This window comes from Rhodoluna sp. (genome assembly GCF_036721215.1).
Classification (GTDB): Bacteria; Actinomycetota; Actinomycetes; order Actinomycetales; family Microbacteriaceae; genus Rhodoluna.
On record NZ_DAIMLM010000003.1, the window covers coordinates 1 to 48,839 of the forward strand.

Consider the following 48,839-nt stretch of genomic DNA (forward strand, 5'->3'; position numbering starts at 1 on the left):
TTGGGAATCTGGCGCTGCATCCGACTGATTTGCTTCCGCTTTTTCTTCTTCACGTTTTTTACGCCAAAAGAAGATGTTGGACATTAGGCGTCGGCCTTCTCACGCAGTCGCTGACCAACTACAGCTGAAATACCGTCTGACTTCATGGAAACACCATAAAGCGCATCGGCTATTTCCATGGTGCGCTTTTGGTGAGTGATGATGATCAGCTGCGAGTTGGTTCTAAGGTCCTCAAAGATCGAAAGAAGTCTTCCAAGGTTCGCATCGTCCAGAGAGGCCTCAACCTCATCCATGATGTAGAACGGCGAAGGGCGAGCCTTGAAAATCGAAACCATGAGAGCTACCGCCGCGAGCGATCTTTCTCCACCAGAGAGCAAGGAAAGTCTTTCAATCTTCTTACCGGCAGGCTTTACGTTAACTTCCAGGCCTGAGGTGAGCAGATTATCTGGATCGGTTAGGAAAATGGATCCTGTTCCACCTGGGAACAGCACTGGGAAGACTTTTTCGAAAGCCTTCTTGGTGTCCTGGAAAGCGTCACTAAAGATAGCCTGCATTTTCTCGTCTAGATCGTGGATGATCTTGATCAAGTCTTTGCGGGTTTCAGTTAGGTCTTGTAATTGGTCAGTCAGGAACTTGTGGCGCTGCTCAAGGGCGGAGAACTCCTCTAGAGCTAGAGGGTTTACCCTGCCTAGTTTTTCAAGCAGCTTCTCGGATTCCTTTAGCCGCTGGAACTGCTTCGCGCGATCGAATACTTCAGGTTCGCCATCTTCCTCGTTCGATGGAATCAAGTTCTCGGGGTTGTATTCGGCAAGCAGCGTCGCTTCGTCAAGGCCCAGTTCTTCTTGGGCTCGGGTAACCAAGTTTGCAAGGTTTAGACGCTTTTCGTGATTTTGGAGTTCAATGTCATGAACTGATTGAGTCAAATCGGAAAGCTTTTGCTGAATGTCAGCAATTTCGCCTCTGACTTTGGTCAGCTCCTGGAACTGATCGGTGCGCTCGCTTTCGAGCGTGGCGTATTCACGTTTTGCTTCATTCGAGCCAATAGACACCGCGTCAATCAATTTAGGTAGCACCTTTAGAACTGCCTTAGCCGAGCTGAGCTGCCCCGCTCGAGCTTTGGCCGCGCTGATAGCTCCTTCAACGGCTGAACGGGAGGTGTCTAGCTGCAGTTTTAGGCTTTCGGACTTCTCGGTTTCTACGCGAAGTCTTTCTTCTCCGGCGCCAAGCTCAACGCGGATCTCAAGCTCCCTAGATCTTTCAAGTTCAAGTGCTTCAACCAATCGGTTTCTGTCGGAAAGGGCCTGCTCTGGTCTACCCAGGCTCTCAAATTCACGCAGTCTAGATTTGGCAGCTTCTAGCTCACCTTCGGCTTCTCTAATTGCTGCCTCGTTCGACTCGGCAACAATTCCCAATCGATCGAGCTCGCTTTGCAGTGCCTCAACTTGAACGCGAACCCGACCAAGCTGCTCCGCCTGTGAGGCGAGCTTGGCGTCCTGTTCATTGAGTTCGGCGAGTGATGCTTTTGCTGAATTCTTGGCAGCAAGTTCGTTGGACTTAGCTTGGGCAAGTTCGGCAGATAAGGTCTCGATGCGAGAGCTCAGTCTAGAAAGATCCTTTTCCGCCGCATCTCGCTCGGCAACTAGTTCAAGTTTCGAAGGCTTGCTGGATGAACCGCCACGCAAAACTGCTCTGGTTAGAACGTCACCTTGTTTGGTAATAACTTGCGAGTCAGTAGTTTGTGCCTTGAAAAAGCTCTTTGCGGCCGCTAGGTCCTCGACAATAACTACCTGAGACAGTAACTTCAAAATTCCATCAGGAGCGCTGACAACTTCAGATGCAACCTTTGAACCTGGAACCAAGTTCTTGCTCGCAGCGTCAGAGCGCAGGTCAACATCAGCGATGATGATTTCAACTCGACCACCATCGGTTTTCTTTAGGTGTTCAAGTGCAGAAAGTCCGGAGTCTAGGTCTTCAGCAACTAGAGCGTCGGCTAAAGAACCCAACGCCGCGGCGATAGCCTGCTCGTAGCCTGGTTCAATGCGTAAGTGATTAGCCACCAAACCTCTAATTCCTCGAAGCTGAGCTTGGGTCAAAGACGAGGCGCCATCTTTTTGCTCGAGAGTTAAATTCAGCGCCGAGCGCTTTCCAGCAAGAGCGTCTTTTTCACGCTCTGCTTCGTGTAGCTGATCACGCAGTGATTCAATCTTGTTCGCAGCATCGGATACTGCCTTCTGGGCCGCGTCGTATTTGGACTCTAAGTTGTTTTCACGAGGATTGTTGCTGGAAAGCAATGACTCCAAATCGCGATACTGAGCAGATTGCTCCTGGTGTCTTAGTCTGGCCGCACCAAGAATTTCCTGGTGTCGAGCTTTCTCGTTAGTAAATGCTTCCAGCTTGCTTTCGGCAACTTTTACGCCGTTGGCAAACTGGGCAAGGTCAAGATCGTACTTTGAGATCAAGGAGTTTTGTTCTTGAATCTTCGAATCAAAAGCTTCGAGTGCATCGCGGGCAACGTTTCGCTTTTGCTCCGCAATTCCTAGTTGCTGCTGTAGACGCTGCACTTCCAGTCCAAGACGCTGCATTTCAACTTCGGCTTTTTCTATGTCAACAGTAATTGAGGAAAGGTCAAACTTACTTTGCTCTTGAGTGCTGGATTCCAAAAGCGCGACTCTGGCGCTGGCAATGTTTGAAATTGACCTGATGCGCTCTTGTAGAGAATCAAACTCAAAAGAGATCTTGCGAGAGCTATCTAGCTTCTGGTTGAGCTCAGGAGATTCAAGCTGGGTTAGACGCTGCTGATTAGTTGAAAGCATTTGCTGCAGGATGTTTCGCTCGCTGCGACGTTGTGACTCACTGGTCGAAGTGGTTTCAAGGGATTTTTGAATATCCAAAATGTCAAAAGCGAGAATTCTGGACTTGGCATCTCTAGCCTGAGACGCAATGTTTTGGGCCTCTCTGGCAATTTCAGCTTGGGCACCAAGAGGCTTTAGCTGACGACGAACTTCACCAGCAAGGTCACTCAGTCTTGAGAGGTTGGCCTGCATGGCTTCGATTTTGCGCTCGGTTTTTTCCTTGCGACGACGGTGCTTCAAGATTCCAGCCGCCTCTTCGATAAATCCACGGCGCTCTTCGGGCGTTGCTCGAAGCACGCTATCTAGTTGACCTTGACCCACAATGACGTGCATCTCACGACCAAGACCTGAGTCGCTTAGTAGTTCCTGAACATCGAGCAACCTGCAGGGGTCACCGTTGATTGCGTACTCAGATCCACCGCTTCTAAACAAGGTTCTTGAGATAGTGACTTCGCTGTAATCAATAGGTAGGGCACCATCGGCATTGTCGATCGTCAGCTGAACTTCAGCGCGACCAAGTGGACCTTTGGTAGCAGTTCCGGCGAAGATGACGTCTTCCATCTTTCCACCGCGCAAAGTCTTTGCTCCCTGCTCACCCATTACCCAGGCAAGAGCGTCCACAACGTTTGATTTACCCGAACCATTTGGTCCAACCACGCAAGTTACACCGCGCTCAAACTGGAATGTGGTGGGTTGAGCGAAGGATTTGAAGCCTTTTAGGGTGAGGCTTTTTAGATGCAAGCGGACACACCCCTCTGGAAAGGACTCAATTGCTCAAAGCTGAACAGTATCTAAAAATACCCCATTTTTAGGGTCCCAATTGACCGCTAGCTTGGGCGCTGGCACCTAGGGCAGAAGTGAGAACCACGGTTTGCCCAGGCTTGGCGCCTAATGGGTGTTTGGCATCTGGCGCAGGGTTTGTCGGTTTGGCCATAGGCATAAAGCTCCTGTGAAAAGTACCCAGCCTCACCGTTGACGTTCTTGTACTGCTGGTCAAAGCTGGTACCGCCCTGCTTAGTGGCCTTAGCCAAGACCTCTTTTACAATCCCCATTAGTTCATTTAGCTTGGGTTTAGAAATTGAGTCAGCCTGACGATCAAAGTGCAGCTTGGCTAGCCATAAAGACTCATCCGCGTAAATGTTGCCGATTCCACTGAGTAGATTCTGATCAAGCAGGGCTCGCTTGATTCCGGTTTTCTTACCTCGAAGTCTTTGGACTACCTGGTCAGTATCGAACAGCTCATCAAGTGGATCCCTAGCGATGTGAGACGCGGAACTAGAAATGAGGTTCTGCCACGGCTTGTTCTTATTCTTACCAGCGCTAAACCCTCCCTGTTTGCCATCGGGGGTTGCAACCAATGGGTCAATAGCTAAAGAGCCAAAGATCCGCTGATCGACAAAACGAAGTTCGAGTGGCTTCTTATTCTTGGATTGGAAAGAAACAGTTACCCGGTTTAGCTTGTCTTCTGGAAACTCTGGGCTTCTTATTAGCATCTGACCACTCATGCCGAGGTGGCCTACTAGTGCAGTTGAATCTCCCGATAGCGGCATCCAAAGAAACTTTCCACGTCTAACCACGTCGAGCACACCTCTGCCAACTAGTTTCTTAGTGAAGTCATTTGCGCCGCTGAGGTGGCGCTTTAGTGACCTAGCGTCATGAATCTTTACCGAGGTTATGGTTCCACCAGTTATGGATTTCGCAAGACCGGCACGGACGGTTTCGACCTCGGGCAGCTCGGGCACTTATTTTCCAGGTGAGCCAGGCTTCAGATTAGGAATTTCCTCAAGGCTCGTGAAGATAATCTTTCCCAATTCTTTTGCTTTGGCCATTTCTATATCTGCGCCGCGAGATGCTCCGGGAATGCGTAGGATTGCATCACATTTTTCTAACAGCCTGTGAGCGACTGGGTATTGAAATTTTGAGAACTGTTCTGAAGAGTGAGACTCTCCGCCTGCCTGAAGAATTACAGGCCACGCAAGCCACTCCCCTACAACCGCTAGGTGCCCTCGTTCGAAGATTGGCAACGCATAATCTTCCATCGCCTTTAGATTCTTAGCAATTTCGGATTCCTGGCCATTTGTTCCTGACATGTATGGGCCGGAGATAAGAATCAAGAGTGGCTTTGTCATTGTAAAAGCCTACTTTAGATAAATGGCGCGCCAGATATCGCTTTGATTGCAGCGTTAGTCTCAGCTTGCTTTCTGGATCTTCCTGAAGCTGAAGCCACGACTATGCCGTCAATTATCAGATTGGCAAAGAAGGTCCGGTCGTGATCGGGTCCCTCGTGAGTTGTTTGATAAACCGGAGCAGCTTTACCCTGCTGTTGCATGCTCTCCAAAAGTGTGGTTTTTGGATCTGCCGAAAGCAATAGATCTTCTGCGCTATCAAGGAGCGGAAGTATGTGTTGGTCAACAATTGTTTTGGCTGCATCGAGGCCCTTAGAAACATAAGCTGCTCCCAGAACTGCCTCAAAGGTGTCGGCTAGTAGGTTCATTTTCTCGCGACCGCCGGTTTGAATTTCCCCTTTACCAAGTAGTAAATACTCACCTAGATTAATCGAACTAGCCGCTTGGGCCAGAGCTGGCGCTGAGACAACTGCGTTTTTGAGTTTGGTTAGATTTCCTTCATCCATGTCGGAGAAGTGATCGTGAATGTGTGAAGTAACTAGAAATCCAAGAATTGCGTCGCCTAGAAACTCCAAGCGTTCATTATTTGGACCTCGACCGTTTTCATAGGAATAGGACCGGTGCGTGAGGGCGAGTTCGAGAAGTTGCGGTTCGATTTCCACGCCAAGGGATTTACCTAGCGCATCAAGGCTCATGGGTTAAGCGTCAGCGACCTTGCGGCCCTTGTACTCCATGAACAGTGCAGTTCCGTTTGAGTCCTCAACTAGCTTCGCGCGGTGAGGGAGGCTGTATACGGTCTTACCGTTTTCAACTGTCTTGACCAGAGTGATTGGAGCGGCCTTCCACTGTGAGCGACGAGCTCTTGTGTTTGAACGCGACATGCGTCTTTTTGGTACTGGCATTTCCTACTCTTTCCTAAAGCTTTCTAATCCACTCCAGCGAGAATCAATACTCGCTTCGTGAACGTGGTTTGGATCCTGAGAAAAGTTCAAGCCACATTCGGAGCACAGACCAAGACAGTCTTCACTACAAACAGGTTTGAACGGAAGTGATAAAACTACAGCATCCGTGATTGCCTGCTCAAGGTTGATTTTCTCGTCTTGGATCAGGAAATCATCTTCCTGCTCTAAAGAATAGGCGAAAAGCTCTTGGAAATCCACCTCGACCTCAAGCTCAAGGGGCTCAAGGCACCTAGAACAAAGGGAAGTTGCCTTGGTGAAGACTTCTCCGGTGGCCAAAACACCCTCGTGGATAGATTCCAGCCTCAAGTCAACTTCGATTTTCGCTCCCGCTGGAACCGAGGCAGCTCCTTGACCCATCGCGTCATCAAGATCAATGGCTAGTTGCAGCGAGCTGGTGTGGCCTGGCCTTCGAGTCAGTTCGTGAACCGGAATGTCAAACTTGCTCATTAGTTCTGCTCCAATAAAGCCTTAGCCACCGCCGCTGAAACATAGTTTTGAACTGGACCACCAAGGGAGGCAACCTCACGAACCAGTGAAGACGCCACCAGTCCATATTTGGGATCAGCCGAGATAAAGATTGTTTCAATGCCGCTTAGGTCCCGATTGACCTTAGCCATCGGTAATTCGTAATCAAGGTCAACATTGTTTCGAAATCCCTTGATTAGAAGCTTCGCGTCAACTTTTCGGATGTAGTCAACTAACAAGCCAGAAGAGAGCTCTGTAACTTTGATATTTGCGCTGGTTACACCAGCTTCTTTCAAAGACTCCTGAATTAGCTCAATTCTCTTGGCGCTAGAAAACCCTGGTGTCTTTTCAGGGTTGTGAACCACCAGAACATGTAATTCATCGACAATCTTGGAGCACCGCTCGATGATATCCACGTGCCCAAGAGTTATTGGGTCAAAAGATCCTGGGTAGACAGCGAGAGTTGGCATAGACCCAAGATTAGCAAACTAAACCGCTCAGCCTTTAGACAAGTTTTCTACGGCGTTCATTTCCTCAATAGCTAGGCGCAGATTCGGTAGTGACTCTAGGCCTGGATCTGCCTCGAAAAGCTCTTCCACCTCAACCCGGACCTTTTGAATCAGTGCTGCGTCCCGAATCACCTGCAGCAGACGCAAGCTAGAGCGACCTCCGGATTGACTTGCTCCCAATACGTCTCCCTCGCGGCGAAGCTCTAGGTCAATCTCACTGAGCTTGAAGCCATCGCTTTCAGCTGCGACAGCTTTGATTCTTTGAAGGGCTATCGAGCCATCCTCAGCACCGGTAAGCAAGAGACAAAGTCCTTTGGCCTGGCCTCTTCCCACTCGGCCACGCAGCTGATGTAGCTGAGAGATGCCAAAGTTATCGGCATCCAAGATCACCATCACAGAAGCGTTCGGAACATCCACACCGACCTCGATAACCGTAGTTGCTACCAAGACGTCAATTTCCTTGTTGACAAACTTTGCCATGACTTCAGATTTTTGCTCTTGGTCCATGCGACCGTGCAGAGCATCGATACGCAAGGAGCCAAGATTTGGGTTTTTACTTAGCTCAGTAGTGGTTTTATCAACCGAAGCCCCGGAGTTCTCTTTATCAGACTCGTCAATTTTTGGACAAACCACGAACACTTGATGTCCTTTGGCAACCTCCTCGGCAACTCTCTCCCACACCCTAGAAACCAGATTCTTATCCCCGGCCCGAACAACGTGCGAGTCAATCTCTTTTCGACCTGCAGGAAGTTCTGTAAGTGAAGAAACTGCCATGTCTCCAAAAACAGTCACCGCCAAGGTTCTAGGAATTGGGGTGGCGGTCATAGTCAACACGTGAGGAGATAGTTTTCCTTTGAGTCGCAGTTTCTCTCTCTGCTCCACGCCGAACCTGTGCTGCTCGTCGATTACGACAAGACCCAGGTCATAGAACTCCACTTTTTCGGAAAACAGAGCATGGGTTCCAATAACAATCTTTGATGCTCCTGATACAACTTGCAGCATCGCTTTTTTGCGATCCGCTGTTGAGAGTTGACCAGTCAATAAAGTTAGCCCAACTTTTTTGGCAAGATCTTCGCCGAGGCTTTTGGAGATTGATCTAAAGTGCTGAGAGGCTAGAACCTCGGTTGGAGCAAGTAGCGCGGATTGACCTTCGGTGTCGGCTACAGCGAGCATCGCCCTTAATGCCACCAGGGTTTTACCCGATCCAACCTCACCTTGCAGCAATCTGTTCATCGGGTAGCTTTTTGCAAGGTCCAAAGAGATCTCTTCACCGACGCTTTGCTGACCCTTTGTTAATTTGAAAGGAAGAGCACTATCAAAGGCAGCAAGGAATCCATTTGTCCCGGCCGATCTGATGGTAGCTGGAGATTTTTCGTTCGCTATTTTGCGAGCAATCAAATTAGCCTGCAGCAAGAATGCTTCGTGATAAGAAAGAGTCTTTGTAGCCGAAGACCAATCGCTTTTGGTTTCCGGGCGGTGAATTTTCTCTAAGGCTTGATTCAGGCTCATTAGTTTGTGTTTTTTTGCTATCTCCTCTGGAACTTCATCTTCTATGGTCCCTAGGGTGTCTAGAACTATGCCCAAAGCTTTTTGAATCATCCAGGTCGTAACGCTGGCTGAAGCTGGATAGATAGGTATCGGCTTATCCGCCCACGCCTTCGCGTCAAACTGACTGACCTCATCTAAAAACAGCTCATAGTCAGGATGAGCTAACTGAAGCTTGCCCTGATATTCACCGATCTTGCCGGCAAATAGACCTCTTGTTCCAGGCAGCAAGTTCTTTTGACGCCAGGCCTGGTTGAAAAAAGTTAATGACAAGAATCCACTACCGTCAGTGATTCTTACTTCAAGGATGTGACTTACTCGACCCTTGGTTCTTCTCTCCCTGGCGTCAACCACTTCAGCCACAATCGATACGCTCTCGCCAACTGGCAGGTTTGTGATTGGAGTTAGCTCTCCCCTAGATGAATACCTTCGCGGGTAGTGCTGCAATAAATCAGCAACTGTTACTAGTCCTAGGTTTTTTGCGAAGCTCTTGGCTGTTTTGTCACCTAATACTCGATCGAGTGCAGTGGTTGGAAGCAGCATGCTTCAATCTTCTACGAGAGAGTTGCCAAAAGCCGTTAGGCTTTGACAATCATGACAAGAATTATTGGTGGCCTAGTTGGCTCTAGAAAGCTAGCTTCTCCGGCAAAAAGCACTAGACCAACAGCAGATCGAATCCGAGAGAGCATCTTTAGCTCGCTGGAATCCAAAGGTGCCTTAGCTGGAAGGAAGGTATTGGATCTTTATGCGGGAACCGGTGCGCTGGGTCTAGAGGCTTTATCAAGAGGATCGGTTGCTGCCGTTCTAGTTGAAAGCAACAAGATGGCAGCTGCAGTTTGCATCAAAAACTCCAGAACCGTTCAGGACGCTTTGAGCGAAGAGGGACAGGAAGTTTCAGCAAAAGTTCAGATCCAACCGGTCCAAAAGTTTCTGGAGGCAAGTAATGGTTCGTTTGATTTGGTCTTTATTGACCCACCATACGAGCTGACTAATCAAGAAGTAGAAAAATGTCTTGAGTCACTGCGGCTTCTAGTTTCAGATAAGGCCTTGGTGCTGGTCGAGCGATCTTCTAGAGTGGATGCCTTTTCAACTGCGGGTTACGAGCTAGTCGATCAGAAGCCATTTGGCGACACAGTTGTTTACTGGCTAAAGCCGACCTACTGACTATAAATCAGTGGGTTCCGGGTTCAAGTCCCGGGGGGGTGCACGGAAAATCCAGCTACTTCTCACGAGAGCGGGATATTCTAATCAACGGGAGTTTTTCTGTTCATACGGAATGGAGTGCAACGAATCCTGGGGCTACCGGCTATGGAATGCAAGAACCTGTTTTGCAAAAGCTGCGGACAAGTCCCACGCTTGCTTGCGGTAGCTTGCTGCAAGCTCGTGCGACTTAGCAATCTGCTTATCTATATCGATGCCTTCGCGCATGAAGGCACCGCGGTAAGTACTTAGCCAAGCCAACTGCTGAGAAAGACCGACCTCTGGGTGAAACTGGGTTGCCCATGCGCTAGAGCCAACTCTGAACGCCTCGATTGTTCCTGCGCTTTCGCCTAACAGAACTGCGTTTTCCGGTAACTCGATACTGTCATAGTGAAACTGAAAGGCGTCGGCGGTCTCACCCAAAGCGCCGATTACTGGATCGTTTGCGGCTTCTGGCAACATCTCAACTCTTGTCCACGCAAACTCGCCGGTCTCTGCCTTATAGACTCGTCCGCCGGCAGCCGAGGCGAGCAGTTGCGAGCCAAAGCACAACCCAAGTAGCGGAGTCTCTGTATCCAAAAACCACTGCATAATCTTTCGCTCGTGGCTCATCCAAGCGTGCTTAGGCTCTTCGAGAACACCAGCGTGCGCACCCATTGAAATCATTCCCGAGTACTGCTCAAGTGTGTCTAGATCGGGTTTTCCGACACTGTCATTCTGTACGTCCCAGGTATCCATGAGAATTCCAGCCTCGGCAATCGGGTTAGCCATCTCGTTGAGGTGATCATCTATGTCATGCACAACAACCAGAATCTTTGGCTTGGTTTTCATTGGGGTCCTAACGTTTATGCCATCCTAGTAGCCATTGGACCCAAAGTTTTGGATTCAGCTTGGTTTTTTGGGCAGGAACCTTCCTTAGAAGATTTGATTTTAGGCAGGGCAACTGACTCTTAATCAGTTGATCTTTAGTTCTTCATTCTGATAGTCCAAGTAAGCCTCGTAGCTACCTCTAGATGCGGGTTCGAGTCCTTCCCAGTGCACTTGATTACTGCGGAAAACGAGTGCACATGCAAAAAAGTGAAGTATTTCACGTTTCGGCGAGTAAAAAGTCAAAGAGGGCGTTTAGATTAACTCACAATTTGGGGAGCACTTGCTTCGGCAATACCTGACTTTGCTTGTTTTTCAAGTCCGACCGTAACAGCAAAGGTATCTTCATAAACATCAAAGTCATAAGCTTTACCCCACCGCAATTTGATTACGTGAATGCCTGGATTTATGTAGGACTCTCCGTTTTCAAGAGTACATGTGGCTACCCAGCGGGCAAATACTGTTGTGTTCCATGGCCCACCGTGGACTAGGACACTTGTTACGTTAAATTCAAGCTCCGGAAAAACTGTTCCCACCCTCATAAACCACCGACGCATGGCCTCTTTGTCATGTCGAATGCCACCCAGTGAATTAGGACCCGCAAAACGATGGGTGAGGTTCCTGGAGGACAGACCACCTAACACATATTCGTAATCATGATTTTGCACGGCAAGAAATGTTTTACGAACTAACCTCTCGACAATGGAGCTATAAATTAGCATGTGCTTCAAACCTTTCAAATTCCGAATTTCTAATAATCATTGGTAAAGTCCCCACCTTTTGACCACAGGCCATTAGGCATGTTCTAAAGATCAGCCTGAGGCTTAGAGGCTTCTTTCGCCTTTTCCAAGGTAGACCTGCTGAGGTCTTCCAATTCGATTGCTCGAATCTTCCATCATTTCGCGCCAGTGCGCGATCCAACCTGGCAGTCTTCCCATCGCAAACAATGCGGTGAACATCGGAGCTGGGAAGCCAAGGGCCTTGTAAATCACTCCGGTGTAGAAATCAACATTCGGGTAAAGCTTGCGCTCGGCAAAGTATGGATCAGCTAGAGCTGTTGCCTCTAGGTCTTTTGCGATATCCAGTAGCGGATCCTTGATGCCAAGTTCTCCAAGTACCTTGTCTGCGGTTGCTTTAATGATGGTGGCTCTTGGGTCAAAGTTTTTGTAGATTCGGTGACCGAATCCCATGAGTCTGCTTCCCTCTTCTTTGTTCTTGACTCGATCAACAAACTGCTGCACGCTCTGACCTGAGTCACGAATCTGGGTAAGCATGTCCAAAACGGCCTCGTTTGCTCCACCATGCAATGGACCAAACAGTGCGTTGATTCCAGAAGAAACTGATGCAAACAAGTTAGCTTGGGCTGAGCCAACTAGGCGAACGGTTGAAGTCGAGCAGTTCTGCTCGTGATCAGCATGCAAAATTAGCAGTGTCTCAAGTGCTCTTGTGACAATTGGGTTCTGAACGTATTCTTCGGCCATGGTTCCAAAGGTAAGGCGCAAGAAGTTTTCTACCGTAGAAAGTGAGTTATCTGGATACAGCAAAGCCTGGCCGAGGCTGGTCTTATAGGCATAAGCTGCCAACACTGGAAGCTTGGCTAGCAATCTTCTGGTGGAGATCTCGACTTGCTCCGGGTCTCTCGGATCCAGTGAATCCTGGTAGAAAGTTGATAGCGCTGAAACACCGGCTGCAAGAACCGACATCGGGTGGGCGTTTTGCGGGAATGCATCGAAGAAAGACTTTAGATCCTCATGGATCAGAGTGTGTCTTCTAATGCTGTGATCAAAGGATTCAAGTTCTGGCTTTGTTGGCAGCTCTCCATAAATCAACAAGTGACTTACTTCTAAGAAGCTCTTCTGGGACGCAAGCTGCTCGATGGCGTAACCTCGGTAGCGCAAGATTCCGGCTTCACCGTCAATAAAGGTAATCGCTGATTTAGTCGATGCTGTGTTGACAAAGCCCTGGTCGTAAGTGTGCAGGCCAAGGGTTGAGTGAAGCTTACTTATGTCCATGGCACTTGAGCCCGCGGTTGCTTCAACAACTGGAAGCTCGAGGGTCTTGTCCTTGTAGCTGATAACTACTTTTTCGTTGTCAGGCAAAGCGCTCCTTGGGAATCAAAATCTCAGGCTCTAGCCTAAGCCATTTTGGAGTCTCAAAGCAGCCCTGCTAATGTCGTTATCGGTTGCCGTGAGCGAGAACCGAACGTGCTTGGTTGCGTGCTCACCATAGAAGCTGCCTGGTACCACAACAATCCCGAGCTGCGCCATCTCACCCACCGTGCTCCAGCAGTCTTGACCCTTGGTTGCCCAAAGATACAAACCCGCCTCACTGTCAGTTACCTCAAAACCATATGCTGTTACCGCAGCTAGCAAAGTCTCTCGTCTCTTGGAGTAAATCGCTTTCTCGGTAACCACGTGTGTGCTATCCCCTAGCGCAGCTATCACCGCCTGCTGAGTAGGAAAAGGCATGATCATCCCGGTGTGCATCCTAAGATTTACCAAGTCTCGTATTAGATCTTTCGAGCCAACTGCGAACGCGGCTCTATAGCCTGCCATGTTGGACTGCTTGGAAAGTGAGTACAGGCACAAGATCCCATCGTGACTATCACCACAAACTCTAGGGTCCAAAACGCTTGGAATGACTTCCTTATCCCACGGATCACTCCAACCAAGTTCGGCGTAGCATTCATCGGAAGCAAGTAGCGCTCCTAGCTCACGGGCTCTTGCGACCGCTTTGGCAAAGCCTGCAACGTCCAAGACTTTTCCATCCGGATTACCTGGAGAGTTAATCCAAATCAGCTTGGTGTTGGCAGGCCATTTTTCTGGATCGTCTTCAGAAACTAGCGTGGCACCCGATAGTGCAGCCCCAACGGCGTATGCGGTGTATGCAACTTTTGGCTGGACGACAACATCGCCTGGGCCAATGCCTAAGAAAGTGGGGAGCCAACTTATTAGCTCTTTGGATCCAATTGATGGCATCACTTGATCTGGATCTAGACCCGGTACTTGTCTTCTTCTGGCAAACCACTCAACAACCGCTTTGCGAAACTCTGCAGTGCCAGCTGTTGATGGATAGCCGGGAGAATTAGAAAACTTCTTGAGGGCCTGTTGAACAGAGTCTGGAGTTGGATCAATTGGCGATCCAACTGATAAATCGATTGCGCCGTCTTGGTGCTGGGCAGCTTTTTCCGAGAATGGCTTTAGTGATTTCCAGGGGTAATCTGGCAGCCCGGTAAACACTTAGTCCTGTTGAGCTTGTGGTGGCAAAGCAGCAACCAATGGATGATCGCCAGGAATTGGACCAACCTTCGCAGCTCCACCAGGAGAACCGATGGTTTCAAAAAAGTCGACGTTGGCGCGGTAGTAATCAGCCCACTGCTCAGGAACATCATCTTCGTAGTAAATCGCTTCTACTGGGCAAACTGGTTCACAGGCCCCACAGTCCACACACTCATCCGGGTGAATGTAAAGCATGCGGTCACCCTCGTAGATGCAATCCACTGGGCACTCTTCGATGCACGCCTTGTCTTTAAGGTCAACGCATGGAAGTGCAATTACATAAGTCATTGGGGAGATCCTCCTAGGACCATATTACCTATCGATGGCCCGAAGATTTCTTACCCCATGCCCCGGGTCTTAGTTTTGGAAACAAGATCACAACAGCGCAGATGATGAGCGACCCATAAACCCATATGTTTCCAGCTTGGTTGTCCAGAATAAGTGCATCGCCAGCAGCGGTGGGTCTAGAAAGCCAAAAAACAGTTCCGGCAAGCGTAAAACTCATTAGGTATAAAGCGCCCCTGGAGTTTCGAAGCAGCCGAAGAGCAACCGCCAACGAGAAAGTCATCACCAGGGCAACTATTAACCCAAGAGGTGTGGCCGACTCGTCCGATGCGGTGACAGAGTGAAGCAGGGTTCCTGCAAATCCAAGCAGAATTCCAAGTGGCAAAGCCCACAGACCCAGGAATAGTGGCTTCAGCCAAAGCCAAGGCGTGGTTGATGTCATTCTTAGCCTCTCTGGTGTGTCATATCGAATGTCTCTACCAGGGACAAGGGAGAAAGTTTCCTTGCCAATTGATACCTGGCTCGCGTGCTGCTCCAGGGCCAACTTCTTCTTGGCCGCAGTTTTTGGGCCACCAACTTCGACCGTAAATCGCTCACCCGGTTCAGCAATAACCCAAAATTGTGGCGCCCTGCCTCTTGTGGACCTGGCGAATCGACGCAGAGCCATCGCGGTTGCCTCGTGAGCCTTCTTGTGATCAGGATGGCCAAAGCCGCCCTTGCGGTTGTAAGTAATCACGGCATCTGGCTTGAACGCGGTCAGAGTCTGATAGATGTCGTCAGAAACTACCGCTGTTGAAACTGAAGAAAGTGACATCTCGTCGGTAGTTTTTGCCTTTACCGCTCTTCCAAAGGTGCTTAGTCGCATTCCTGAGTCAAGGTATTTTCTGGATCCAGCAAATTTATGCTGAACATCACCAAGGGCAGCCAAGGCATTTCTGAGCTCGTTAGATCTAAAAGCACCCATCGCGGCAAGATCGGATTCGAGTGGCTTGAGATCATCGAGCTTGACTCGGCCTCGTTCCCCACGGGTCAAAGTAAGAACCATTACTTTTGCTCCAGCTTCAACGCGATTGGCAATCACGTGAGCGGTAAAGATTGACTCATCGTCTGGGTGGGCGTGAACCAGCAGCACCCGTTTTGCGTTGAACGACGTTTTGGCCATAGCAATAACTCTAAATGGTTTAGCTCTCGCTAGCTCGTTTTCTTGCTGAAGCTGCCCTGGCGCGCAGGTTAGGGTCTAATTCCACCTTACGAATCCTGGTGCCTTCGGGAGTTACCTCAACGCACTCGTCTTCACGAGCAAATTCCAGACACTCTTCCAACGACAGCTTTCTAGGTGGCGTTAGTTTCTCAAATTCCTCACTGGAAGACGCTCTCATGTTGGTGAGCTTTTTTTCCTTAGTGATGTTTACTTCCATGTCGTCGGCTCTGGCATTTTCGCCAACAACCTGTCCGGCGTAAACTTCCTCAGTTGGTTCGACAAAGAAAGTTCCTCTATCTTGCAATCCGATTAGCGCGAACGGTGTTACCGCTCCCTGGCGGTCTGCCACTAGGGAGCCGTTGGTACGAGTGACAATCTCACCAAACCATGGCTCGTAGCCTGCAGAAATCGCATTTGCAATTCCGGTTCCACGTGTGGTGGTTAGAAACTCGGTTCGGAAACCAATTAGTCCACGGGATGGAACCATAAACTCCATACGAACCCAACCGGTTCCCTTGTTTGTCATGTTCTTCATCCGACCCTTGCGAGACGCCAACAGCTGAGTGATTGAACCCAAGAATTCCTCAGGCACATCAATGGTTAGATCTTCAACGGGTTCATTTAGCTTGCCGTCGATTTTCTTGGTAACAACTTGCGGCTTACCAACTGTGAGCTCGTAACCTTCGCGTCTCATCTGCTCAACCAAGATGGCGAGGGCTAGTTCTCCTCGACCCTGAACCTCCCAGGCATCCGGACGGTCGGTTGCGATGACCTTGATAGAAACGTTTCCAATAAGTTCGCGGTCCAGGCGGTCCTTGACCAAACGAGCGGTAACTTTGGCGCCTTTGACTCTTCCGGCCATAGGTGAAGTGTTAATTCCAATGGTCATAGAGATTGCAGGATCGTCAATCGCGATTAGTGGAAGTGGTCGGATGTCTTCTGGGTCCGCAAGTGTTTCCCCAATGGTGATCTCTTCAATTCCAGCCACCGCAACGATGTCTCCAGGCCCTGCGGATTCGGTTGGGAAGCGCTCCAACGCCTTGGTCATCAGAAGCTCGGTGATTTTTACGGTCTGAGTTTCACCGTTTTGTCTAACCCAAGCAACCTGCTGACCTTTTTTGATTGTTCCGTTGAAAATTCGAAGCAAAGCAAGACGGCCAAGAAACGGTGAGGCGTCAAGGTTTGTTACGTGGGCTTGTAGCGGGGCATCAGGATCGTATTTTGGCGCAGGAATGTATTTCATGATTGCGCCAAACAGTGGCTCTAGGTCCGCATTGTCTGGCAAGGTTCCGTTTTCGGGTTTGTTGAGTGAAGCAGCTCCAGCTCGGCCCGATGCGTAAATAACCGGCAGATCCAAAATAGCGTCGATGTCGAGTTCAGGAACCTCGTCGGCAAGATCTGAAGCCAGACCTAATAGTAGGTCGTGAGTTTCCTCAACTACTTCGTCGATACGAGCATCTGGTCTGTCTGTTTTGTTAAGAAGCAAGATAACTGGAAGGTTAGCCTCGAGAGCCTTACGCAAAACAAAGCGAGTCTGGGGCAATGGTCCCTCGCTGGCGTCAACCAGCAAAACAACGCCATCAACCATCGAAAGCCCACGCTCAACTTCGCCACCGAAGTCAGCGTGGCCCGGGGTGTCAATAACGTTGATGGTTATTGTCTTGCCTTGAGCTGCTTTACCCGAGTAACTAATTGCGGTGTTCTTGGCAAGGATTGTGATTCCTTTTTCTTTTTCCAAATCTCCTGAGTCCATAAGGCGCTCACCCATGTTGGAGTGTTCACCGAAGGATCCGGTCTGCCTAAGCATCGCGTCAACCAGCGTTGTCTTACCATGGTCTACGTGAGCCACGATTGCAACGTTTCTTAGGTCATCTCTGATTGCCAGAGTCATAAAAACTTCCTCATAATTAGGCGCTAGATAGCTCTCAGGCTTTTTAGCGGATTTTTTGTAGCCCTACTGGATCCAAATAAAGACTGTATTCCTACAAGGACTCAAGAGCTCTTAGTTTAGCGGAACTGGCTAGGGCTTTGCTGAAGACAAACGTAATTCTCGCCTGCTGCGCTGGTCATCAGGGTCCGGAACTGGCACTGCCGCAATCAATCTCTTGGTGTAATCCTGTTGTGGGTTACGAAGAATCTGATTCTTATCGCCCTGTTCGACAATTTCACCATTGTGCATAACGGCAATTCGGTCGGCAAGATAGTCCACAACAGCCAGGTCGTGGCTTACAAAAAGGCAAGCAAAACCAAGCTCTTTCTGGAGCTGTTGGAGTAGCTCAAGAACTCGCGCTTGAACTGAAACATCCAAAGCGCTAGTAGGTTCGTCTGCAACCAATAGCTCAGGTGATAGCGCCAATGCTCTGGCTATTCCAACTCGCTGTCGCTGACCACCAGATAGTTCGTGTGGGTAGCGGTTCCTGTAAGCCATAGGTAACTCAACCTGATTTAGTAGCTCATCAATACGCTTGGCAATTTGGGTTTTATCCATGGTTTTTGACAAGACCAACGGTTCAGCAATTGATTGAGCTATGGACCATCGTGGGTTCAGCGACGAGCCTGGATCTTGGAAGACAATTCCAAGCTTGCTTCGAAGTTGCTGAAGCTCAGACTTTTTCGTCTTTGAAATATCTTTCCCGGCCACAATGAGTGATCCGGACTTCACGGGAAGCAGTCCAACCGCAGCGCGACCCACAGTTGTTTTTCCAGAACCACTTTCTCCAACCAAGCCCAAAACTTCGCCCTTGCGAATTTCGAGATTAATGTCCTTGGCTGCTAGAAAAGCTGGGACTCTTCCACGCTTTGGATACTCAACACGAACATTGTTGAAGCTCAAGACCAAATCCGTTGTGGAGGCAGGTTTTGCTGCCACTGCTTTGCCTTGCCCGAGGGAAGGAACAGCGCCAAGAAGTTCTTTGGTGTAAGCCATCTTTGGCGCCTTGTAAATTTCTCGAGCCGTTCCTTGCTCGACCATCTCTCCATCTTTCATGACCAAGACCCGATCAGCAAGGTCCGCCACAACGCCCATGTCGTGCGTGATCAAAAGGATTGCGGAGTTCAGTCTGGTGTGCAGTTCTCTTAGTAGATCCAAAATCTCAGCCTGAATTGTTACATCCAGCGCGGTCGTCGGTTCGTCGGCAATCAAAAGCTTTGGCTCACATGAAATGGCCTGGGCAATCATTGCGCGCTGACGCTGACCGCCGGACAACTGGTGCGGATAAGAGTCAAAGGCCTTAACTGGATCCGGTAGGTCCACCAGAGTTAGAAGCTCAATAGCGCGCTCCTTAGCTACCTGGTTGGTCATGTTGAAATGAACTCTCAGAGTTTCCATAATCTGAAAACCAATTGTGTAAACAGGATTCAAAGCCGTCATCGGCTCTTGGAAGATAACTGCAATTCCGCTTCCGCGAATTTCGCGAAGTCGCTTTGCCGACGCGTTCATTAACTCCTCGCCGGCAAGGGTCACGCTCCCAGACACCCTGCCATTTTGTGGCGTAAGGCCAAGTAGCGCCATCGAGCTGGCGCTCTTTCCAGAACCCGACTCTCCAACGATGGCCAAAACTTCGCCGCCGGAGATTTCATAACTCAAATTCTTGGCAGCAGGAATCCACTCGCCTTCTACCCAAAAATCGACACCCAGGTTCTCAACTTTCAGAATTACCTTGCTATCTTTTGCCATTAGCAGCATTCCCCTCTATGGCTTGCAAGTTGTGTGAGACTTGGAAAATGGATGCTCAAACCCTGTATTCCAGATCTGGTCGCATAATGGCTAGTGCCGGATTCGTCTTTGCTCTTTTTGGAATAACCGCTCTGGCCATAGATTCTTGGCTCCTGCTTGCAACAAAGTCTTGGGTATACATATGGTTCGCCTATTTTGCTTGGCTGCTGTTTTGGAACCCCAGTGTGAAAGTTAGCGACGAAGGGGTTGTTGTTGACAACATTTTCAAGACCCACAAACTGAACTGGTCCGCGATTACTCGAATCGACACAAAGTACTCTCTGACCCTTGAGACCAAGGAAAGAACCATTCAAGCTTTCGGCGCCCCAGCCCCATCCAGATACGCCGGCTTCATGGCTAACAAAACCGAAGCCGAGCACCTGCCCGAAAGTAGCTTCGTCGGCAAGGGTTTGGTTAGGCCTGGAGATTTGACCAGCAGCGATTCCGGTGTCGCGGCATACAGCATCAGAAGTCATTGGGAAAAACTCAGAGACCTCAACAAGCTCAACGAGACTTCTTCTGTTAAATCCAATTGGGTTCTTTGGCGAATAGTTGTTTTTCTCTGCTTGAGTGCCGTTGCAGTGGCTAGCTTTATTTTTTAACATTTTCAGCTGCCTTTCTGCCAGCACCAATGCGGCCGATGGCTGCAAAGATTCCGTCAGTTTTGACGTGGAATCTGCGTTGGCGAGGGTCGAAAGCATCTCTCAGGCCGTCTCCGATGAAGTTTACGGACAGGGCAATGATGATGATGAACATACCTGGCCACCAGAACAACCAAGGACGAGTAGAAAACGCCTCCTGATACTCGGAGATGATCTGTCCTAGCGAAATGTCAGGTGCGGTAATTCCAAAGCCCAGATAGCTAAGGGAGGACTCAAGCAAGATTGCAGCACTCATCAACAATGTGGTGTTGACGATTATGACTCCAATTGCGTTTGGCAGAATGTGCTTGAAAATAATGCGCCAAGGCCCGGCCCCGGCAACCCTCGCGGCATCAACAAACTCTCGTTCCCTGAGAGACAAGAACTCGGCTCTAACCAGACGAGATAGCCCAGTCCAAAGGAAAAGACCTAGGAAGAACGAAAGAAACAGTGCACTTCCGCCACCAAATGCCTTACCAACTACAGCACCCAAAATCAGAACTGGAATGATGATGATGACATCAGTAAATCTCATCAACACTGAATCAATCCAACCCCTAAAGAATCCTGCGATGGATCCAACCAAAACGCCAATTGCGGTTGTCATAATTCCGATAACAAACATGACGGTCAGAGACTGCTGGATACCGCGCATCACTCGAGCGAATACATCCTTGCCCAATGTGTCTTGACCAAATGGGTGGTCTCCAATGGCGAACGGAGATAGCGAAAGGGTTGGAGTTCCGCCAGGGTTTACAAGGTCGTAGTTTTCAAACCAGTTGTATTGCCACCAACCAGGAATCCTAAAACCGTCAATAGCAAAGTTCCCAGACTCATCAACAATCAACTTTCCGGTTCCGCCAATTACTGTTCCCACAGATGTGAAGGAAATGATCGTGATGAGAATAATCGCGATTAATCCTGCCAATGCACCTTTGTGCTTGAAGAACCTTCGGCGAATCAGTTGCCCTTGACTAACCCCTGCCGTGCCGGGGGTTGGGAGATTATCCATTTGACTCATGCGCTTGCTCCCTACGTCAATCTAATTCTGGGGTCAAGCGATGCGTAGGCAATATCCGCTATGAGATTGAAAACTACCGCCACTAATCCGGTGATCAGAAACACACCCATCACCAGATTCAGATCCAGTGCATTAAGGCCGCCATTGAACAAAGAGCCCATCCCCTGCCAAGCAAAGATTCTCTCTGTAATGATTGCGCCTCCGATTAGTCCACCAATGTCAAAAGCCACAATGGTGACAATCGGAATCATCGCGTTACGGAAAGCGTGCCTCATGATTACGGTTCTCTCCGCCAACCCCTTGGCCCTAGCTGTTCGAACATAGTCCTGGTTCAACACCTCTAGCAGGCTTGAGCGAGAGTAACGAGTGTATGCAGCCAGAGACCCAATTGATAGGGCAATTGTTGGAAGGAGTAAGTGACCAAAACTATCTAGCATCTGGAACCACATGTCCCCTGGCAAGTTGGGAGTAGTGGCACCAATTGTTGAGATGATTCCACTTGCCTGAGGAATCATGAGTTGATAGTCAGACCAAACCTGAAGAACGCGATCAATGATCACAAAACCAAGGGTCAAAATACTTATGATTCCAGCTGCCCTTGTGATTTGCTTGCGATCTTCTCCGCCAAATACAGCCCCTGCAACCATGGCAACACCGACAGCTAAGGCAACCAAAACCAGCAACGTCCAAAGTTCTGGGATAAAGAAGAACAGGAACTGAAGCGGGTACCAAACTGCAAGCCAGAATGCCACGACTGAACCTGCAGCAAAGAGCATCCCACGGTTTTGGAAACCAGTTGTCAAAGAAATCACGATTGCAGAAATTACTACCCCGCCGAGAATGATTCCAATAATTCCTAGTGACGGTTTTTCAAACCACCCAAGAAGAAGAAGTGACTGTAATCCAGCGAAGGTAATAAAGCTCACGCTCAGTAACACTTTGAGTCTTCGAATCCCATTTCCACCAACGACACCCATCCATATAGCTCCCGAGGCGACGGCTATGACCAGCAGCAACCAAAAAGGAATTTCTGGATTACCTAGGAATTGATTGAATCGAATCGCGCCCCACTCCTTGAGCAAAACTGCGAACCAGAAAATAGGAAGGGAGTAAAAAACAAATGTCATGAAGGTTACGGTGTAGTCGTAGCCGCTGTACTGACGAAGCGCAGTTGACATTCCAATGGCAACTCCCAGCACAATTGCAACAATGGTGGCCAAGGTAAGCAATTGAACTGTGGACACAATCGCACCCGCTATAGCTTCTGCGACTTGCTGCTCACCTCTAGAAACGGATATTCCTAGATCACATTGGCCGATAAAACATCCTGCAACTCCGGCTAACCAACCGAAGTAGCGGAGGACAGGAGGGGTCTCTAGATCTAAAGCTTTTGTCAGGTAAGCAATTTTGTCCTGAGCGGAAGGATCGCTAGAGCCACGAAGATCTAACAGAGGGTCACCCGAGTATGCCGTCAGCACGTAAACAATGAATGATGCAGCAAGAAGAACCAACAAAGTGGCAAACAGTCTTCTGACGATAAAAGCCAGCACCTTTACCTCCGTTAGTTTTTAATTACTATCGAGACTCTACCAACTCTAGCTAAGTCAAAATCCCGAAAAAGCGAATTCCGGCTGGCAACCTAAGTTGCCAGCCGGAATTAGATACCGCTAAACCAAGTTACTCAGATTCGGTAACTGGTGTCCACTCCCAGAAGTTCCAGAAGTAGTTTGGCGATAGTGGGCTTGGCTTCACGCCAGATACCTTTGCGCTGGAAACAGTCAGTCCAGGGAACTGGAAGATTGTGGTTCCATATGCATCCGCAATTAGGTTCTGCTCGATCTGAAGCATCAAATTAGTTTGCTCTTCTAGATCGGTTGTGACGTTAAGCGTTGCCAATAGTTCGTCAACCTTTGGGTTAGCGTAACCGTTGTAGTTACCACCCTTAGCTAGCGGGTCGGTGTAGGACTTGAAGATCTGGTCCGAACCGGCCACTGCCAAGCTAGTTGACTGCCACGCGAAGATAACTGCATCGTGTGGGTTGATTGGCTCAACTGTTGGGTCTGTGAACATCCAGTCTGGCTCATTGGTGTCAACGACGTTGAATCCAGCAAGCGCGGCTGACTTCTGAATCAGCTCAAGCTCCTGTGAACGACGTACGTTTCCAGTTGGGTACCAGAACTTGACGTCAACTGGAGTAGAAACTCCAGCTTCCTCAAGTAGGGCCTTCGCACGTTCGATGTCTAGATCACGTACGTCAGCTGCACCGCTCTCAGCGACAATCGCGTTGTAACGCTCTGAACCAGGAATGGTCAAGAACGATTCACGAACTGTTGCGTTCGGGTTCAGTGGCTTGATGATCTTCTCGATGATCTCGTCACGAGGGATAGTCAGCAAGAATGCCTGACGAACCTTTTGTGCAATTGACTCATCGCCATCGTAGGTAGCTGGGTCGAATGGACCTCCGTTGTTGAAGGTTAGGTCGACGTGCTCGTAAACGGCCTCGTCACCCTGGTGAATTGTTGCACCAGTGCTAGCGGCAATCTCCTTGGCAACGGTCAACGAGTCAGCTGTTGGCTGTCCAGTAGCGATGTCAATCTCACCGTTCTCCAAAGCCTGTAGCTGAGCGATGAAGTCCTCAATGAAGCGGACGGTGATGCGCTCGAACTTAGGTGATGGTCCCCATGCGTAAACAGGGTTGGTAACTAGTGTGATGTACTGATCCTCAACTACTTCTTCGATGATGTATGGACCACTCGATAGGTACTGAAGTGGGTTCGAAGGAAGAGATGTGAACTGGTAGTCCTCGTTCCAGCTCTTCGCAACAGGAGCTAGCCAAGCGTCATCCTCGTTCTGGATTGCTTCAATTAGCAACTTCTTTGCTTCTGCTGGATCGGTGATGTCTGGGTAAGCAAGCATCACAGTTCCGTGGGCTGGCATACCAACACCGAAAGCAAGCTCCCAGTCAACGTATGCGTCGTCATAGACAAGAGTCAGTGAGCGGCCATCGATTTCAGGAGTCTGGGTGACTAGGTCAAGACCAGATGTAGAAGCCGGTGAGAATGCTGCATCTGTGTCTGCAAATTTTCCAGAGCTTGCGGCCCAGGCCAATAGCATGTCAGCTGCGTCAATCTGAGTTCCGTCAGACCACTTGACACCGTCGTTGATGGTGTACTTAACAGTTAGAGGTTCGTCAGAAATCTTCTCGAATGTTCCGTAACCAGTGTCCTTGATCAACGCAGGTGTGTTGTCGTAGTACTGGAAACCAGAGTTTGTCATGTAGGTAATGTTTGCGTTCTTAGTCGCGTTACCTGCAGACGAAACAGTGTTGTAGTTATCAAATGCTTGGTTAAAAGCAACTGTGATCGTGGTTCCTTCTACTACCTGAGACTCGTATGGCAATGCACAACCGCTCAAGGTAACAGCAACCACGCTCATTAGGCCTACTAGACCCAATCTGCGCTTCTTCATGTTTCTCCTTTTGTCTAATTCATTGATTCAACTGGCTGATGAATTGATCATCAACTACAGCTAAATACTGGTTTCTCGAGTGTATAGGCATTACCCGCCGGAGGATAAAGGGAACTTCGAATGGTGTCTAAATCGTGATAATCAAAAGCCTGGGGCAATCTAGGCTAAATGAGTGAAGCAAATCCTGATCTACGACGGTGACTGCCAGTTCTGCCGTCTCAGCCTGGACTTTGGAATCAGAAACCTCTCAAGATTCCCTAAATTTGCGGCCTACCAAAGGATTGACCCAAGCCAATATGGCCTATCCCTGACCGATGTCTCTTCTCAAGTGTGGTTAGTGGATCCTTTGCCAACGCTGGTCAAACCGCTAGGCGGTCACCTAGCTGTCGCCCACATCCTTCTAGACCAGCCTGAGTTTTACTGGAGGTGGCTGGGGTTTGTCATGAAAACTCCCCCCTTTAGCTTCGTCGCTGACCTCTTATATAAGTGGATAGCCAAAAATCGCCACCGGCTTCCTGGGGGAACCAAAGCTTGCAAGCTCGAGGACACCTTCGATGGGGTCGAAAAGGGCTAGGGCCATGACCCAGCCACAGAAGACGATTCGGCCCTGCATGGACTCCGGACCCTTGGCTAGCTGGTAGATTCTCATTTACAACCGAAGTTTGGTTGTAGCTTTTGTTTCCTTTTGGGGGAAGTCGGTGAAAATCCGACGCTGACCCGCAACCGTGAGTTGATTATCAACAAGTCGGAATGCCCAAGTGGAAATAATTGGCTCCAAATATACCGTCGAGGTCTACGGGTGGAGTCGGGTAGCAACTTACTCGATGAACCCTTGAACGTTTCGCTAGAGATGTTTTCAAGGGTTCTTGTGTTTTTGCCCCGCCTTCGCATCTAACTTCCAAATGCGAAAGGTTCCAAATGAACAAGAAAGTAACTCCAAGGGTGCGAAAAATCGTTGCACTCTCATCAGCCGCAATAACAGTTGCAGTTCTGGTTGTCCTCCTAGTTTTGAGCATGGGTGGGACGCAGTCCAAACACTTGGCAACAGCCCAGTTCCTCAAGTCCCAGTTTGTACTTGGAGAGTATCTAGAGGGTTTCTCCCCTGGTGTTCCCGAGTACGGATTCTCGCTAGAAGCGGTTTCTCAACTTAGCCAAACAAGAGAAGTCGATTCCTCTATTGCTATTAAGTTCCTTTTGGAATCAGAGCCTGACTTCTTATACTCATCCGAAACCGGGGAGATCATTCCAGGTCTTGCAGGTAAGTACTTGTTTGCATCGAAAGTTACTGGCGCTGCAAATGGAGCACAAACACAAATGGTTGTTGGTTCCCTTAGTGAGCTGATCCAAGAAGATGGCACTTTGACTGTGCCTACCGCAAGCACCTTTGACTATGCCTGGATGAGTCTGGGTCTTTACGCCCAGGATCAGCAGGAAATGGCAAAGAGTGTTGCGGCGGTTCTTCTAAATCTTGCCAGAGAGGACGGGGGTTTTGGTTTTGATAATTCAGAATTCACAACTGCTTCCAGCACCGACGCAACCGCCATGGCCATCATGGCCCTTGAGCTATCCAAGGATCTAGACCCCGCGCTAACGGCCACCAAGCAAAGCTCCATCGATGCGGCCTTGGCATACCTAGATGCCGGTTTGGTTGATGGAAGTCACTTTGTGGCATTTGACGCAGTTGACGTTAACGGAACCGCTCTTGCTCTAATGGCGTATCTGGCAACACGTGGTGAGCTAAACGAAAATGTCCACGCATACCTAGTTGCCCAGATTCAAGAAGATGGTGGCATCGGCTCACCTTGGGTGGAAAACGCCGGTGACCGTTTTGCAACTGCTCAGGGTTACCTCGCTCTTGAGGGCAAGAGTTACCTAACTCTTCTAGGTAAGTAGTCATGCGCTCCAGGGCAAGACTTATTGTTCTTAGCGCACTAATTTTGTTAGTGGTCGCTGGGAGCGTCTTGTCCTGGGCACTAGAAAACAATGTCATCGAGACTACCTCTGCTAATCAGGTTGAGGTTAGTTACAGCGAAGGTGCCTGTGAGCAACCTGGAGTCACAATAGTTATTGACTTTGGAGATTCCGCGGAGCGTGATCCAATCCTTCGTTGCGCGAATGACTTTGTTGGCAACGGTTGGGAAGTTTTTCAAGCGACAGCAATTAATGTTTCAGGAACTAACCAGTACCCAGTTGGTTTCGCCTGTCGCATTGAAAACTTCCCGCCAAGTTCTGAGCAGAACTGCATAGACACCCCCAAATATTCCGAAGGCAGTTGGGGATATTTTGTTTTCACAGAAGAATCAGGTTGGCAAGTAAGTCAGGTTGGATCAGCGGCCAGGGATGCGCAGTGTGGGTCGGCAGAAGGTTGGCTCTTTATTGGTCCAGGTCAACAAGATGCTGGATTGTTGCCAAGACCGATTCCAGAAACCGTAGGTTGCGATGGCTAAGCGCTTTACTGCCAGCACAGCAAGCCCTCTGACCTGGTGGTTACTTGCAGTAACCATGGCAATTGTTGCGGGGATAAGTCAGAGTGCGCTGATTCAAATCTTGATTTGTGCAGCCGCTTTGATTGCAATTTTGATTTTTCGAGAAGAAGTACCCTGGTCAAGATCCGTTAAGTTCTATCTTTTTCTTGCTGGGTTTGTAGTCATCGCGAGGGTGCTATTTCGAATTGTCTTCAACATTCAAAACCCTGAGGACATAACTGCCTTAGATTTACCTGGCTTCTCGGTCAACCTGGGTTTTGGCCCACCAGTTGAACTTTTTGGAGCAATAGGTATCCAGGCCCTAACGGGGGGTGCAACCGATGGTTTGCGATTAGCCGCCATCATTCTTTCCATTGGGATGGCAAGTTCCCTTGCAAATCCGAGAACTCTTCTAAAATCCACTCCCAGCGCGCTTTATGAAATCGCCAGTGCTATTTCTGTTGCAATCAACCTCGCGCCGCAAATGATTTCTAGTCTGCAAAGAGTTCAGAAAGCTAGGTCTCTGCGCGGGCGAAGCAAAGGACTCGGATCGATGGCAGGAACAGTTATTCCGGTTCTGGAGGACGCCATCGATTCGTCTCTGTCGCTTGCAGCAAGCATGGACTCCAGGGGGTTTGGGAGAAGAGGTAGCTTGTCGAAACCGCTTGTTATAGGAGCCAGATTGAGCTCTCTGATTGCGGTCGGGGCTCTATCCGTTGGAAGCTTTGCGTTACTAGTTGGGCAAACCCAAACGCTGGGCTGGGTGTTGATTGCAATCGGAATAGTTTCAAGCTTCGCGTCTATTCGGATTAACTCCAAGTCTCAGATCAGGACCAGATTTGAGCTAGTGAAGTTGCAGTTCTTTGACGCTTTGATTTTGTCTTTGTCTGCAATGTTGCTGATTGCCGCAATACTGGGGTGGTTTGCATGATTGCGCTTCGCGATGTGAGCTTTGGATATGCCGGAACAGAAAGACCAGCTCTATCAAGGGTGAACCTTGAATTTCTACCTGGTGAGTTCTCGCTGGTTTGCGGCGCAACAGGGAGCGGCAAATCAACGTTGCTTCGAATCTTGAATGGTCTCGCGCCACATTTCACTGGCGGTTCTCTCTCTGGATCACTCGTTATTGACGGTATAGAAGTAACGGGATCAAAACCACACGAGCTTGCAGCTCAAGTTGGTTTTGTAAATCAGCAGCCTGAGTCTTCATTTGTTTCGGACACTGTCAAGCAAGAGTTGGTCTATGGGATGGAGCAGCTTGGCTTTAGTCGCGACAAGATGGCAGATTCACTCAAGCATGTAGCGAAACTTCTTGAGATTGACGATTTACTTGATAGGCCACTTAGCTGGCTTTCTGGAGGACAGCAGCAAAGGGTTGCTATCGCCTCTGCGCTAGCAGCTGGGCAGAAAATTCTCTTGCTAGATGAGCCGACTTCAGCCCTTGATCCCGAAGCCGCAGCTGAGATTGTTGCTGTGCTCAAGTCGTTAGCTCACGAGCACGGAATCACAGTGATCCTTGTAGAACACCGAATCGAACGGGTAATTGAACTTGTGGATTCAGTTGTCATCGTTGCAAACGATGGTCTTGTTACCAAAGGAGGTTACGAGCAGTTCGATAACTATCATCTGGTTCCACCAGTGATTGGACTGTCAACTGAGCTCTCGTGGAATCCAGTGACAGTAAGCGTTTCTGCCGCCAAAGCAAATTGGGAGCGTGGCCCACAGCCCTGGAAGCAACTGGTGAATGAGAATTTGAGCGAAACGGTTGCTATGGAGGTAAATGATCTATCGGTTAGCTACGACGAACTAGACGCGGTGTCCAAAGTCTCTTTTCGAGTTCACGCCGGAGAAGTTGTCGCGCTAATGGGAAAAAATGGCTCAGGAAAGTCTTCGGTTCTCTGGGCTATACAAGGTGGCGGAAAACGATCAACGGGTTCTGTCAAAACACAGTTTGGCGATCCAAAGTCACTCTCTGCTGACGAAAGGCTTTGCGTCTTGACTCTTGTTCCTCAGAAGGCAGCTGACTTATTGTTTCTAAACTCACTAGCTGATGAGCTTTCAGAATCTGACAAGTTTGCACAGGTAACGGACTCCGGCACTTCCAAGATATTTGAATCGCTAACTGGAAGGTTAGATCCGAAGATTCACCCGCGAGATCTTTCCGCTGGACAGCAACTGGCTCTGGTTCTAGCTCTTCAGTTGGTGAAGGGGGCTGGGATATTGCTACTCGATGAACCAACTCGCGGTTTAGATTACGCGGCCAAAAGATTCCTTGCCAAGCAGATTAGAGCATTACGTAAAGAAGGCAAGTCGGTACTGGTCGCTTCCCATGATGTGGAATTTGTAGCTCTAGTTGCCGACAGGGTTCTAGAGCTAGAAAGCGGAAAACTGATTTCGGACAAATTGACCACTGTTGCTTTAGGAATTGGGTCATCACATCCCACACAAATCAGTCAAATAACTGGTCAGCCCGGATTGTTGACTTTGAGTCAAGTAGAAAAGGTCCAGAAGTGAATACCTTTTCAGGAAAATGGATTTCCAATTTGAGCATTCTGGTTGCCGGAATTGGATCCGTGCTTATGTTCTCCTGGCCATTTTTCATCTCTGGTGATTCCGCTGTTGAGGCAGATGTAGCGCAAGTGGTGTTTATTGCTTTGATGCCTGTAATGCTGGTCTTGATTTTGGTTGAAGTGGCAACTGGTGAGATCGGCTCCAAGCAGATTGCCTTACTAGGAGTATTGATTGCCCTCAATGCTGTTATTCGTTTACTTGGCGCTGGAACAGCAGGAATCGAGACTGCCTTTTTCCTCATAATTATTGCTGGCTACGTTTTTGGTTCAGGTTTTGGATTCTTGCTTGGAACTGGTTCGCTGCTGGTGTCTGCCCTGATTACCGGTGGGGTTGGACCTTGGCTTCCGTTTCAAATGATGGCAGCTGGCCTGATTGGAATCGGAGCGGGCCTGCTTCCAAAGTTTGGCTCCAGAGGTGCCAAGCTGGCCGTTTTGATTGTGTACGCAATTCCCGCAAGTTTTGCCTTTGGTTTCTTGATGACTCTGTGGAACTGGCCATTTCTTGCTGGCAGTGAATCATCTATTTCTTACCTTGCCGGAGCCGGTGCAATTGAAAACCTGATTCGCTTTCTTCAGTTTCAGATTTTTACCGGAGGGTTGATCTGGGATTTGGGAAGAGCTGTAACAACGGTTGCGCTAATTGCAATCACCGGACCGCTACTTTTAGGAAGTTTGCAGCGAGCCGCAAGTAAAGCGGGCTTCGTTAAGCCTTCCAAGCAGGAAGACGCCAACCGAGCAAAAGCGCCAGGACTCTCAGGGTAATTGTGAATAGTGCACCGATTGCCACGGCGATGAACGGGTCTATAGCTAGGTAGTTCAAGCCAACAACAACCCAACCTCCAGTAAAAGCTATAACCGAGTATGGAATGTGATCGCTGAAAGCCTTTGGTATTTCGTTAACAACAATGTCTCGGAGAACTCCTCCAAAAATTGCAGTCAGTACACCCATGATCACAGCGATGATTGCGGGCACTTGACCATCTAGGGCGAGCTGGGTTCCACCAGCTGTAAAGGCTCCAAGGCCAACCGCGTCTGGCCACTGCATGGCTTGCTGAGTGGGCTCGAGGTGTCTGGTCCTCATGAACACAAGGGCAACTAGACAAATTCCAATAAGCACCCAAACCCAAGCAGAATTCTCAATCCAGAAAAATGGTCTACGGTCTAGCAAAATATCGCGCAAGGTTCCTCCGCCAAATGCGGTCAAACCCGAAACCGTTATCATGCCAACAAGGTCTAGTCTTTTTCGAGCCGCTTCAATAAGTCCCGAAAGCGCAAAAGCGAAGATGCCGATTACTTCAAAAAGAAGCGTTCCATTTACAACTAACCAGCCGGTGAAATCTAGCAAAGCTCAGACCAGGTCTTTACCACTCGAGGTTTTGCCTATGCTTTGGCCTGGTTGGGACAGCTGAAACATCGTGACTTACAAAAGCCAACAGTAATTGGAAGCCAAGGATCAAAGGAACTACAGAAATCATCACAGTTCCGGTGCTTGCCGTGATGCCGTTGGTGAGCGTGTTGTTCAAGGCACTAAGCCCCGAAAAGACTCCGAACCACCAAAGCAGCATTCCAAGCGGCAACTCAATTGAAGCCGCAGAAATGTCTCTTAGGTAGTAGTTATAGAAAAGTCTTTTGTGAAAGTTCTTAAAGTGCTTCCAAGGAAACTCCCACAATGTTTTTACGATGCTAAGGTTGCTCTTTTCGTTGCCGTATCTTGCAATCATCGGCACGTCCCAAACCACAGCTCGGTAGATGCTTAACCTAAAGAGAATGTCGGACTCGAAAAAGAATCTCTTGCTCAGCATTGCCAAGGGCATAGCCTGCAAAGCATCGCGATGTATTGCGGTGTATCCATTAGTTGGATCCGTGATATTCCAATAGCCGGTTGAAATCTTGGTTAGTAAGGTAAGTCCAGCATTTCCAAACAGTCTGATGCCAGGCATCTTTGACAGCCCGGTTAGGCTATCGAAGCGATCACCTTTGGTGTAATCCGCGCGTCCGGTAACAATTGGTGCAATTAGGTCTTTGATTAGCGCGGGATCCATCTGGCCATCGCCATCTAGCTTCACAACAATCTGGGCATCCGATTCAAGCGCCGCTCGATAACCGGAAACTGTGGCCCCTCCAACACCCTGATTTTCGGGGTGGAAGATGACTTTCACCCTAGGGTCCTTGACTTCCCGTTCAACAAGTTTTCCAGAACCATCTGGGCAGGCATCGTCAACTATATAAATGTAAGAAACCTCGGGGCCGATTTCCCCAAGAGTTTGAACAATGTGCGCGGTTACCTTGTAGCAAGGAATTACAACCGCAACAATCGGCTTAGTCATCAATACCCAATCTTGTTTTCAAGAACCCCCGCTGTGGATCCTCTTCGTCTTTCAATAAATCATCGAAACACAACTAACCCAATTTTAGGCCACTTAGCTATGGCAAGGTAGGTCAGACAAACAACAAAACCCAAGGTTTCCCTTGGGTTTTGTTCACATGGTGGAGATGGGGGGAATTGAACCCCCGTCCGATACTTGGATTCTGACTCTTCTACGGGTGTAGCTTCAATACTGCTTTACTCGGCCCCGGTCATAACTTGAAGCGATCTAACCGACGAGCCCAGCCTGAGTGCAAGTCCCGAGCAACCCTAAGGCGTAACTGCTCAGCAAGATTTCTAAATGACGCCAGTACCTAAAACGAAATCAAATTTAGGCTGACGGACTTTGTGGCTAGCTTATGCAGCTAGGGCAAAGTCGGTGCTCTTAGATTTGGCACCTATAGTTTGCAAAGGACATTAACGAGTTGACTTTGCATTCTCGACCCGCTTCATTCAGTTTCTGCAAATACCGTCGAAACCGGTCATCCCCATGTTTAGTTATCAACTGACTTTATGTCAGGACAACAGTCTAACCGCTGGTTCAGACAAAAGATACGGCTACCAATCCTTGCCCTTGGTGGACATGGCTCTGGCTGCTTCACGCTTATCTTGTTGCTCTTTTAGAGCCTGCCGCTTGTCGTAGTCCTTTTTACCCTTTGCAAGGGCAATCTCAACTTTTGCCCGACCGTCCTTGAAATACAGCGAGATCGGAACCAATGTAAAGCCAGATTCCTTGATTTTTCCAACTAGCTTGTCGATCTCAACGCGGTTCATCAAAAGTTTGCGCCGTCTTCTAGTTGAGTGGTTATTCCAAGTTCCCTGAGTGTATTCAGGGATGTGAACATTTTCGAGCCAAGCCTCGCCGGATTCGATGGTGGCATATCCATCCACCAGGGATGCGCGACCAGCCCGCAACGACTTCACTTCAGTTCCAGTTAGGACAATGCCAGCTTCAAAGACATCTTCGAGGTGATAGTCGTGACGGGCTTTACGATTGGTGGCCACCACTTGCTGGCCACGCTCTCTCGGCACGATCGACTCCTAGATTTTGAGGTAGCGACGGATCGCAAGACCCGACGCTGCTGCCGCAAGCACCACACCCACGGCAATTAATAGCGGAACTACAAGCATGCCATCGCTTAGCCCAACAAAGCTAGTGAATGGAAGACTTTGCGCCAGGAACCCTTGAACGAAGAACTGAATCAATGCCAAAACGGTGGCACCTGCCAGCACGCTACCAATCAGCGCTGCGACCACACCCTCGAGAATGAATGGCAGCTGGATTGAGAAATTGCTGGCACCAACCAACCTCATGATTCCAAGCTCTCTTCGTCTGGAGAAAGCAGAAAGTCTGATTGTGGTGGAAATCAAAAGAGCACTCGAAACCAGCATGAGGGCAGCGATGGAAACAGCAGCAAGAGAAGCAATGTTGAGGATCAAGAAAATTTGGTCCAAATAGCTTCTTTGATCACGGACTTCTTCAACACCAGCGAGGCCAGCAAAACTTTCGGCAAGAATTGGTGACTGATTTGGATCGTATAGGTTCACCCAAAATGTCTCGTTGAGCTGCTCTGGTTTCACGTATTGCGCAACAGCATTGCCAGCAAACTGCTCTTGAAAGTTTGCGAATGCTTGATCGTGATCTTCGAAGAAATACTTTTCGATGAAGGGCACAAGGGTAGGTGAATCCAGACGCTCTTGAACTTGCAACTTAACATCCTCGGCGGCTTCGCCTCGGGGGCAGGTAGCCTCGGGTGATACATCTGTGCAGAGATAAATTGCTACCTGTGCCCGGTCGTACCAGTAGTTTTTCATTTGACCGATTTGCATTTGCAGTAGTGACGCAGTTCCAACAAAAGTTAGGGAGATAAAAGTCACCAAAATGACGCTGACAACCATCGCAAGGTTTCGTCTGAGTCCCTCAGTAACTTCGGAAAGCATGAATCCAAATCGCATGGCTAGTCCCTAACTCCGTAGCCACCAGCAACTTGATCGCGAACAATCTGACCGTGACTTAGCTCGACAACACGCTTTTTCATTTGGTCAACAATGCCGCGTTCGTGAGTGGCCATGACAACAGTTGTTCCGCCGAGGTTAATGGTGTTCAACAGCGACATGATTCCTTCGCTGGTGGTTGGGTCTAAGTTTCCAGTTGGTTCATCTGCCAACAAGATAGCTGGCTTATTCACAATGGCTCTGGCTAAAGCAACTCTCTGTTGCTCTCCTCCGGAAAGTTCACTTGGTAGTCGATCGCCTTTTTCTCCTAGACCCACCAGACGAAGTACGTCTGGGACGGCCTCTTGAATAAATCCTTCAGACTTACCAATCACTTGCAAACTGAATGCCACGTTTTGGCTAACTGTCTTGTTTGGTAGCAATCTAAAGTCTTGGAAAACTACACCCAAACGTCTTCTGAAAAACGGCACCTTCCTCGCGGGAAGGCCGACTAGGTTTTCCCCCAGCACATGGACAGAGCCTGAGCTAGGCACATCTTCGCGCAGCATAAGTCGCATGAGGGATGATTTTCCCGAACCGGATGCGCCAACGAGAAATACAAAGTCTCCCTTTTCAATCTCTAGGCTCACTTGGTCTAGCGCTGGTCTGGGAGTCCCCTTGTATTTCTTGGTGACGTTTTGAATGCTGATCATGTTGATTCAAGCCTAGGCCTGAGTCTGCATTCTCCATCGGATTCCCGCGGCTATAAATCCATCGAGTCCGCCATCAAATACGGACTGTGGGTTGTTTTCTTCGTATTCAGTTCGAAGATCTTTGACCATTTGATAGGGAGCTAGGACATAGCTCCTCATCTGTTCACCCCAAGATGCCTTGACGTCACCGGCGAGTTGTTTCTTAGTAGCCTCTTCTTCGCGACGACGAACCTCTAGCAGTCTTGATTGCAGAACTCTCATTGCGGCTTGTTTGTTTTGAATCTGACTTTTTTCGTTCTGGCAACTTACAACTGTTCCGGTTGGGATGTGAGTGATACGAACAGCTGAGTCCGTTGTGTTAACTGATTGACCGCCTGGTCCACTAGAGCGAAAAACATCCACTCTAATATCAGCATCTGGAATTTCAATGGCCTCGGTTTGCTCAACCAGTGGAACGATTTCTACCGCGGCAAATGATGTTTGTCTTTTACCCGCTGCGTTGAATGGGCTCATCCTAACAAGCCGGTGTGTTCCAGCTTCAACCGAGAGTGTCCCAAAAGCGTACGGGGCATCAATTTCAAATGTTGCCGATTTAATGCCTGCGCCTTCGGCATGCGATACGTCTAGAACGTGCACCGGATAGTTCTTCTGCTCGCAGTACCTGACATACATGCGCATGAGCATCTCTGCAAAATCAGTTGCGTCATCGCCTCCGGCTCCGCTTCTAATTGTGATGACGGCAGCACGAGAGTCATATTCGCCGCTCAAGAGGGTTTGGATCTCTAACTGGCCGACAAGCTTTTCCAAATCCGAAAGCTCTTTTTTGGCCTCTGTCTTGGTTTGCGTATCAGAGGCGTCGTTGGCCATCTCAATCAAAACCTCAAGATCGTTGATCCTGGATTCGACTGATATAAGAAGGTCTAGTTTGTCTTGCGAGCGCGATAGGGCTGAAGTCACCTTCGAGGCATTTTCCGGGTCATCCCAAAGATCCTGAGCAGAGGCTTTCTGCCTAAGCGCATCAACCTCTAGTTGCAGTGAGCTTGGGTTAATGACTTCTTTTATGGTGCCAAAAAGTGACCTTAGTGATTTGATTTCAGCGGCTAAGTCAAGTTCGGACATGATTCCACAATTCTAGGCGAGGGGCATAATTGTTAGGTGCCCGCATCCTCATACAAGCTAACCAGCCTAGGTTTGCCGGTATTTACTCCCTCACTGCTTTTCGGTATCGCAGAGGGTGGGCTACTTCCAATCATTCCTGCAAGCGCCCAAGCTTTAGGGGCATCGTTACCTACTGCCGGAATAATTCTTGGGCTTGTAATGATTGGAACACTCTTCGCAGACATTCCAGCTGCGCGCTTGATCAACATCTTGGGCGAGCGCAAGGCAATGATGAGCGCGGCGGCGGTCGCGAGCCTGGGCATACTTTTGGCGTCGCTAGCAACTTCATTGTGGGTTCTGGGCTTAGGTGTATTCATACTCGGTGCGAGCGTTGCTGTATTTGGTCTTGCCAGGCACAGCTACCTAACTGAGGTTGTCCCCTACTCGCATCGCGCCAGAGCGCTATCAATACTCGGTGGCGTCTTTAGAGCAGGACACTTCATTGGACCTCTTATTGGTGCCGCACTTATTGTCTTGATCGATTTGCAAGCTGTTTACTGGAACGCTGTTGTGTTTTGTGCGCTAGCGGCCTTAATTCTGATTTTTATAAAACCTGATCGCATGCCAGATACTCCAGCTACTGTCCCAGGTGGAACCTGGAAGGTAGCGAAACGAGAATCCAAGAAACTAGCAACTCTTGGGGTCACCTCGGCAATCATCGGTGGATTACGAACCGCAAGATTAGTTGGTTTGCCTCTTTGGGCTCTAAGTATTGGACTGCCGCCTGCGACCATCGCGTTGTACATGGGAATCGCAGGCGCTTTAGATCTTGCGCTTTCCTATAGCTCTGGTCAGATAATGGATCGCTTCGGAAGGCGATGGTCTGCTCTTCCAACTTTGCTGGGGCTATCTTTTACCTTCTCAATACTTACTCTTGCCACCGACGAAACCACTTTTCTTGCAGTTGCATTGCTGATGTCACTAGCTAATGGTGTTGGTAGTGGAATTATCTTGGTGATTGGTGCCGACTTAGCCCCCAAGGGCGAGCGAAATGAATTCCTAGCCTCATACCGATTATTGGTTGACTCTGGTGTTGCGGCTGCGCCACTCGTTATCTCCGGAGTGACTGCACTACTGGGATTGTCCATTGCTATGTTCACTGTTTCTGGGTTGGGAGTCGTGGGAGCTTTAATGGCTTACCGCTACTTACCACGTCGAGCAAAACCTTCAGAGCAGATCATGCCTACATCTGAGAATATGTAGGCATCATTGCCTCATACTGCCGCTCTTATCGCGAGCTGGGCGGATTACTTTCCTGAAACTTCAATCTCAATGGTGTCAAAGTCGCCTGTTTCAGAAAACTTGATTTTCACCCCATCGAAAGCAAGTGTCTCCCCGAGCAGAGCCAAAATGTTTGGGTCAACTCGGTAAGGGTCCTCACTCACTGGTTTATTTGGGTCTTCAAGACGAACGAAATAGCTGTAGTAATCCATCTCGCGATCAGAGTTGCCGTCATAGCGGTTGGCTTCACGTTGGCTGTTCACGTAGTAGGCCATTACAAAACTTTGCCCACGTTGGAAGTCGATCGAAAACGGACCCTTGCGTCTTGATTCCACAACGATAACCTCATGGTCGCTCAGTCGAATTACCGCAGCAATCGTCCCGCCTAGGTTTAGGTCTACTGAGTCGAGCCTCACTTTGTGGTTCCCAGACTTAGTTCCCTCTAGGCAGACAAAGTCTTCATCTGGAATCCATCCAAGAATCCAACCATTCCAAGCATTTAATGTTCCACCTGCGGTCATGAAGTCAAAGGTCCATTCATTCCCAGGAGCGTGCCCAGCTAGACCATGAGCGTGGCCCATTTCATGCAACATACTGGTCCAAAGTGGACGCTGATGGCTGTACTCGGGGACGTTGCCAAAAAGGTAGGTACCGATAGGAAAGTAGTCCAGCATATATGTGCTGGTTTCAGTGTTCACTGTTTGGGTTGCGCTGTTAGTCGGCCCAGGACCCCAGTCAACTAACTTGGCCTCCGGGTTGCTAAAGACCCAAGCGTAATTTACCTTCTCTAAGTCCATAACCTTTTCAGCTTCGGTGAAAACCTGAGTCGCCTGGTCTTGGTTGCTCTGAAGTTGTTTGTCGGTCATTTTGAAGAATTCGCCGTCAGAAACGTAGGACTTATCCCAGACATAAAATTTTGAGTCCTTTGGCATCGTTAGCCACTGCTCCGGAACTATCCAGTTGTATTTCAATCTGCCGCCGGTAAAGAACTCGGTCCAACGATCAATTGCATCAAGTTCCTTACCAATTTGGCTCATCGGATTCGATACTCCAATAGCGTCAGGAAAGTCAATTGGAACTATCGCAACATTTACCTCACCGTTGTTCGGAATTCTTGCTTTAGGTGCTGGGAATCCTGTTGCACCAAAATACCTAACCTCCGGAGGGCGGGTATCTTTGATCTTGCACTGCTCTATTGGCAGTTGATCAAGTTCGTACTGACCCGGAAAAACTCCAGAACCAACAACTGGTTGGAACGACCACCCCGCCCCTATGTTGAAGGTACAAAAGAGAATACCTTCGGCCCCTTCGGCTCTTGCGGCCGGCACATCACATGGATCGCCATCTTGGGCTACAGGTGTTGCCTCTGTATTGAGGCCAGTCTCCACTGGGACCGAACACCCAGTGAGCGTTAGAAGAGCCACGGTAAGAAGGACTCGGAACCTCGTCATTGCAAAATACTATTCCATTGAGCTGGGTCTAAGGTACTGGTAGATAAGGGGTTAAATTGGGAACTGATTGTGTACAAAACAGTTGCTCCAGCCCTTGTAAACAACAATTGAGGTTAAGGTACTAAATCACAACTTTTCGTGTGACCTGCAGGCGCTAGCGAGCACCCTCTTCTAGTCTTCGTGTCGCAAATCACACAACACGCAAGACAAGAACCATCTGCCGTCAAAGTATTGGGCATGCAGCGGGGTTTCCTCTAGGCAGAAATCACAAGTCATAGATGAAAAGTATCCCGTATCAGAGATTCGCTCGGAAGTTACTAACAAGCTAGCCACGCCCTGGCCAATTCAGCTCTTTCGTAGCCAAAATTTGATTATGTGGCGGTTATAAACAGTGGTTAGACTATGTGAGGAACGCGGGAGTGGCGAAATTGGCAGACGCACTGGATTTAGGTTCCAGCGTTCGAAAGGACGTGTGGGTTCAAGTCCCACCTTCCGCACCAAAAGCAAAAAGGCTCGCAAACTAGCGAGTCTTTTTCTATTTTGTTGGGGCTAAAGGCTCTTTTGCATCAAGATCACACCAAGCCAGCGATTGAACTTGTTGCCCACTCCAGGCAGCTGGCCAACTTTCTTGAATCCAAACTGCTTGTGCATCCGTATAGAGGTATCAGCTTCGCTGTCGGAAATAACGGCAACTACTTCTTTGATTCCAGCTTCCTTTCCCAATCGCAACAGCTCGGAAAGAAGGCTTGGGCCAATACCTTGTCCTACGGCCGAGTGCTTGAGATAAATGGTGTTCTCAACTGTTCTGCGATATGCCGACTTTTGACGCCACGGGGCAAGATATGCAAAACCCAGCAACTCCCCTGAATCTGAGTTTGCAACTATAAAGGGCAAATTCAGATCCTTTACGTGTCTCAACTTCTCCTCCCAGGAACTTGGAAGCATAGCTTGCTCATCAAAAGTGATAACTGTACCGGTTATGTAAAAGTTGTAGATCTCGCAAATAGCAGCGCAATCCTCAGCTGAAGCGTCGCGAATGTTGGCAGAAGACTTAGCGGTCAACAAGGATTTGCTCCTAGAACTAAAAAAGCCACTCATAAATTTGTTTGCCATCACTTTCCCTAACAAGACCAATCTATTGGTTCTTGACCTTGGTCGCTAAGGACGTGGTTCACACGAGAGTAAATCCTCGAACCGAAAAAACCGCGGTGTGCCGAGAGCGGACTGGGATGGGGCGCGTAAACAACCTCACCGAACTCAACAAGATCAGCTAACTTCTTGGCCTCTAACCCCAAGCTCAAGCAAACCAATTTGCCGGCTCGCGCTTTGTCGAGAGCAGTAATAGCAACTTCAGTAAACTCGCGCCAAATTGTTTGGTGCGCTCCGGAAGTGCCAACCTCAGTTGTCAAAGCGGAATTCAGAAGCATAACTCCTTGGTCGCTCCACTTGGCCAAGTCAGCTGATGCAGATAATCCAGGTAGGTCGGATTGAAGTTCCTTCATTAGATTCCTTAAGCTCTTCGGGGTCTTCGTCCCTGGCGCATTCGCAAAAGCTAGGCCGCAAGCCATGCCTTGAGTTGGGTAAGGATCTTGTCCAAGCAAAAGCACTCGGACATTTTCAACCGGCAATTCAAAAGCTCGCATGACCTGATGGCGATTGGGGGTTAGATTCTTAAGCTTCGATAGCTCCTTATCAATGCGATCAAGTCGGTCCTTAGTTGGCTCAAGTAGGCGCTGCCAAGACTGATCCATTGCTTCAAAGAACATGTATAAATGCTAGGGCTCTAGTGGCACAATAAAACCATGAGCCAAGATGTACTAGCCCAAGCCCAAGCCATGCTTCCAGAGTTGCAGGCACTCAGAAGAAAACTGCACACCATTCCAGAATTCGGTCTTGAGTTACCAAACACGCTAAAAGTTATCTTGGAGCAAATCGATGGGCTTGGAACAATAACCACCAGCAAGCAAATTAGCTCGGCTGTTTTACACATCAAAGGCTCCCAGCCTGGCCCAACTGTTTTGCTTCGTGCGGACATGGATGCCCTTGCCGTTATTGAAGACACTGGTTTGGAATACGCCTCGACGAATGGTTACATGCATGCTTGTGGTCACGATCTACACATGGCAATGGGCGTTGGTGCCGCAAAGATTCTTGCTTCGAGAAAAGATCAGCTAAAAGGCGATGTTATTTTCTTTTTTCAACCAGGCGAGGAAGGTCACCACGGAGCAGATGTGATGCTCGAGCAGGGTGATCACATGGTTACGGGTAGTAAGCCGATTCGCGCCTACGGTCTCCACGTATTTAGTTCTTACCCACTTGGAATGATGGGTTCTAAAGCAGGTCCACTTATGGCCTCGGCTGGAGATTTGTTTGTCACGGTTACTGGCAGTGGTGGCCACGGATCGATGCCTTGGTTATCAAAAGATCCAATAAGTGTTTTGAACGAAATCATGTCGGCTCTACAGACCATGGTCACCAAGCGCTTCAACGCATTTGACCCGGTGATTGTGAACATCGGTTGGGTTAGCGCTGGAGACCAAGCAACCACCAACGTGATTCCGGAGTCCGCTTCGTTTGGTGCAACAGTCCGAGTTTTCTCCGAGGAAAACGCTGTAAAACTTAAAGCTTTCACCAAAGAGCTAGTTGAATCCATTGCCAAAGGTTTTGGACTTACCGCAACCGTGGAGTTCACCAGGGCAACCAAGGTTCTGATGAATAACCCACAAGCTATCAAATCGGTTGAAGAAGTCACATCGCGCATGTTTGGGCCAGGAAGGTATATCAACCTTCCGACTCCAATCGCCGGTGGCGAAGACTTTGCATCAATAGTTCACGAGATACCCGGAGCCTTTGTATTTATGGGTGCCGCACCTGTCGGTGTGAATCCGGCAACCGCTGCCACCAACCACTCCAACAAAGCCGTCTTTGACGATGCAGTTTTGGCAGATGGCGCGGCGTTGCTCGCAGAGCTAGCTATCGACGCACTTCGCTAGTTGCTAAATCGGTTTTCTTCAACAGCTGAGTATTGGCCCATATAAGAAGCGCAACCAGCAGCAAGTTTCTAACAGTAAGTAGCCCAAGCGGCATGGACTCAAGCCCGAGTAGTTCGATATAGAACACGGGATAAACGAGCTGAGTGAGCAACAAAATTGCCCCTCCCATAGCCAGTGCAACTTTAGATTTGTTGATGCCGAAATACACCAGCGCCACCAGTGGTACTGCCAGCCAGATCATGAACTGTGGCGATCCGACCTTATTGAAAACAATCAAATCTAAAACGCCAGTTAGAGCGGCCAAGGCAAAAACCTGAGTGCGATTACGCCCTGCTCGCATAGCCCGAATTGCTAACAACACTGTAATCGCCAGAGCGATAAACAATAGGTAATTCGAAACCGCTGCAAGCTCCTGCACTAAAGGTCCTGAAACCTGGTTGGTTAGAATACTGTCATCAAAATATATATTTGCCGATCCAAATTTTGCTAACCACATCCAAGGCGTGGCCATTACCGACTCAATTTGTATTCCACGCTCCTGCTGTTGCAGCACGAAGCCAAAAACTTTTGTGCCACCGGCTAGTAGCCCAACACCAATAATGCTCGCGCTAAAACTGGTCGCAACAACAATTGCCTGAAGTCTTTTTTTGAAAACTGCAATCATGGCCGCAAATAATGCAACCGGCCAAATCTTGATCCAGCCAGCAATAGTAAACAGCGCAGCCGCTATCCCCGTGGAGTTTCTATTGATAGCCACCAAACCAAGAATTGCCAGAGCTGCACTCACTGAATCAATTCTTGAAACGGCCACGGGTCCTAAAAGCAACAGTGCTGATAAAAATGCCCAGCTGGCGTTGGTTCCAGTAAATACTCCCCCATTGCTTTCTCGACGAACCAAAAGCAAAACTGCTGCCGTGTTTAGCCCAAAAACCAGAGTCAGCCAGGAAACTTCGTAGCTAACTAAGTTGAGTGCACCAGCAATCCAAATTGGAGCAAAAGCTAGAGCTGGATAAACCCATTCGGTTACAAAGCCATAGACCCCAGTTCCGTTATCAACTTGGTAGGCCCAATAGTCATAGAGACTCAGGTCGCCAAACGAGATGGCGTCTGGAAAAAGCTTGCTGGCAGTCAGTGCCCAAAGGTGCACCAGAAAGGAGGTAGCCACCAATGAGCTCGTTCTCAAAATTGCGACCTGATTCACGCTGGTTCCCATGCCTGACAGGCTATCTAAGATAGGTGTAGTTGGCCTAAGGCCTATGAAGGGGCATCATGACAAGTCTGCAGAAGGCACGGTTTGCAGTCTTTGCCTACTTCACGATTGCTGGATCAGCGATGACTTTCTGGGCTGTCCACATTCCATATGTTGAAAACAAGCTGGATATTCCTCACTCGACTATTGGCGCCTTACTTCTTGTTCTCGGCGCAGGAGCTTTGTCGGCCAGTGTGATCGTTGGGCAGTTTATCGATCGAGTTGGGTCTAGAACTGCTACTTTCACTGCTGCTGTGTTTATGGCAGTAATGCTTTTCTTTCCAGGATTTGCTACCAATGAGATTTTTCTGGGGCTCTCGCTTTTTGGTTTGGGCTTTGGAATTGGCGCAACAGATATTTCGATGAACGCACATGCCGTCGAAGTTGAAAAAGCTTATGGCAGACCAATTTTCTCTGCATTTCACGCGATGTGGTCTTTCGGTGGCCTGATTGGCGCCACGCTAGGTGGGCTCGCTCTAGCAAACAACTTTGAAATGCCAGTGACACTTGCAATCGCTGGAATTGCGACACTGATTGTTGCCGTTTCAATGCGTGGCTGGTTGCTGCCAGACCAGCCAAACCATCAGCGCGCCAATAAATCCAATCACGTGGACAAGAAAGCGAAGAATCAAGAACTTAAAACTGCAACCACGCAAAACCGAAAAGTTCTTGGATATGTGCTCTTCCTTGGGGCAATGGCTGGTGCAGCTGCCATTGCGGAAGGAACTGGTGTTGACTGGTCTGCACTGCACCACGCAAGAATTCTAGGAACCACAGAAGCCTTCGCATCTCTTGCTCTTGCGGTTTTTGCTGGCGCCATGGGAATTACCAGATTGGTGATTGACAAGTTGGTTGCGATTCGCGGGCGTATCTTTATAATTCGCTATGGATCTCTGGTCTCTGCAGTTGGAACCAGTCTTGTCGTGATTTCTACCTCTTCCCCGGTAGCACTTCTGGGATGGCTAATTGCGGGAGTTGGTATCGCAGGTGTCGTGCCACAGCTATTTGCTTACTCTGCCGAAGTCGGAGAAGAATCTCACGCTGGAAGGAATATGGCCAAGGTGGTTGGAATCGCCTACGCGGGAATTCTTTCAGGGCCAGCCATCATTGGGTTTTTGACAATAGTTGTTCCACTAAACATTGCCCTGGGGCTTGGAGTAGTGCTGGGGCTCTTTACCGCGCTGGGTACGCTGTTGATTGAAAGAAGGAACCTAAGTGCCAAAGCTCTTTGAATCAATAAAACTTCGTGAACTAGAGGTCAAAAACCGCATCTGGATCTCCCCGATGTGTCAGTACTCCTGCGAGAACAAAGATGGGGTTCCTGGCAGTTGGCATGAAGTGCATCTGGTTTCAAGAGCAGTCGGTGGTGCTGGACTAGTCATTGTCGAAGCATCTGGAGTAACCCCCGAAGGAAGAATCACTCCTTGGTGCACCGGAATCTGGAACGACGAGCAAGCTAAAGCTTGGAAGAAGATTGTTGACCTAGCTCACAGCCATGGTGCCAAGATTGCTATGCAGTTAGCGCACGCCGGACGCAAGGCGTCTAACCATCGCGAGGCCTCCGGTGTTGGATCAATCTCGCTGCCTGAGGGCGGTTGGGAAACTGTTTCTTCAACTAATCAAGCCTTCGGAGATTACGCTGCTCCAAGAAAACTTAGTGTTGCAGAAATTGGAAACCTAGTTGAGGCGTTTGGGCAGGCAGCTAAGCGTTCGGTGGAAGCAGGTTTTGATGCTGTTGAGATTCACGGTGCGCACGGCTACCTATTGCATCAATTTCTATCCCCGCTAAGTAACGACCGCGATGACCAGTACGGCGGGTCGCTCGAAAATCGTGCACGCATGCTGATGGAAGTTATCGCCTCAATCAGAAATTCAGTTCCAGAAACCATGCCAGTTTTCCTGAGGCTCTCAGCAACCGATTACGCCGAAGGTGGCTGGGACCAAGAGCAAACAGCAACGGTGTCTGGTTGGGCAACAAAAGCTGGAGTAGATCTAATTGATGTCTCCAGTGGCGGAATCGTAACTGGTGTAAACATTCCTTCTGGGCCTGGTTACCAGGTTCCACTCGCTGAGTATGTTGCAGATCGAATTTCCGAGCCAGTAAGCGCAGTAGGTCAGATCACAGATGCTCACCAAGCCGAAGAGATTTTGCAATCAGGAAAAGTCGACGTGATTTTGATTGCTAGAGCCTCCCTGAGAGACCCATACTGGCCGCTTAGAGCAGCAGCCGAATTAGGCTCTGAAGTGCAGTGGCCAGAGCAGTATTCCAGAGGTAAGTGGCCGGCCTAGGCCAAAGCTACCCTTTCTTACCGCCTCGTCCCGAGAGCTTTTGAGAGCGTAAGATATAGCTGTCATTCAAGCCAACAAAAATAGGGAGTTATTTCTGTGTCCGGTGAAGGATTGCAAGACGACTACGGAGCAAACTCGTGGTTAGTCGACGAAATGTACCAAAAATATCGTCAAAATCCCGACTCTGTAGACAAGGAATGGTGGCCCCTTCTTGAAAACTACAAACCCTCCGAAGGCTCAGCTTCCCCGGTAGCTCCAAGTGCCTCCACGACCGTAACGACTCCCCCGCAAGTTTCTGACGCCACAGCCTCCATTCCGGTAGTTGCCAAAACCACTCGCATTGAGGCTAAGCCTCAGCCAATCCCCGCTCAAGCTCCCGTTACCGAATCTATAAAAATCGTTGCCGAAGGCTCTGCCGATCAGGAGCAAGATGTAGTTTCGCCACTAAAGGGCATGGCAAAAACCATCGCCACCAACATGGATCTTTCGCTTCAGGTTCCAACTGCGACAAGCGTTAGAACTTTGCCTGCAAAGCTAATGATTGATAACCGACTGGTTATCAACTCGCACCTTTCTCGCACTAGAGGTGGAAAGATTTCTTTCACCCACATAATCGGTTTTGCAATAATCCAGGCCCTCAAGAAGTTCCCCTCCCAGAACGTTTACTACGACATCGTGGACGAAAAGCCTGTTGTGGTTCAGCCAGCAAATGTGAATTTTGGTTTAGCAATTGACATCCCAAAGCCAGATGGAACTAGAGCGCTGTTAGTCCCAAACATCAAGCGTGCACAGCGTTTGAACTTTGCTGAGTTCTTGACCGCTTACGAAGACCTCGTTAACCGAGCGAGGTTGAACACCTTGACGGCCGTGGATTTTCAGGGAACGACCATTTCCCTTACCAACCCAGGTGGAATTGGAACCGTTCATTCTGTCCCGAGACTCACCAAGAATCAAGGCTGCATCGTTGGTGCTGGTGCACTCGATTACCCCGCAGAATTCCAGGGCATGAGCGATGCTCAACTTGCAAAAATTGGAATCAGCAAAACCATCACGCTTACTTCCACGTACGATCACCGTGTAATCCAGGGTGCTGGCAGCGGAGAGTTCCTAAAGATTGTTCACGGATTGTTGCTCGGTGAAGAGGGTTTCTACGACCAGATCTTCGCTGACCTTCGCATTCCTTACGAACCTGTGCGTTGGGTTTCTGATTTTGAACGAGATGGTCTAGATGATCGTGAAAAAGCTACCCGAATTCAAGAGCTTATAAACGCCTATCGGGTACGTGGCCACCTGATGGCAGATACCGATCCACTGGAGTACCGCCAGCGCACCCATCCTGACCTCGATGTTCTAAACCACGGGCTAAGCCTCTGGGATCTCGACCGCACCTTTAGAACTGCAGGCTTTAGTGGCAAGCAGAAAGCTCCGTTTAGGGACATCCTCAAGATTCTGCGCGACTCTTACTGCCGAACAGTCGGTGTGGAATACATGCACATCCAAGACCCAACCCAGCGCAAGTGGTTCCAAGAGAAATTGGAAACTTCCTACGCCAAACCAACCCGTGAAGAGCAGCTTCGAATTCTTAGCAAGCTCAATGAAGCCGAGGCCTTTGAGACATTCTTGCAAACCAAGTTTGTTGGACAAAAGCGCTTCAGCCTTGAAGGTGGCGAGAGCACAATCGCTGCGTTAGATGAGATCCTGCAGTCAGCTGCTAACGCTGCCATTGATGAGGTTTGCATTGGTATGGCTCACCGCGGTCGCTTGAATGTTCTAACCAATATCGCTGGAAAAACTTACGGTCAGGTGTTCAAAGAGTTTGAAGGAAACACCGACACCAAAACCGTTCAAGGTTCCGGCGATGTTAAGTATCACCTGGGTACCGAAGGTGTTTTCGAAAGCCTAGAGGGTAACAAGGTAAAAGTTTCTCTTGCTGCAAACCCATCTCACTTAGAGGCCGTGAACCCAGTTCTTGAAGGCGTGGTTCGCGCCAAGTTAGATAGGCTCAATGCCATTCCAAAGGGAGAGTTTCCTGTTATTCCAGTGTTGATTCACGGTGACGCAGCATTTGCTGGACAGGGTGTTGTTCCAGAAACTTTGAACATGGCACAGCTTCGCGGATACAAAACAGGTGGAACCATTCACTTAGTTATCAACAACCAAGTTGGTTTCACCACTCCTCCTTCCGAGTCAAGATCCACTGTTTACTCGACCGACTCAGCAAAAGCTATTCAGGCTCCGATTTTCCACGTGAACGGTGACGATCCTGAAGCGGTCGTGAGAATAGCGAAACTAGCTTTTGAATACCGCATGGAATTCAAAAACGATGTGGTGATTGACCTAATCTGCTACCGCCGCAGAGGACACAACGAGGGAGACGATCCTTCGATGACCCAGCCTCTGATGTACAACCTGATTGAAGCCAAGCGCTCAGTGAGAACCTTGTACCTCGAATCTCTAGTTGGTCGAGGCGACCTAACACAGGGTGAATTTGAAGCCGCAAACTCAGACTTCCAGCAGCGTCTAGAGCAGGCATTTGTTGATGTTCACGAGGCCATGGCAGCTCCAATCGAACTGATTCCAAGAAGAGTTGGTATTGGCACAACCGCTAGCGATGCCCCGGAACTTCTAAAGGCCACAGCTGTAGCCAAAGATGTTGTTGAGCTAATTGGAAATGCTCACAACAACACCCCTCCGGGCTTTACAGTCCACCCTAAGCTTCAGCAGCTTTTGACCAAGCGAGTAGAGATGAGCCGCGAAGGCGGTATCGACTGGGGTTTTGGGGAATTGCTGGCACTTGGTTCACTGGTTATAGAAGGCGTGCCGGTACGAATGGCGGGTCAAGACACCAGGCGAGGCACATTCGTTCAGCGCCACGCGGTATTCCACGACCGGGTTAACGGACAGGAATGGATTCCACTTCGTAACTTGATGCAGGGTCAGGCAAAGTTTTGGATCTATGACTCGTTGTTGAGCGAATACGCCGCCATGGGCTTTGAATATGGTTACTCGATTGAAAACAAAGAAGCACTTGTCCTTTGGGAAGCTCAGTTTGGTGACTTTGTAAACGGAGCTCAAACTATCGTGGATGAATTCATTTCTTCTGCTGAGCAAAAATGGAACCAGCAATCAAGCTTGGTTTTGCTATTGCCACACGGCTACGAAGGCCAAGGGCCAGATCACTCCTCCGCGAGAATTGAGAGATTCTTGCAGTTGTGTGCTGAGAACAACATGACTGTTGCGCAGCCGAGCACCCCAGCTTCGCACTTCCACCTGCTTCGCCGTCAGGCTTACACCAGGCCAAGAAGACCACTTATTGTTTTCACACCGAAGTCCATGTTGCGACTAAAAGCTGCTTCATCTTCTGTGCAAGATTTCACTCAGGGCTCTTTCCAGCCAGTTATTCCAGACCAGCAGGGTCTAGATAACGCTGCAGTTCGCAGAGTCATTCTTTGCTCCGGCAAGGTTTACTGGGACTTAATGGCTGAGATTGAAAAGCGCGGCGAGAGAAGCATTTCTGTTGTTCGCATCGAGCAGCTTTACCCAACTCCGGTTGACGAGATCAAGGCTACCTACGCTCAGTATCCAAATGCGCAGTTGTTCTGGGTTCAGGATGAGCCAGCCAACCAAGGACCTTGGACCTACGTGGGGCTGTTCTTGCCTAAGTACATGAATGGCCAGGTTGCTACCCTTGTGTCTCGTCCAGCCAGTGCTTCTCCAGCAACAGGTTCAGCCAAGCGACACGCAGTTGAGCAAGCAGATCTAATAACCAGGGCGCTAGCTTTCTAGAAAATGGAAAACACCGAGCGGTTAGATACTCGCATCGTCATTTTGGGCGATGAGACCACAACTGCCATAGGTGATGTCAAAGCTATGGGTTGGGTTGGAAGGGTTATCGCAAGAACCCCGGTAGAAGATCCCGTCATCGATATTTACAACGTTCCCTCCCCTGGGGAAACCAGCGCATCACTAGTTGAGCGTTGGAGTCAAGAAGTGCAACGTCGCTTTCGCCCAGAAACCGACAACCGCTTGGTGATCGCACTTGGTAATTCCGATGCCAGCGAAGGCATTTCCGTTTCTCGATCAAGACTGAATCTGGCAACAGTCGTCGATGAGGCTCGCAGAAGCGATATCTCGGTTTTTGTTGTTGGCCCTCCTCCAAGTTTCAACAAGGCGCTGAATTATGAGATTGAACACCTAGCCACCGGCTACGAAGATGTCTGCAATAGAAGAGGTGTTACCTTCGTAGACTTTTTCCACCCACTGGTTGATCACGAGGGATACAACTTAGAGCTCGA

43 protein-coding genes, 1 tRNA gene, 1 other RNA gene, 1 pseudogene and 1 riboswitch are annotated in these 48,839 nt (G+C 49.1%); of the genes and pseudogenes, 15 read left to right on the forward strand and 31 right to left on the reverse strand.

From position 1 onward, the window contains the following. Window positions 1-83: 83 nt before the first annotated feature. The 8 genes from smc to recG form a co-directional block, all read right to left on the reverse strand. On the reverse strand, window positions 84-3,593 hold the full coding sequence (gene smc / locus AC9UCN_RS05235; protein WP_509524561.1) for a chromosome segregation protein SMC: 3,510 nt from the start codon (window positions 3,591-3,593) through the stop codon (window positions 84-86). Between the two features lie 86 nt (window positions 3,594-3,679). Further along, entirely contained in the window at window positions 3,680-4,594 is a 915-nt protein-coding gene (gene mutM, locus AC9UCN_RS05240; RefSeq protein ID WP_509524564.1) for a bifunctional DNA-formamidopyrimidine glycosylase/DNA-(apurinic or apyrimidinic site) lyase, read from the reverse strand. Continuing rightward, window positions 4,595-4,981: a DUF4406 domain-containing protein gene (locus tag AC9UCN_RS05245; RefSeq protein ID WP_509524566.1), complete on the reverse strand. Its 387-nt coding sequence runs from the start codon at window positions 4,979-4,981 to the stop codon at window positions 4,595-4,597. Between the two features lie 14 nt (window positions 4,982-4,995). Then, a complete protein-coding gene (gene rnc / locus AC9UCN_RS05250) occupies window positions 4,996-5,673 on the reverse strand; it encodes a ribonuclease III (RefSeq protein ID WP_509524568.1) in 678 nt (225 codons plus the stop codon). A 3-nt stretch (window positions 5,674-5,676) separates the two neighbouring features. Beyond that, a complete protein-coding gene (gene rpmF, locus AC9UCN_RS05255; RefSeq protein WP_509524571.1) occupies window positions 5,677-5,880 on the reverse strand; it encodes a 50S ribosomal protein L32 in 204 nt (67 codons plus the stop codon). 3 nt (window positions 5,881-5,883) lie between these two features. Further along, on the reverse strand, window positions 5,884-6,387 hold the full coding sequence (locus AC9UCN_RS05260) for a YceD family protein (RefSeq protein ID WP_509524573.1): 504 nt from the start codon (window positions 6,385-6,387) through the stop codon (window positions 5,884-5,886). After that, entirely contained in the window at window positions 6,387-6,875 is a 489-nt protein-coding gene (coaD, locus tag AC9UCN_RS05265; RefSeq protein ID WP_509524575.1) for a pantetheine-phosphate adenylyltransferase, read from the reverse strand. Before coaD ends, AC9UCN_RS05260 begins: the two co-directional genes overlap by 1 nt. Before the next feature lie 27 nt (window positions 6,876-6,902). After that, a complete protein-coding gene (gene recG, locus AC9UCN_RS05270; RefSeq protein ID WP_509524577.1) occupies window positions 6,903-9,002 on the reverse strand; it encodes an ATP-dependent DNA helicase RecG in 2,100 nt (699 codons plus the stop codon). 51 nt (window positions 9,003-9,053) lie between these two features. On the opposite strand from recG, the gene rsmD reads away from it, so the two are divergent. Beyond that, complete coding sequence (gene rsmD, locus AC9UCN_RS05275) at window positions 9,054-9,623, forward strand: 16S rRNA (guanine(966)-N(2))-methyltransferase RsmD (RefSeq protein WP_509524579.1); 570 nt, start codon at window positions 9,054-9,056, stop codon at window positions 9,621-9,623. A gap of 135 nt (window positions 9,624-9,758) precedes the next feature. On the opposite strand, the gene AC9UCN_RS05280 is transcribed toward rsmD, so the two are convergent. The 8 genes from AC9UCN_RS05280 to AC9UCN_RS05315 form a co-directional block, all read right to left on the reverse strand. Next, a complete protein-coding gene (locus AC9UCN_RS05280; RefSeq protein WP_509524581.1) occupies window positions 9,759-10,490 on the reverse strand; it encodes a type 1 glutamine amidotransferase in 732 nt (243 codons plus the stop codon). 296 nt (window positions 10,491-10,786) lie between these two features. Further along, window positions 10,787-11,248 (reverse strand): nuclear transport factor 2 family protein, encoded by a 462-nt coding sequence (locus AC9UCN_RS05285; RefSeq protein WP_509524583.1) that lies wholly within the window; start codon window positions 11,246-11,248, stop codon window positions 10,787-10,789. A gap of 102 nt (window positions 11,249-11,350) precedes the next feature. Then, complete coding sequence (locus AC9UCN_RS05290; protein WP_509524998.1) at window positions 11,351-12,601, reverse strand: citrate synthase; 1,251 nt, start codon at window positions 12,599-12,601, stop codon at window positions 11,351-11,353. A 54-nt stretch (window positions 12,602-12,655) separates the two neighbouring features. Further along, window positions 12,656-13,765 carry a succinyldiaminopimelate transaminase gene (gene dapC / locus AC9UCN_RS05295; RefSeq protein ID WP_509524586.1) on the reverse strand — a complete coding sequence of 370 codons (1,110 nt, stop codon included), beginning with the start codon at window positions 13,763-13,765 and terminating at the stop codon, window positions 12,656-12,658. Next, window positions 13,766-14,092 (reverse strand): ferredoxin, encoded by a 327-nt coding sequence (gene fdxA, locus AC9UCN_RS05300; RefSeq protein WP_509524588.1) that lies wholly within the window; start codon window positions 14,090-14,092, stop codon window positions 13,766-13,768. 28 nt (window positions 14,093-14,120) lie between these two features. Further along, window positions 14,121-15,251, reverse strand: coding sequence for a PIG-L deacetylase family protein (locus AC9UCN_RS05305; RefSeq protein WP_509524591.1), 1,131 nt, complete (start codon window positions 15,249-15,251; stop codon window positions 14,121-14,123). A gap of 19 nt (window positions 15,252-15,270) precedes the next feature. Beyond that, window positions 15,271-17,181, reverse strand: a complete 1,911-nt coding sequence (typA, locus tag AC9UCN_RS05310; protein WP_509524594.1) for a translational GTPase TypA — start codon at window positions 17,179-17,181, stop codon at window positions 15,271-15,273. A gap of 129 nt (window positions 17,182-17,310) precedes the next feature. Then, the gene (locus tag AC9UCN_RS05315; protein WP_509524596.1) at window positions 17,311-18,966 is read right to left on the reverse strand and encodes an ABC transporter ATP-binding protein; all 1,656 of its coding nucleotides are present in this window, start codon (window positions 18,964-18,966) and stop codon (window positions 17,311-17,313) included. A gap of 47 nt (window positions 18,967-19,013) precedes the next feature. On the opposite strand from AC9UCN_RS05315, the gene AC9UCN_RS05320 reads away from it, so the two are divergent. After that, on the forward strand, window positions 19,014-19,607 hold the full coding sequence (locus AC9UCN_RS05320) for a PH domain-containing protein (RefSeq protein WP_509524599.1): 594 nt from the start codon (window positions 19,014-19,016) through the stop codon (window positions 19,605-19,607). Here AC9UCN_RS05320 and AC9UCN_RS05325 read toward each other — a convergent pair. From AC9UCN_RS05325 to AC9UCN_RS05335, 3 genes are all read right to left on the reverse strand, one after another. After that, window positions 19,597-20,667 carry an ABC transporter permease gene (locus AC9UCN_RS05325; protein ID WP_509524601.1) on the reverse strand — a complete coding sequence of 357 codons (1,071 nt, stop codon included), beginning with the start codon at window positions 20,665-20,667 and terminating at the stop codon, window positions 19,597-19,599. The genes AC9UCN_RS05320 and AC9UCN_RS05325 overlap by 11 nt on opposite strands. An 11-nt stretch (window positions 20,668-20,678) precedes the next feature. Continuing rightward, a complete protein-coding gene (locus AC9UCN_RS05330; protein WP_509524604.1) occupies window positions 20,679-22,217 on the reverse strand; it encodes an ABC transporter permease in 1,539 nt (512 codons plus the stop codon). 127 nt (window positions 22,218-22,344) lie between these two features. Continuing rightward, the gene (locus tag AC9UCN_RS05335) at window positions 22,345-24,135 is read right to left on the reverse strand and encodes an ABC transporter family substrate-binding protein (protein WP_509524606.1); all 1,791 of its coding nucleotides are present in this window, start codon (window positions 24,133-24,135) and stop codon (window positions 22,345-22,347) included. A 172-nt stretch (window positions 24,136-24,307) separates the two neighbouring features. On the opposite strand from AC9UCN_RS05335, the pseudogene AC9UCN_RS05340 reads away from it, so the two are divergent. Further along, window positions 24,308-24,595 (forward strand): annotated as a pseudogene (locus tag AC9UCN_RS05340) (thiol-disulfide oxidoreductase DCC family protein); the annotation flags it as partial. A gap of 18 nt (window positions 24,596-24,613) precedes the next feature. On the opposite strand, the gene AC9UCN_RS05345 reads toward AC9UCN_RS05340, so the two are convergent. Next, entirely contained in the window at window positions 24,614-24,784 is a 171-nt protein-coding gene (locus AC9UCN_RS05345; RefSeq protein WP_509525014.1) for a hypothetical protein, read from the reverse strand. A 13-nt stretch (window positions 24,785-24,797) separates the two neighbouring features. Next, a riboswitch (adenosylcobalamin (AdoCbl) riboswitch) is annotated at window positions 24,798-24,947 on the forward strand. Between the two features lie 106 nt (window positions 24,948-25,053). On the opposite strand from AC9UCN_RS05345, the gene AC9UCN_RS05350 reads away from it, so the two are divergent. The 5 genes from AC9UCN_RS05350 to AC9UCN_RS05370 are packed head-to-tail and all read left to right on the forward strand — an operon-like array spanning window position 25,054 to window position 29,932. Next, the gene (locus tag AC9UCN_RS05350) at window positions 25,054-26,028 is read left to right on the forward strand and encodes a prenyltransferase/squalene oxidase repeat-containing protein (RefSeq protein ID WP_509524608.1); all 975 of its coding nucleotides are present in this window, start codon (window positions 25,054-25,056) and stop codon (window positions 26,026-26,028) included. A 2-nt stretch (window positions 26,029-26,030) separates the two neighbouring features. Then, window positions 26,031-26,582 carry a hypothetical protein gene (locus tag AC9UCN_RS05355; RefSeq protein WP_509524610.1) on the forward strand — a complete coding sequence of 184 codons (552 nt, stop codon included), beginning with the start codon at window positions 26,031-26,033 and terminating at the stop codon, window positions 26,580-26,582. Next, window positions 26,575-27,531, forward strand: a complete 957-nt coding sequence (locus AC9UCN_RS05360) for an energy-coupling factor transporter transmembrane component T (RefSeq protein WP_509524612.1) — start codon at window positions 26,575-26,577, stop codon at window positions 27,529-27,531. Before AC9UCN_RS05355 ends, AC9UCN_RS05360 begins: the two co-directional genes overlap by 8 nt. Next, entirely contained in the window at window positions 27,528-29,114 is a 1,587-nt protein-coding gene (locus tag AC9UCN_RS05365; RefSeq protein ID WP_509524615.1) for an ABC transporter ATP-binding protein, read from the forward strand. The genes AC9UCN_RS05360 and AC9UCN_RS05365 overlap by 4 nt, the downstream gene beginning before the upstream one ends. Beyond that, entirely contained in the window at window positions 29,111-29,932 is an 822-nt protein-coding gene (locus AC9UCN_RS05370; RefSeq protein WP_509524618.1) for an ECF transporter S component, read from the forward strand. Before AC9UCN_RS05365 ends, AC9UCN_RS05370 begins: the two co-directional genes overlap by 4 nt. On the opposite strand, the gene AC9UCN_RS05375 is transcribed toward AC9UCN_RS05370, so the two are convergent. The 7 genes from AC9UCN_RS05375 to prfB all read right to left on the reverse strand — a co-directional run bounded on the left by AC9UCN_RS05375 (window position 29,874) and on the right by prfB (window position 35,302). Further along, window positions 29,874-30,515 carry a trimeric intracellular cation channel family protein gene (locus AC9UCN_RS05375; RefSeq protein ID WP_509524620.1) on the reverse strand — a complete coding sequence of 214 codons (642 nt, stop codon included), beginning with the start codon at window positions 30,513-30,515 and terminating at the stop codon, window positions 29,874-29,876. The two genes, AC9UCN_RS05370 and AC9UCN_RS05375, sit on opposite strands and share 59 nt — an antisense overlap. A 16-nt stretch (window positions 30,516-30,531) precedes the next feature. After that, window positions 30,532-31,497 carry a glycosyltransferase family 2 protein gene (locus AC9UCN_RS05380; RefSeq protein ID WP_509524623.1) on the reverse strand — a complete coding sequence of 322 codons (966 nt, stop codon included), beginning with the start codon at window positions 31,495-31,497 and terminating at the stop codon, window positions 30,532-30,534. Between the two features lie 158 nt (window positions 31,498-31,655). After that, window positions 31,656-32,025: a transfer-messenger RNA gene (ssrA, locus tag AC9UCN_RS05385) on the reverse strand. A gap of 68 nt (window positions 32,026-32,093) precedes the next feature. Next, on the reverse strand, window positions 32,094-32,567 hold the full coding sequence (smpB, locus tag AC9UCN_RS05390; RefSeq protein ID WP_509524625.1) for an SsrA-binding protein SmpB: 474 nt from the start codon (window positions 32,565-32,567) through the stop codon (window positions 32,094-32,096). 9 nt (window positions 32,568-32,576) lie between these two features. Beyond that, window positions 32,577-33,491 (reverse strand): permease-like cell division protein FtsX, encoded by a 915-nt coding sequence (ftsX, locus tag AC9UCN_RS05395; RefSeq protein ID WP_509524627.1) that lies wholly within the window; start codon window positions 33,489-33,491, stop codon window positions 32,577-32,579. Between the two features lie 2 nt (window positions 33,492-33,493). Beyond that, window positions 33,494-34,183 (reverse strand): cell division ATP-binding protein FtsE, encoded by a 690-nt coding sequence (gene ftsE, locus AC9UCN_RS05400; RefSeq protein WP_509524629.1) that lies wholly within the window; start codon window positions 34,181-34,183, stop codon window positions 33,494-33,496. Window positions 34,184-34,195: 12 nt separating this feature from the next. After that, entirely contained in the window at window positions 34,196-35,302 is a 1,107-nt protein-coding gene (gene prfB / locus AC9UCN_RS05405; RefSeq protein ID WP_509524631.1) for a peptide chain release factor 2, read from the reverse strand. Window positions 35,303-35,338: 36 nt separating this feature from the next. Between prfB and AC9UCN_RS05410 the strand changes: the two genes are divergently transcribed. Next, the gene (locus AC9UCN_RS05410) at window positions 35,339-36,544 is read left to right on the forward strand and encodes an MFS transporter (RefSeq protein ID WP_509524633.1); all 1,206 of its coding nucleotides are present in this window, start codon (window positions 35,339-35,341) and stop codon (window positions 36,542-36,544) included. 44 nt (window positions 36,545-36,588) lie between these two features. Here AC9UCN_RS05410 and AC9UCN_RS05415 read toward each other — a convergent pair whose 3' ends face one another. Next, entirely contained in the window at window positions 36,589-38,013 is a 1,425-nt protein-coding gene (locus AC9UCN_RS05415; RefSeq protein ID WP_509524635.1) for a hypothetical protein, read from the reverse strand. Window positions 38,014-38,426: 413 nt separating this feature from the next. Here AC9UCN_RS05415 and AC9UCN_RS05420 point away from each other — a divergent pair. After that, a tRNA-Leu gene (locus AC9UCN_RS05420) sits at window positions 38,427-38,513 on the forward strand. 49 nt (window positions 38,514-38,562) lie between these two features. On the opposite strand, the gene AC9UCN_RS05425 is transcribed toward AC9UCN_RS05420, so the two are convergent. Then, window positions 38,563-39,126, reverse strand: coding sequence for a GNAT family N-acetyltransferase (locus tag AC9UCN_RS05425; RefSeq protein ID WP_509524638.1), 564 nt, complete (start codon window positions 39,124-39,126; stop codon window positions 38,563-38,565). An 8-nt stretch (window positions 39,127-39,134) separates the two neighbouring features. Then, window positions 39,135-39,779, reverse strand: coding sequence for a uracil-DNA glycosylase (locus AC9UCN_RS05430; RefSeq protein ID WP_509524641.1), 645 nt, complete (start codon window positions 39,777-39,779; stop codon window positions 39,135-39,137). A 36-nt stretch (window positions 39,780-39,815) separates the two neighbouring features. Here AC9UCN_RS05430 and AC9UCN_RS05435 point away from each other — a divergent pair, with 36 nt between their 5' ends. After that, complete coding sequence (locus AC9UCN_RS05435) at window positions 39,816-41,006, forward strand: M20 metallopeptidase family protein (RefSeq protein WP_509524644.1); 1,191 nt, start codon at window positions 39,816-39,818, stop codon at window positions 41,004-41,006. Here the strand turns inward: AC9UCN_RS05435 and AC9UCN_RS05440 are convergent. Next, window positions 40,987-42,171 carry a glycosyltransferase family protein gene (locus AC9UCN_RS05440; protein ID WP_509524647.1) on the reverse strand — a complete coding sequence of 395 codons (1,185 nt, stop codon included), beginning with the start codon at window positions 42,169-42,171 and terminating at the stop codon, window positions 40,987-40,989. The two genes, AC9UCN_RS05435 and AC9UCN_RS05440, sit on opposite strands and share 20 nt — an antisense overlap. A gap of 104 nt (window positions 42,172-42,275) precedes the next feature. Here AC9UCN_RS05440 and AC9UCN_RS05445 point away from each other — a divergent pair, with 104 nt between their 5' ends. From AC9UCN_RS05445 to AC9UCN_RS05460, 4 genes are all read left to right on the forward strand, one after another. After that, window positions 42,276-43,487: an MFS transporter gene (locus AC9UCN_RS05445; RefSeq protein ID WP_509524650.1), complete on the forward strand. Its 1,212-nt coding sequence runs from the start codon at window positions 42,276-42,278 to the stop codon at window positions 43,485-43,487. Next, window positions 43,471-44,544 (forward strand): NADH:flavin oxidoreductase/NADH oxidase, encoded by a 1,074-nt coding sequence (locus AC9UCN_RS05450; protein WP_509524652.1) that lies wholly within the window; start codon window positions 43,471-43,473, stop codon window positions 44,542-44,544. Before AC9UCN_RS05445 ends, AC9UCN_RS05450 begins: the two co-directional genes overlap by 17 nt. 96 nt (window positions 44,545-44,640) lie before the next feature. Further along, window positions 44,641-48,330: a multifunctional oxoglutarate decarboxylase/oxoglutarate dehydrogenase thiamine pyrophosphate-binding subunit/dihydrolipoyllysine-residue succinyltransferase subunit gene (locus AC9UCN_RS05455; protein WP_509524655.1), complete on the forward strand. Its 3,690-nt coding sequence runs from the start codon at window positions 44,641-44,643 to the stop codon at window positions 48,328-48,330. 3 nt (window positions 48,331-48,333) lie between these two features. Further along, on the forward strand, window positions 48,334-48,839 hold a 506-nt coding region (locus AC9UCN_RS05460), incomplete at its 3' end, for a GDSL-type esterase/lipase family protein (protein WP_509524657.1).

Coding starts and splice junctions, on each gene's coding strand:
- AC9UCN_RS05350 (WP_509524608.1), top strand. CDS start 25,054: ATGAACAAGAAAGTAACTCCAAGGGTGCGAAAAATCGTTGCACTCTCA.
- prfB (WP_509524631.1), bottom strand. CDS start 35,302: ATGTCCGAACTTGACTTAGCCGCTGAAATCAAATCACTAAGGTCACTT.
- AC9UCN_RS05245 (WP_509524566.1), bottom strand. CDS start 4,981: ATGACAAAGCCACTCTTGATTCTTATCTCCGGCCCATACATGTCAGGA.
- rsmD (WP_509524579.1), top strand. CDS start 9,054: ATGACAAGAATTATTGGTGGCCTAGTTGGCTCTAGAAAGCTAGCTTCT.
- recG (WP_509524577.1), bottom strand. CDS start 9,002: ATGCTGCTTCCAACCACTGCACTCGATCGAGTATTAGGTGACAAAACA.
- rpmF (WP_509524571.1), bottom strand. CDS start 5,880: ATGCCAGTACCAAAAAGACGCATGTCGCGTTCAAACACAAGAGCTCGT.
- AC9UCN_RS05435 (WP_509524644.1), top strand. CDS start 39,816: ATGAGCCAAGATGTACTAGCCCAAGCCCAAGCCATGCTTCCAGAGTTG.
- AC9UCN_RS05355 (WP_509524610.1), top strand. CDS start 26,031: ATGCGCTCCAGGGCAAGACTTATTGTTCTTAGCGCACTAATTTTGTTA.
- AC9UCN_RS05325 (WP_509524601.1), bottom strand. CDS start 20,667: ATGAGTCAAATGGATAATCTCCCAACCCCCGGCACGGCAGGGGTTAGT.
- AC9UCN_RS05365 (WP_509524615.1), top strand. CDS start 27,528: ATGATTGCGCTTCGCGATGTGAGCTTTGGATATGCCGGAACAGAAAGA.
- AC9UCN_RS05260 (WP_509524573.1), bottom strand. CDS start 6,387: ATGAGCAAGTTTGACATTCCGGTTCACGAACTGACTCGAAGGCCAGGC.
- AC9UCN_RS05320 (WP_509524599.1), top strand. CDS start 19,014: ATGGATGCTCAAACCCTGTATTCCAGATCTGGTCGCATAATGGCTAGT.
- AC9UCN_RS05285 (WP_509524583.1), bottom strand. CDS start 11,248: ATGCTAATTTATAGCTCCATTGTCGAGAGGTTAGTTCGTAAAACATTT.
- AC9UCN_RS05380 (WP_509524623.1), bottom strand. CDS start 31,497: ATGACTAAGCCGATTGTTGCGGTTGTAATTCCTTGCTACAAGGTAACC.
- coaD (WP_509524575.1), bottom strand. CDS start 6,875: ATGCCAACTCTCGCTGTCTACCCAGGATCTTTTGACCCAATAACTCTT.
- AC9UCN_RS05280 (WP_509524581.1), bottom strand. CDS start 10,490: ATGAAAACCAAGCCAAAGATTCTGGTTGTTGTGCATGACATAGATGAT.
- rnc (WP_509524568.1), bottom strand. CDS start 5,673: ATGAGCCTTGATGCGCTAGGTAAATCCCTTGGCGTGGAAATCGAACCG.
- AC9UCN_RS05345 (WP_509525014.1), bottom strand. CDS start 24,784: ATGAGAATCTACCAGCTAGCCAAGGGTCCGGAGTCCATGCAGGGCCGA.
- typA (WP_509524594.1), bottom strand. CDS start 17,181: ATGACTCTGGCAATCAGAGATGACCTAAGAAACGTTGCAATCGTGGCT.
- AC9UCN_RS05335 (WP_509524606.1), bottom strand. CDS start 24,135: ATGAAGAAGCGCAGATTGGGTCTAGTAGGCCTAATGAGCGTGGTTGCT.
- AC9UCN_RS05445 (WP_509524650.1), top strand. CDS start 42,276: ATGACAAGTCTGCAGAAGGCACGGTTTGCAGTCTTTGCCTACTTCACG.
- AC9UCN_RS05360 (WP_509524612.1), top strand. CDS start 26,575: ATGGCTAAGCGCTTTACTGCCAGCACAGCAAGCCCTCTGACCTGGTGG.
- AC9UCN_RS05430 (WP_509524641.1), bottom strand. CDS start 39,779: ATGTTCTTTGAAGCAATGGATCAGTCTTGGCAGCGCCTACTTGAGCCA.
- fdxA (WP_509524588.1), bottom strand. CDS start 14,092: ATGACTTATGTAATTGCACTTCCATGCGTTGACCTTAAAGACAAGGCG.
- ftsX (WP_509524627.1), bottom strand. CDS start 33,491: ATGCGATTTGGATTCATGCTTTCCGAAGTTACTGAGGGACTCAGACGA.
- ftsE (WP_509524629.1), bottom strand. CDS start 34,183: ATGATCAGCATTCAAAACGTCACCAAGAAATACAAGGGGACTCCCAGA.
- AC9UCN_RS05425 (WP_509524638.1), bottom strand. CDS start 39,126: ATGGCAAACAAATTTATGAGTGGCTTTTTTAGTTCTAGGAGCAAATCC.
- AC9UCN_RS05305 (WP_509524591.1), bottom strand. CDS start 15,251: ATGGCCAAAACGTCGTTCAACGCAAAACGGGTGCTGCTGGTTCACGCC.
- AC9UCN_RS05315 (WP_509524596.1), bottom strand. CDS start 18,966: ATGGCAAAAGATAGCAAGGTAATTCTGAAAGTTGAGAACCTGGGTGTC.
- AC9UCN_RS05415 (WP_509524635.1), bottom strand. CDS start 38,013: ATGACGAGGTTCCGAGTCCTTCTTACCGTGGCTCTTCTAACGCTCACT.